Origin of the sequence: Lonsdalea britannica (assembly GCF_002111595.1) — a bacterium.
Classification (GTDB): Bacteria; Pseudomonadota; Gammaproteobacteria; order Enterobacterales; family Enterobacteriaceae; genus Lonsdalea; species Lonsdalea britannica.
Genome location: NZ_LUTN01000010.1, coordinates 57,070 through 114,740 on the forward strand (window position 1 = coordinate 57,070; position 57,671 = coordinate 114,740).

48 protein-coding genes, 5 tRNA genes and 8 pseudogenes (2 of these 61 only partly in view) are annotated in these 57,671 nt (G+C 54.1%); 41 read left to right on the plus strand and 20 right to left on the minus strand.

Going from position 1 to position 57,671, the window contains the following annotated elements:
* Positions 1–917, plus strand: partial view of a malate dehydrogenase gene (gene mdh, locus AU509_RS10010; protein ID WP_085651591.1) — the 3' portion only. It extends 22 nt beyond the left edge of the window; the window shows 917 of its 939 coding nt (coding positions 23–939); its start codon lies beyond the left edge, outside the window; the stop codon is at positions 915–917.
* A 62-nt stretch (positions 918–979) separates the two neighbouring features.
* Here mdh and AU509_RS10015 read toward each other — a convergent pair whose 3' ends face one another.
* The gene (locus AU509_RS10015; protein WP_085651592.1) at positions 980–1,243 is read right to left on the minus strand and encodes a helix-turn-helix domain-containing protein; all 264 of its coding nucleotides are present in this window, start codon (positions 1,241–1,243) and stop codon (positions 980–982) included.
* A 188-nt stretch (positions 1,244–1,431) separates the two neighbouring features.
* Between AU509_RS10015 and AU509_RS10020 the strand changes: the two genes are divergently transcribed.
* The gene (locus AU509_RS10020; protein WP_085651632.1) at positions 1,432–1,821 is read left to right on the plus strand and encodes a DNA-binding protein; all 390 of its coding nucleotides are present in this window, start codon (positions 1,432–1,434) and stop codon (positions 1,819–1,821) included.
* A 238-nt stretch (positions 1,822–2,059) separates the two neighbouring features.
* Positions 2,060–2,455: a DNA-binding protein gene (locus tag AU509_RS10025; protein ID WP_085651593.1), complete on the plus strand. Its 396-nt coding sequence runs from the start codon at positions 2,060–2,062 to the stop codon at positions 2,453–2,455.
* Here the strand turns inward: AU509_RS10025 and ispB are convergent.
* On the minus strand, positions 2,440–3,411 hold the full coding sequence (gene ispB, locus AU509_RS10030) for an octaprenyl diphosphate synthase (RefSeq protein WP_085651594.1): 972 nt from the start codon (positions 3,409–3,411) through the stop codon (positions 2,440–2,442). The genes AU509_RS10025 and ispB overlap by 16 nt on opposite strands.
* Positions 3,412–3,668: 257 nt before the next feature.
* Here ispB and rplU point away from each other — a divergent pair, with 257 nt between their 5' ends.
* From rplU to cgtA, 4 genes are all read left to right on the plus strand, one after another.
* On the plus strand, positions 3,669–3,980 hold the full coding sequence (gene rplU, locus AU509_RS10035; protein WP_026739627.1) for a 50S ribosomal protein L21: 312 nt from the start codon (positions 3,669–3,671) through the stop codon (positions 3,978–3,980).
* An 18-nt stretch (positions 3,981–3,998) separates the two neighbouring features.
* A complete protein-coding gene (rpmA, locus tag AU509_RS10040) occupies positions 3,999–4,256 on the plus strand; it encodes a 50S ribosomal protein L27 (RefSeq protein WP_026739628.1) in 258 nt (85 codons plus the stop codon).
* A 93-nt stretch (positions 4,257–4,349) separates the two neighbouring features.
* Positions 4,350–5,315 (plus strand): DMT family transporter, encoded by a 966-nt coding sequence (locus tag AU509_RS10045; protein ID WP_085651595.1) that lies wholly within the window; start codon positions 4,350–4,352, stop codon positions 5,313–5,315.
* 242 nt (positions 5,316–5,557) lie between these two features.
* The gene (cgtA, locus tag AU509_RS10050) at positions 5,558–6,733 is read left to right on the plus strand and encodes an Obg family GTPase CgtA (protein WP_085651596.1); all 1,176 of its coding nucleotides are present in this window, start codon (positions 5,558–5,560) and stop codon (positions 6,731–6,733) included.
* Positions 6,734–6,833: 100 nt separating this feature from the next.
* On the opposite strand, the gene dacB is transcribed toward cgtA, so the two are convergent.
* On the minus strand, positions 6,834–8,255 hold the full coding sequence (gene dacB / locus AU509_RS10055; protein ID WP_409359759.1) for a serine-type D-Ala-D-Ala carboxypeptidase: 1,422 nt from the start codon (positions 8,253–8,255) through the stop codon (positions 6,834–6,836).
* Between the two features lie 278 nt (positions 8,256–8,533).
* Between dacB and greA the strand changes: the two genes are divergently transcribed.
* Positions 8,534–9,010 (plus strand): transcription elongation factor GreA, encoded by a 477-nt coding sequence (gene greA, locus AU509_RS10060; protein ID WP_085651598.1) that lies wholly within the window; start codon positions 8,534–8,536, stop codon positions 9,008–9,010.
* Between the two features lie 117 nt (positions 9,011–9,127).
* Here greA and yhbY read toward each other — a convergent pair whose 3' ends face one another.
* Entirely contained in the window at positions 9,128–9,421 is a 294-nt protein-coding gene (gene yhbY / locus AU509_RS10065; RefSeq protein ID WP_085651599.1) for a ribosome assembly RNA-binding protein YhbY, read from the minus strand.
* 143 nt (positions 9,422–9,564) lie between these two features.
* Here yhbY and rlmE point away from each other — a divergent pair, with 143 nt between their 5' ends.
* The 17 genes and pseudogenes from rlmE to AU509_RS10145 all read left to right on the plus strand — a co-directional run bounded on the left by rlmE (position 9,565) and on the right by AU509_RS10145 (position 27,549).
* Positions 9,565–10,194, plus strand: coding sequence for a 23S rRNA (uridine(2552)-2'-O)-methyltransferase RlmE (gene rlmE / locus AU509_RS10070; RefSeq protein WP_085651600.1), 630 nt, complete (start codon positions 9,565–9,567; stop codon positions 10,192–10,194).
* Positions 10,195–10,241: 47 nt separating this feature from the next.
* On the plus strand, positions 10,242–12,188 hold the full coding sequence (gene ftsH, locus AU509_RS10075) for an ATP-dependent zinc metalloprotease FtsH (protein WP_072000218.1): 1,947 nt from the start codon (positions 10,242–10,244) through the stop codon (positions 12,186–12,188).
* Positions 12,189–12,314: 126 nt separating this feature from the next.
* Entirely contained in the window at positions 12,315–13,148 is an 834-nt protein-coding gene (gene folP, locus AU509_RS10080; RefSeq protein WP_085651601.1) for a dihydropteroate synthase, read from the plus strand.
* A 3-nt stretch (positions 13,149–13,151) separates the two neighbouring features.
* Positions 13,152–14,491, plus strand: a pseudogene (glmM, locus tag AU509_RS10085) (phosphoglucosamine mutase).
* Positions 14,492–14,792: 301 nt separating this feature from the next.
* Positions 14,793–15,125 (plus strand): preprotein translocase subunit SecG, encoded by a 333-nt coding sequence (secG, locus tag AU509_RS10090; protein ID WP_085651603.1) that lies wholly within the window; start codon positions 14,793–14,795, stop codon positions 15,123–15,125.
* Positions 15,126–15,177: 52 nt separating this feature from the next.
* Positions 15,178–15,265, plus strand: a tRNA-Leu gene (locus tag AU509_RS10095).
* A gap of 59 nt (positions 15,266–15,324) precedes the next feature.
* Positions 15,325–15,401, plus strand: a tRNA-Met gene (locus AU509_RS10100).
* Between the two features lie 214 nt (positions 15,402–15,615).
* Positions 15,616–16,068, plus strand: a complete 453-nt coding sequence (gene rimP / locus AU509_RS10105) for a ribosome maturation factor RimP (protein ID WP_026739639.1) — start codon at positions 15,616–15,618, stop codon at positions 16,066–16,068.
* A 21-nt stretch (positions 16,069–16,089) separates the two neighbouring features.
* Positions 16,090–17,579, plus strand: a pseudogene (gene nusA / locus AU509_RS10110) (transcription termination factor NusA).
* 25 nt (positions 17,580–17,604) lie between these two features.
* On the plus strand, positions 17,605–20,310 hold the full coding sequence (gene infB / locus AU509_RS10115) for a translation initiation factor IF-2 (RefSeq protein ID WP_085651605.1): 2,706 nt from the start codon (positions 17,605–17,607) through the stop codon (positions 20,308–20,310).
* Between the two features lie 75 nt (positions 20,311–20,385).
* The gene (gene rbfA, locus AU509_RS10120) at positions 20,386–20,787 is read left to right on the plus strand and encodes a 30S ribosome-binding factor RbfA (protein ID WP_085651606.1); all 402 of its coding nucleotides are present in this window, start codon (positions 20,386–20,388) and stop codon (positions 20,785–20,787) included.
* Positions 20,787–21,741 (plus strand): annotated as a pseudogene (gene truB / locus AU509_RS10125) (tRNA pseudouridine(55) synthase TruB). The gene rbfA and the pseudogene truB overlap by 1 nt, the downstream one beginning before the upstream one ends.
* Positions 21,742–21,853: 112 nt before the next feature.
* Positions 21,854–22,123 (plus strand): 30S ribosomal protein S15, encoded by a 270-nt coding sequence (gene rpsO, locus AU509_RS10130; protein ID WP_026739644.1) that lies wholly within the window; start codon positions 21,854–21,856, stop codon positions 22,121–22,123.
* Positions 22,124–22,383: 260 nt separating this feature from the next.
* Positions 22,384–24,504 (plus strand): polyribonucleotide nucleotidyltransferase, encoded by a 2,121-nt coding sequence (gene pnp / locus AU509_RS10135; RefSeq protein ID WP_094118256.1) that lies wholly within the window; start codon positions 22,384–22,386, stop codon positions 24,502–24,504.
* A gap of 127 nt (positions 24,505–24,631) precedes the next feature.
* Positions 24,632–25,516 (plus strand): lipoprotein NlpI, encoded by an 885-nt coding sequence (nlpI, locus tag AU509_RS10140; RefSeq protein WP_085651608.1) that lies wholly within the window; start codon positions 24,632–24,634, stop codon positions 25,514–25,516.
* A 113-nt stretch (positions 25,517–25,629) separates the two neighbouring features.
* On the plus strand, positions 25,630–25,698 hold the full coding sequence (gene yrbN, locus AU509_RS19075; RefSeq protein WP_368073407.1) for a protein YrbN: 69 nt from the start codon (positions 25,630–25,632) through the stop codon (positions 25,696–25,698).
* Positions 25,691–27,549: pseudogene (locus tag AU509_RS10145) on the plus strand (DEAD/DEAH family ATP-dependent RNA helicase). The gene yrbN and the pseudogene AU509_RS10145 overlap by 8 nt, the downstream one beginning before the upstream one ends.
* 59 nt (positions 27,550–27,608) lie before the next feature.
* Here the strand turns inward: AU509_RS10145 and AU509_RS10150 are convergent.
* From AU509_RS10150 to ubiU, 3 genes are all read right to left on the minus strand, one after another.
* Positions 27,609–28,631 carry a luciferase-like monooxygenase gene (locus AU509_RS10150; protein WP_100053518.1) on the minus strand — a complete coding sequence of 341 codons (1,023 nt, stop codon included), beginning with the start codon at positions 28,629–28,631 and terminating at the stop codon, positions 27,609–27,611.
* Positions 28,632–28,771: 140 nt separating this feature from the next.
* Positions 28,772–29,650, minus strand: a complete 879-nt coding sequence (locus AU509_RS10155; protein ID WP_085651611.1) for a U32 family peptidase — start codon at positions 29,648–29,650, stop codon at positions 28,772–28,774.
* 13 nt (positions 29,651–29,663) lie between these two features.
* Positions 29,664–30,659 carry a ubiquinone anaerobic biosynthesis protein UbiU gene (gene ubiU / locus AU509_RS10160; protein WP_085651612.1) on the minus strand — a complete coding sequence of 332 codons (996 nt, stop codon included), beginning with the start codon at positions 30,657–30,659 and terminating at the stop codon, positions 29,664–29,666.
* Positions 30,660–30,977: 318 nt separating this feature from the next.
* Between ubiU and ubiT the strand changes: the two genes are divergently transcribed.
* The gene (gene ubiT / locus AU509_RS10165) at positions 30,978–31,502 is read left to right on the plus strand and encodes a ubiquinone anaerobic biosynthesis accessory factor UbiT (protein ID WP_094118258.1); all 525 of its coding nucleotides are present in this window, start codon (positions 30,978–30,980) and stop codon (positions 31,500–31,502) included.
* Positions 31,496–31,999 carry a GNAT family N-acetyltransferase gene (locus tag AU509_RS10170; protein ID WP_094118259.1) on the plus strand — a complete coding sequence of 168 codons (504 nt, stop codon included), beginning with the start codon at positions 31,496–31,498 and terminating at the stop codon, positions 31,997–31,999. The genes ubiT and AU509_RS10170 overlap by 7 nt, the downstream gene beginning before the upstream one ends.
* Here AU509_RS10170 and AU509_RS10175 read toward each other — a convergent pair.
* The gene (locus AU509_RS10175) at positions 31,986–32,291 is read right to left on the minus strand and encodes a GIY-YIG nuclease family protein (RefSeq protein ID WP_085651615.1); all 306 of its coding nucleotides are present in this window, start codon (positions 32,289–32,291) and stop codon (positions 31,986–31,988) included. The genes AU509_RS10170 and AU509_RS10175 overlap by 14 nt on opposite strands.
* 1,173 nt (positions 32,292–33,464) lie before the next feature.
* Between AU509_RS10175 and deoC the strand changes: the two genes are divergently transcribed.
* From deoC to deoD, 4 genes are all read left to right on the plus strand, one after another.
* A complete protein-coding gene (gene deoC, locus AU509_RS10180) occupies positions 33,465–34,244 on the plus strand; it encodes a deoxyribose-phosphate aldolase (protein ID WP_094118260.1) in 780 nt (259 codons plus the stop codon).
* Between the two features lie 69 nt (positions 34,245–34,313).
* On the plus strand, positions 34,314–35,657 hold the full coding sequence (gene deoA / locus AU509_RS10185) for a thymidine phosphorylase (RefSeq protein WP_085651617.1): 1,344 nt from the start codon (positions 34,314–34,316) through the stop codon (positions 35,655–35,657).
* A 43-nt stretch (positions 35,658–35,700) separates the two neighbouring features.
* Positions 35,701–36,924, plus strand: a complete 1,224-nt coding sequence (gene deoB / locus AU509_RS10190) for a phosphopentomutase (RefSeq protein WP_094118261.1) — start codon at positions 35,701–35,703, stop codon at positions 36,922–36,924.
* Between the two features lie 56 nt (positions 36,925–36,980).
* Positions 36,981–37,700 carry a purine-nucleoside phosphorylase gene (gene deoD / locus AU509_RS10195; protein WP_085651619.1) on the plus strand — a complete coding sequence of 240 codons (720 nt, stop codon included), beginning with the start codon at positions 36,981–36,983 and terminating at the stop codon, positions 37,698–37,700.
* Positions 37,701–37,833: 133 nt separating this feature from the next.
* Here the strand turns inward: deoD and AU509_RS10200 are convergent, their stop codons facing one another.
* From AU509_RS10200 to AU509_RS10230, 9 genes and pseudogenes are all read right to left on the minus strand, one after another.
* Positions 37,834–38,754 carry a DMT family transporter gene (locus AU509_RS10200; RefSeq protein WP_094118262.1) on the minus strand — a complete coding sequence of 307 codons (921 nt, stop codon included), beginning with the start codon at positions 38,752–38,754 and terminating at the stop codon, positions 37,834–37,836.
* Between the two features lie 297 nt (positions 38,755–39,051).
* Positions 39,052–40,353, minus strand: a complete 1,302-nt coding sequence (locus AU509_RS10205) for an ABC transporter ATP-binding protein/permease (RefSeq protein WP_254901556.1) — start codon at positions 40,351–40,353, stop codon at positions 39,052–39,054.
* Positions 40,354–40,373: 20 nt separating this feature from the next.
* Positions 40,374–40,433: pseudogene (locus AU509_RS18635) on the minus strand (hypothetical protein); the annotation flags it as partial.
* Positions 40,430–40,672 carry a hypothetical protein gene (locus AU509_RS18640; RefSeq protein WP_254901557.1) on the minus strand — a complete coding sequence of 81 codons (243 nt, stop codon included), beginning with the start codon at positions 40,670–40,672 and terminating at the stop codon, positions 40,430–40,432. The gene AU509_RS18640 and the pseudogene AU509_RS18635, both read right to left, overlap by 4 nt.
* 36 nt (positions 40,673–40,708) lie before the next feature.
* Positions 40,709–43,144: a TonB-dependent siderophore receptor gene (locus tag AU509_RS10210; RefSeq protein WP_094118263.1), complete on the minus strand. Its 2,436-nt coding sequence runs from the start codon at positions 43,142–43,144 to the stop codon at positions 40,709–40,711.
* A gap of 98 nt (positions 43,145–43,242) precedes the next feature.
* Complete coding sequence (locus AU509_RS10215) at positions 43,243–44,232, minus strand: FecR domain-containing protein (protein WP_094118264.1); 990 nt, start codon at positions 44,230–44,232, stop codon at positions 43,243–43,245.
* A gap of 21 nt (positions 44,233–44,253) precedes the next feature.
* The gene (locus tag AU509_RS10220) at positions 44,254–44,796 is read right to left on the minus strand and encodes a sigma-70 family RNA polymerase sigma factor (RefSeq protein ID WP_094118265.1); all 543 of its coding nucleotides are present in this window, start codon (positions 44,794–44,796) and stop codon (positions 44,254–44,256) included.
* 137 nt (positions 44,797–44,933) lie between these two features.
* Entirely contained in the window at positions 44,934–45,377 is a 444-nt protein-coding gene (gene rimI / locus AU509_RS10225; RefSeq protein ID WP_094118266.1) for a ribosomal protein S18-alanine N-acetyltransferase, read from the minus strand.
* Positions 45,322–45,759: a DNA polymerase III subunit psi gene (locus AU509_RS10230; RefSeq protein ID WP_085651626.1), complete on the minus strand. Its 438-nt coding sequence runs from the start codon at positions 45,757–45,759 to the stop codon at positions 45,322–45,324. The genes rimI and AU509_RS10230 overlap by 56 nt, the downstream gene beginning before the upstream one ends.
* A gap of 112 nt (positions 45,760–45,871) precedes the next feature.
* On the opposite strand from AU509_RS10230, the gene rsmC reads away from it, so the two are divergent.
* Positions 45,872–46,912: a 16S rRNA (guanine(1207)-N(2))-methyltransferase RsmC gene (rsmC, locus tag AU509_RS10235; RefSeq protein WP_085651627.1), complete on the plus strand. Its 1,041-nt coding sequence runs from the start codon at positions 45,872–45,874 to the stop codon at positions 46,910–46,912.
* A gap of 53 nt (positions 46,913–46,965) precedes the next feature.
* Here rsmC and AU509_RS10240 read toward each other — a convergent pair.
* Positions 46,966–47,960: pseudogene (locus tag AU509_RS10240) on the minus strand (aldo/keto reductase).
* 117 nt (positions 47,961–48,077) lie between these two features.
* Here AU509_RS10240 and AU509_RS10245 point away from each other — a divergent pair.
* From AU509_RS10245 to AU509_RS10260, 4 genes and pseudogenes are all read left to right on the plus strand, one after another.
* A pseudogene (locus AU509_RS10245) lies at positions 48,078–48,979 on the plus strand (LysR family transcriptional regulator).
* A 115-nt stretch (positions 48,980–49,094) separates the two neighbouring features.
* Positions 49,095–49,181: transfer RNA gene (locus AU509_RS10250), tRNA-Leu, on the plus strand.
* 33 nt (positions 49,182–49,214) lie between these two features.
* Positions 49,215–49,301: transfer RNA gene (locus AU509_RS10255), tRNA-Leu, on the plus strand.
* A gap of 49 nt (positions 49,302–49,350) precedes the next feature.
* Positions 49,351–49,437, plus strand: a tRNA-Leu gene (locus AU509_RS10260).
* Positions 49,438–49,518: 81 nt separating this feature from the next.
* On the opposite strand, the gene AU509_RS10265 is transcribed toward AU509_RS10260, so the two are convergent.
* Positions 49,519–49,803, minus strand: a complete 285-nt coding sequence (locus AU509_RS10265; protein ID WP_094118268.1) for a DUF1435 domain-containing protein — start codon at positions 49,801–49,803, stop codon at positions 49,519–49,521.
* 352 nt (positions 49,804–50,155) lie between these two features.
* On the opposite strand from AU509_RS10265, the pseudogene AU509_RS10270 reads away from it, so the two are divergent.
* Positions 50,156–52,270, plus strand: a pseudogene (locus tag AU509_RS10270) (TonB-dependent siderophore receptor).
* An 82-nt stretch (positions 52,271–52,352) separates the two neighbouring features.
* Here the strand turns inward: AU509_RS10270 and AU509_RS10275 are convergent.
* Positions 52,353–53,246 carry a LysR family transcriptional regulator gene (locus tag AU509_RS10275; RefSeq protein ID WP_085652705.1) on the minus strand — a complete coding sequence of 298 codons (894 nt, stop codon included), beginning with the start codon at positions 53,244–53,246 and terminating at the stop codon, positions 52,353–52,355.
* A 147-nt stretch (positions 53,247–53,393) separates the two neighbouring features.
* Between AU509_RS10275 and budA the strand changes: the two genes are divergently transcribed.
* The 4 genes from budA to gcvH form a co-directional block, all read left to right on the plus strand.
* A complete protein-coding gene (gene budA, locus AU509_RS10280; protein WP_409359760.1) occupies positions 53,394–54,146 on the plus strand; it encodes an acetolactate decarboxylase in 753 nt (250 codons plus the stop codon).
* 51 nt (positions 54,147–54,197) lie between these two features.
* Positions 54,198–55,877, plus strand: coding sequence for an acetolactate synthase AlsS (gene alsS / locus AU509_RS10285; protein ID WP_085652703.1), 1,680 nt, complete (start codon positions 54,198–54,200; stop codon positions 55,875–55,877).
* 557 nt (positions 55,878–56,434) lie between these two features.
* A complete protein-coding gene (gene gcvT / locus AU509_RS10290; RefSeq protein WP_094118269.1) occupies positions 56,435–57,535 on the plus strand; it encodes a glycine cleavage system aminomethyltransferase GcvT in 1,101 nt (366 codons plus the stop codon).
* 28 nt (positions 57,536–57,563) lie between these two features.
* Positions 57,564–57,671 carry the start of a glycine cleavage system protein GcvH gene (gene gcvH, locus AU509_RS10295; protein ID WP_094118270.1) on the plus strand. 294 nt of this gene lie beyond the right edge of the window, so the window shows 108 of its 402 coding nt (coding positions 1–108); it begins with the start codon at positions 57,564–57,566; its stop codon lies off the right edge, out of view.

Genomic DNA, 57,671 nt, shown 5'->3' on the forward strand with positions numbered 1-57,671 from the left:
CCGCCGGCGGTATCGGTCAGTCTCTGGCACTTCTTCTCAAAACCCAGCTTCCTTCAGGCTCAGAGCTATCACTTTATGATATTGCGCCCGTAACGCCAGGTGTTGCTGTAGATTTAAGTCACATCCCCACCGCGGTTAAAATCAAAGGCTTTTGCGGTGAAGATGCGGCTCCCGCACTCGAAGGGGCTGATGTCGTTCTGATTTCAGCTGGTGTGGCTCGTAAGCCGGGTATGGATCGTTCCGACCTGTTCAACGTCAATGCAGGCATCGTTCGTAATCTGGTCGAGCAAGTGGCTCGTGTTTGCCCTAACGCTTGTCTCGGCATTATTACTAACCCGGTCAATACTATTGTGGCCATTGCTGCGGAAGTCTTGAAAAAGGCCGGCGTTTATAATCGGAACAAACTCTTTGGTGTGACGACACTGGATATCATTCGCTCCAATGTCTTTGCCGCCGAGCTTAAAGGCAAACAACCACAGGACATAGAGGTGCCTGTGATTGGTGGCCATTCCGGCGTGACTATTCTGCCGTTGCTGTCGCAGATCCCTGGGCTCAGCTTTACTGAACAGGAAGCGGCTGATCTCACAGATCGTATTCAACACGCAGGCACTGAAGTGGTTGAAGCTAAGGCCGGAGGAGGCTCTGCGACCTTGTCCATGGGCCAGGCGGCCGCACGTTTTGGCGTGTCTTTGGTTCGTGCTTTGCAAGGTGAAAGCGATATTGTGGAATGTGCGTATGTCGAAAGCGATGGCGAATATGCCCGCTTCTTTGCTCAGCCGTTGTTACTGGGCAAAGACGGCATTGCCCAGCGTATGCCAATTGGCCCTCTTAGCGACTTTGAGCAGCGCTCTCTAAACGAGATGCTGGAGACGTTAAAAGAAGATATTGCGATGGGCGTCGCCTTCGTCAATAAGTAACCTTCGCGGTAAGTCCAGTTGTCGATCACAAGCCGGAGAACTCTTTCTCCGGCTTTTTTCGTTCACTGCGGCCGAATCAATTTTTTGCGATCGAGCAGTTCGTTTGTTTCAGGATTGTAGTAACGGCTGGGCCAGATTTCGGCAGGATGTATCCCTAACGCATCCGCAATTAGCCACTCTCCTTTCGGCCATGGGCGAGATATAGCATTAGCAAGCGTGGACGAACTTAATCCGGCAGACCGTGATACTGCGGCAAGGGTAGTACCTTTTTTCTTTAACGCCGCAATGATATCAGCAGGGTGCCAGTCATGTTTCCTTGAATTCATAATCCTTCCCTTAGTGCTATAAGACGACAGTGTATTAGTGGTATAACTAACGAATTGGGTTAAATGGTTTCATTAACTAAAAAACCATTATTTGGAAATAATATATCACCAGTTTTCTAATTATTTCCAAATTAATTTCCCAATAAATCTTTTTTTGTAATGAGTAGCACTATCGGGATGAAATGGACATGAAAAAAGAGTGGTTTGCGACCAGCGAGTTGGTTGGCATCGGCGGACTCCCTAAATCACGGCAAGGATTGAATAAACGTGCCCGAGAAGATGGTTGGGAAAAACGTCGCAGAAAAGGTGTGCAAGGGCGGGGTGTTGAATATTCCATTCACAGTTTGCCCGAATCCGTACAGCAGTCTCTATTGCTGATGCAGGAAACACCCGGAGAATATTCAGCGAAGCCATCGGATATGCTACCGGTGTGGATGCAGATATATCAACAACTTTCCGTGTCTGAGCGCGAAAAGTTGATTAGCTACATCATGCGGGAAGGCGTCTATGCAACTCTTAAGCAGCTAGGGTTGTGTTCACCTTCTACCTCACCTATTACAAGCGAGACCCCTGAATGATTTTTCTGCCATTCCTGTTGCAGGAATGGCAGCGCTTCTTGTCCTCATCTCCCCGTTAATTCCTGCCTGATTCCTGAGTCCGTACTGCATTAACGCATTACGTCTTTTCTTATGTTTAATGATTAGAGCTTTCCTTTATGTTGATCTATTATGTGGAAACTTTATGTAATCCGGGTGTCTGATGTCGCCCTATTGGGAATCGTTACGCAGGGAATGTCAGGCCAACGTGGAGGGATGTATGGATAAAAAGTGGTTTGCGACGAAAGAACTGTTGGGTGTGGCGGGATTACCGACATCCAGACAGGGGCTCAATAAAAGGGCTAACGAGAACGGCTGGGAGAAGCGGCGTCGTAAAGGCGTTCAGGGAAAAGGGGTTGAATACGCTATCTGGAGCTTACCCGACAGTGTTCAGCGCTCGCTAATGATGGAAGAGTCACCCACCCCAGAATACATCACGTCAGCAGAGACTGAATTATTGCCGACGTGGATACAGGTTTATCACCAGCTAACAGGACGCGAGCGCACGCTACTGATAAATTATATTCTGCATGAAGGTGCTCTGGCGATGTTGGCTCGCTTGGATAGCTCGTTGCCAGCAAGCGATACCCAAGGAGTCGGTCAGAACTCTCGCTGAACGGCTAAATGCGCTAAGCCTTCTAAAGCCTGGCGATAGGGCGTTTCTGGCAGACACTGCAGCGCACTAATCGCTTTGTCTGCTTCTTCTTCTGCGCGCTGACGGGTATAGCCTAGCGATCCGCATTCCTGCATCGCGGTAAGCACCGGTGCCAGCAGATGACGACCGTTACCCTGTTCAATTGCCTCGCGGATCATGGCGCTCTGCTCTGGGGTGCCATGACGCATGGCATGTAGCAGCGGCAGGGTAGGTTTGCCTTCGTTAAGATCGTCACCGGTATTTTTGCCCAGCGTTTCGCCATCTGCGCTGTAATCCAGCAAATCGTCAATCAGCTGAAATGCTGTTCCCAGATAGCGTCCATAGTCCTTCAATGCGTTTTCTTGCTCTGTGGTTGCGCCGGCCAGAATAGCGGAAGACTGCGAGGCGGCTTCGAATAAGCGGGCCGTCTTGCTGTAGATCACGCGCATGTAGCTGTCTTCGGTGATATTGGGATCGTTACAGTTCATCAGCTGTAGCACTTCGCCTTCCGCGATAACGTTGACCGCATCGGACATCACCGTGAGAACCTGCAATGAGCCAAGCCCCGTCATCATCTGAAAGGCACGCGTATAGATGAAGTCTCCGACTAATACGCTGGCGGCGTTGCCGAAGGCGGCATTCGCAGTCGCTTTTCCCCGGCGCATGTCAGATTCATCGACAACGTCGTCATGCAGCAGGGTCGCGGTGTGAATGAATTCGATTAACGCGGCAACGGTAACGTGCTTGTCGCCTCGATAGGCTAAAGCTCTGGCTGCCAGAACAGCAATCATCGGCCGAATGCGTTTTCCACCGCCGCCGACAATGTAATGGCCCAACTGATTGATAAGCGCGACATCGGAGGACAGATGTTCCAGGATAATCGTATTAACGGCGGACATATCCTGGGAGCTTAATGCTGTGATTTGTTCTAGATTCATTGTTTCTGCCAGCTGATTTCTTCAACGCTATCGCCGTACTGCTGTTCTAGATCGGCGTTAAATAAGAAAAGGTTGTATTGATTGTACTTGAAAAATGACGCAGATAAACGGCAGTTAATGGCTTGTATCCTTTTTCTTCATGTTGCTTAATTCTGCACTTGTCATGCTTCAGATTTTTGCGTAGAATTCGCGCCCTATTGTGAATATTTATAGCGCACTTCCAAAATCAATAGGGTGCGCGGAAAGCGGAGTTTTATATGTACGCAGTTTTCCAAAGTGGTGGTAAACAACACCGAGTAAGCGAAGGCCAGACCGTTCGCTTGGAAAAGCTGGATATCGCAACTGGTGAAGCCGTTGAGTTTGACCAGGTTCTGATGATCGCTAATGGTGAAGACATCAAAATCGGCGTTCCTTACGTCGATGGCGGTAAAATCAAGGCTGAGGTAGTTGCTCACGGTCGTGGCGAGAAAGTTAAGATCGTTAAGTTCCGTCGCCGTAAACACTACCGTAAACAAGCCGGTCACCGTCAGTGGTTCACTGAAGTGAAGATCACCGGCATCAGCGCTTAAGTCTTAGGAGAGCGAATAATGGCACATAAAAAAGCTGGCGGTTCCACTCGTAACGGCCGTGACTCAGAAAGCAAACGCCTGGGCGTAAAACGTTTCGGCGGTGAATCCGTTCTGGCAGGCAGCATCATCGTTCGTCAGCGTGGCACTAAGTTCCACGCCGGTACTAACGTTGGTTGTGGTAAAGACCACACGCTGTTTGCACTGTCTAACGGTAAAGTTCAGTTTGAAATCAAAGGCCCTAAAAACCGTAAATTTATCAGCATCGTTGCTGAATAATTACAGTTTCTAAGTCTTTTAAAAGCCCTGCACATGTTGCAGGGCTTTTTTCGTTTGGCAATACTGTAAACATCATCCGCTGCGGATAACACCATGAAACAGAATGCAGGCTTGGGGCTTTGTCTGGCTTTAACCACCGCTGTTTGCTGGGGCGCTCTGCCTATCGCTATGAAGCAGGTTTTGAGTGTGATGGATCCGTATACCGTTGTTTGGTATAGATTTTTGATGGCTTCATTCGGGCTTTTCATTCTTCTGTATTTTAAGGGAACGATGCCTCGATTTCGTTTGCTACGACGTCGCCGTTGGTGGATTTTGCTATTGATCGCAACGTGCGGTCTGCTAGGTAACTTTGTTCTATTTAGCTCGTCATTAAAATATCTCAGCCCTACGGCTTCTCAAGTCATCGGACAGCTCTCTCCGGTCGGGATGATGTTTGCCAGCGTACTCATCCTGAAAGAAAAAATGCGTGTGACTCAGGTGATTGGCGCTATTACGTTGCTGAGCGGCCTGTTGATGTTCTTTAACACGAGCCTGATTGAGATTTTTACCCGACTGAGTGACTACACATTAGGCGTGTTGTTGGGTGTGGGCGCTGCGACGGTCTGGGTGACTTATGGGGTAGCGCAAAAAGTGCTTCTAAGGCGCTTATCATCCCAGCAGCTCCTGTTTCTGCTCTATGTGCTGTGTGTCATTTTCATTACACCAGTGGCAAAGCCTGGCGTCTTGTTACAACTCAGTAGCTGGCAACTGGTGTGCTTAGTGTTTTGTGGTGTGAATACGGTTGTTGGGTATGGCGCGTTAGCAGAGGCGATGGCGCGTTGGCAGGCGGCTCAGGTCAGCGCCATTATTACGCTGACGCCACTGTTTACTCTTATGTTTTCCGATTTGTTAGCGTTAGGGTGGCCTTCGATCTTTACGCCTCTATCGCTTAATTTTATTGGTTACGTCGGTGCGTTTGTGGTTGTGGCTGGGGCGATGTTCTCAGCGGTGGGTCACCGCTTTTTCCCGGTAAAACAGCAAGTAAGCGAAATTCCTGGCATCAACACCGACAGCAAATAAGTCGGCCGTGAGGTAATTCCGGCGGTTTGTGTAGGCTGTTTATTTTTAATACAGGTGAAATCTTCGCGCTAAGCAGGTACAATCAGCGCCCATTTTAACGTGATGGTTCTGACTGCGTCGTTTTCAGTGACGGATAGCTTCACACGCTGTCCTTTATAAAATCAAAGAGTTACGCCAAAGAGAACCAATAACAGTTAAAAAAAGTCAATTATTCTCTATTGGTTTTTTTGCGGAGAGAGTTCATGAAGTTTGTAGATGAAGCCAACATTCTCGTGGTGGCTGGCGATGGTGGCAATGGTTGTGTCAGTTTCCGTCGCGAAAAATATATCCCTAACGGCGGGCCTGATGGTGGCGACGGCGGCGACGGCGGCGACGTTTACCTGGTTGCCGATGAAAACCTGAACACCTTGATCGACTATCGCTTCGAGAAATCGTTCCGCGCTGAACGCGGTCAGAACGGCCAAAGCCGCGACTGTACCGGTAAACGAGGTAAAGATATCACCATCAAAGTCCCTGTCGGGACGCGTATTAAAGATACCGGCACGGGAGAAATCCTGGGGGATATGACTCGTCATCAGCAACGTCTGATGGTGGCGAAGGGCGGATGGCACGGTCTGGGCAATACCCGTTTTAAATCTTCTGTTAACCGGGCGCCTCGTCAAAAAACCAACGGCACGCCGGGTGAAGAGCGCGAGCTGCTGATGGAACTGCTGCTGCTGGCCGATGTGGGGATGTTGGGGTTGCCGAACGCGGGTAAATCTACGTTCATTCGAGCCGTTTCTGCTGCGAAGCCTAAAGTCGCGGATTATCCGTTTACGACACTGGTTCCGAGTCTGGGCGTTGTGCGTATGGACAGTGAGCAAAGCTTTGTCGTTGCTGATATTCCGGGTCTGATTGAAGGCGCTTCCGAAGGTGCGGGTCTGGGTATTCGCTTCCTTAAGCATTTGGAACGTTGCCGCGTGCTGCTTCACCTGATTGATTTGGCGCCGATCGACGAATCTGATCCGATTGAAAATGCGAAAGTCATCATCAATGAGCTTCATCAGTACAGCGAAACGCTGGCTGAGAAACCCCGTTGGCTGGTGTTCAACAAAAGCGACCTGCTGGATAAAGCCGAAGCTGAAAAACGCGCGCGTGATATCGCCGCCGCACTGGCTTGGGAAGGTAATTACTACCTGATCTCTGCTGCCAGCCATGATGGCGTCAATGCGCTCTGCTGGGATGTCATGAGCTTCCTGAAGACTCAGCCGAAAATGCAGGCTGAAGAAGAGAAAGCGACGCCTGAGAAAGTAGAGTTCATGTGGGATGACTATCATCGCGAACAGCTTGAAACGGTGAAAGACGAAGCGGAAGAAGAGTGGGACGATGACTGGGACGAAGAAGACGATGATGGCGTAGAGATCATCTACCAGCATTAAGCCTGACGTTATACCCAAATAAGAAAAGTTTGCTTGTTGTATCAATTACCCTTATCTGCTGACGCAGATAAGGGCGTTTTTTATTAAGGCTCCCAGCGCCTTAGTTGTTCTGATAGATATCTTTATAGAGTCTGCTTTCGAATCGCACCAGAGGAACGCGACGTGTCTTTTGGTTATCTGCGGAGTAGCCGGAAAGATACTGTACAAACGCCATTCTCTGACCGCTGGCTGTCGTAATGAAGCCCGCAAGATTATACACACCCTGCAACGCCCCCGTTTTTGCTGAAACTTTGCCGTCAACGCCCGCTTCATGTAACCCGCCTCGATAGCGAAGCGTGCCGTCATATCCCGCCAGAGGCAGCATCTTGATGTAGTTCAACTCGCTATCGTGCTGAGCGATGTATTGCAGCACCTGCATCATGGTTGCAGGTGCAAGCAAGTTGTGGCGAGACAAACCCGAACCATCCACGATGACACTGTTGCCAAGATCGACCCCCGCTTTCTGGCGTAAGATCTGACGTACCGCATCAGAGCCAGCGCGCCAGGTGCCCGGCACATTAAACCGTTCATGCCCAATGGTACGAAACACCGTATCCGCGATCATGTTGTCCGACTTTTTCAGCATGACCGTCAGCAATTCATGCAGAGAGTCAGACTGTGTTTGCGCCAAAACCGTCCCCGTCAGTCCCGGTCGAGTTTGTCTGCGCAGGCTGCCAGCGATGCGGATATCCGCTTCCAGTAACTCATCTTTAACGATAGCGCCGGCATAGCTGCCGCCATCCTGAACGGCAAATGCCAGGGGGAGGGGATCTGAACGCTGCGTTAAACACCCAGTAAGGGTAAAACGATTCAGTTCTCCCGGAACAACATCCAGTTCGCAGTATTGTGCGTCGGGCGAGCCTTTCGCCAGCGTCCTGACTTCACTATACATCTGAACGGGATAGTAAGAGGCAACGCGGATGAAAGCATTGTCTCCGGGATTTGGAGCGCTATAGAGGGATACAGAGAAGCAATTTCTATCGACGATGGCTGCGGCAGGCGGCGCGCTAAAGCATTGCGTCATATCATTCCACGGCCACCCGGGGGCTTTGTCATGGCTCGCGAATACGGAGGTATCGATCAGCACATCGCCAGCAATTTCGCGGATACCATTTTTTTTCAATACCTGTACCATGGAACGAATCTGCTGGCGTTTTAATGTCGGATCGCCGCTGAAACGCACAATCAGATTTCCACGCAAAACGCCGCTGCTGACTGAGCCTGTGCTTTCCATCGTGGTCGTGAATCGAAAATCGGGACCGAGTTGGAGTAGTGCCGCCAATGCAGTAATGACTTTTTGCGTACTGGCGGGTAGCGCCATTTGCTGGCTGTGATAATCAAGCGTGGGAGAGGGCGCTCCCACTTTCTGCACCACCAACGCCAAATTGGCGCCGTCAGGCAGGTATTGTATATAGTCCTCCACCGGGGCGGCAGCGAGGCAGTATGCAGAATACAGGTGCAGAGAAGGCCGGTAGCAATAGATAAAAAACGCATAATCTCGGTTAAGCACAGGGTAACGTGTGGCAATACTACGGCCCAAGGTGGGCTAAAGTAAACGATGATCCCCATGGAACTCTGGGGTAAAATACGTATCAAAATGCAAAACCGAGCCTGCCCTGGAAAAAACTATTTCCGGGTTAGGCCGCTTTTGTTTGAATTGTCAGGGTGCGCTGCAGAAAAAAGACACCCCGTCGCATTTTATTCTATCGCGTCAGGAAGACGGTGATTTAAGTCCTATGGATTTTTAGAGGTATAGACAATATGAAACAGTTTCCGATGACGTTACGTGGTGCTGAAAAGTTACGCGAAGAGCTTGAACATCTGAAAATGGTTCGCCGGCCGGAAATCATTTCGGCGATCGCTGACGCTCGCGAACATGGTGACCTGAAAGAAAATGCGGAATACCACGCAGCCCGTGAACAGCAAGGGTTCTGCGAAGGCCGTATTCAGGAAATTGAAGCGAAGCTTTCAAACGCTCAGGTGATTGACGTCACCAAAATGGCGGCCAACGGCCGTGTTATCTTCGGCTCCACTGTCACAGTGATGAATGTTGATACAGAAGAAGAACAGACCTATCGCATCGTCGGCGATGATGAGGCGGACTTCAAACAAAACCTGATCTCGGTTAACTCGCCTATCGCGCGCGGATTAATCGGCAAAGAAGAAGATGATATCGTTGCCATCAATACCCCTGGGGGGCTGGTGGAATATGAGATTCTGAAGGTCGAGTATCTCTGATTGTTCGAGATATCGACAGTGTTTGTAAAGAAAAGCAAAAGGCCGCATGCGGCCTTTTCTCTTACCAGAGGTCGTGGCACTTTGCAGTCAAGGCAAAGTAACCTGAGGTAAAAAATGTTATCGTGGCAATACGATCTTCCGTTCTTTAGCCGGACGATAGAGCACTAAGGTGTGGCCGATGACCTGGACTTTAACAGCCTTGGCTTCGCGCAGAATTGCTTCGACGATTAACCCTTTGGTTTCACGATCCTCAGCGGCGATTTTTACCTTGATCAGTTCGTGATGTTCTAAAGCTTGCTCGATCTCAGCCAGTACACCTTCGGTAAGGCCATTGTTGCCTAACAGGACAACCGGTTTTAATGGATGTGCCAGGCCTTTCAGGTGCTGTTTTTGTTTGTTACTCAGATTCATGGTCTTTTTTGCTTAGGTTGGGATTGAAAACGGGTCATTCTACCGCCATCTCACCATTATCACCATTGTAGAGTGGGTGATTGGCTCTCAATGAGACGTTCGGTTCGACAAAAGCGCCTTAATTTAGAATAGTTGGAAAATAGATGGCTAACAAAAAGCGTTCTGCGAGTTCCAGTCGTTGGTTGCAGGAACACTTTAGCGATAAATATGTGCAGCAAGCGCAGAAAAAAGGGCTTCGCTCACGCGCTTGGTTTAAACTTGATGAAATACAGCAGAGCGACAGACTGTTCAAACCCGGTATGACCGTGGTGGACCTGGGGGCTGCCCCGGGTGGTTGGTCGCAGTATGTCGTCAGCCAGATCGGCGGTAAAGGGCGTATTATTGCCTGCGACCTTTTGCCGATGGACCCGATCGTAGGCGTCGATTTTCTTCAAGGCGATTTCCGCGATGAATTAGTGCTCAAGGCCTTGTTGGAAAGGGTCGGTGATCAGAAAGTTCAGGTGGTGATGTCCGACATGGCCCCTAATATGAGTGGTACTCCGGCCGTCGATATCCCGCGTTCCATGTATCTGGTGGAACTTGCGTTGGAGATGTGTCGAGATATCTTGGCGCCGGGCGGCAGTTTCGTCGTTAAAGTATTTCAGGGAGAAGGCTTTGACGAGTATTTGCGTGAAGTGAGATCCCTGTTTACGACGGTGAAGACGCGCAAGCCCGAATCCTCCCGGGCCAGGTCCCGCGAGGTGTACATTGTAGCGACAGGGCGTAAACTGTAGTACCCTTACGCTATTTTTTAACACAGTTGTAATATGAGGTTAATCCCTTGAGTGACATGGCGAAAAACCTGATTCTCTGGCTAGTCATCGCAGTAGTGCTGATGTCTGTGTTCCAGAGCTTTGGGCCCAGCGAGTCGAATGGCCGTAGGGTGGATTATTCAACCTTTTTAACTGAAGTGAATCAGGATCAGGTCCGTGAAGCACGAATCAATGGGCGTGAGATCACTGTGGTCAAAAAAGACAGCAACCGATACACGACCTATATTCCTGTCAACGATCCCAAGTTGCTGGATAACCTTCTGACTAAAAACGTAAAAGTCGTTGGCGAACCGCCGGAAGAACCAAGCCTGCTGGCTTCGATCTTTATCTCATGGTTCCCGATGCTTCTGCTTATCGGCGTCTGGATTTTCTTCATGCGTCAAATGCAGGGCGGCGGTGGCAAAGGCGCCATGTCGTTCGGCAAAAGCAAGGCGCGCATGCTCACCGAAGATCAGATCAAAACAACGTTCGCGGACGTTGCGGGCTGTGATGAGGCCAAAGAAGAAGTGGCCGAGTTGGTAGAGTATCTGCGTGAGCCAAGCCGCTTCCAGAAGCTAGGCGGCAAGATTCCTAAAGGCGTGTTGATGGTCGGTCCCCCGGGTACCGGTAAAACTTTGCTGGCGAAAGCTATTGCTGGCGAAGCGAAAGTCCCGTTCTTCACAATCTCTGGTTCTGACTTCGTAGAAATGTTCGTGGGCGTGGGTGCATCCCGTGTTCGTGACATGTTCGAACAGGCTAAAAAAGCCGCGCCGTGTATCATCTTTATCGATGAAATTGATGCGGTCGGTCGTCAGCGTGGCGCGGGTTTGGGCGGCGGTCATGATGAACGTGAACAGACGCTGAACCAGATGCTGGTGGAAATGGACGGTTTCGAGGGCAACGAAGGTATTATTGTTATTGCAGCGACGAACCGCCCTGACGTGCTTGACCCCGCATTACTGCGTCCCGGCCGTTTTGACCGTCAGGTGGTTGTGGGTCTGCCGGATGTCCGTGGCCGTGAACAGATTTTGAAAGTCCACATGCGTCGTGTTCCACTCTCTCCGGATATCGATGCGTCCGTGATTGCTCGTGGCACACCTGGTTTCTCTGGTGCCGATTTGGCTAACCTGGTCAACGAAGCTGCATTGTTCGCTGCCCGCGGTAGCAAGCGCGTCGTCTCCATGGTCGAGTTCGAGAAAGCCAAAGATAAGATCATGATGGGGGCAGAACGACGCTCTATGGTGATGACGGAGTCTCAGAAAGAGTCGACGGCCTATCACGAAGCGGGTCACGCTATCATCGGGCGCCTGGTTCCAGAGCACGATCCTGTTCACAAAGTGACTATCATTCCGCGTGGCCGAGCCCTCGGTGTGACTTTCTTCCTGCCGGAAGGCGATGCGATTAGCGCCAGCCGTCAGAAGCTGGAGAGTCAGATTTCAACGCTGTACGGCGGTCGTTTGGCTGAAGAGATCATTTACGGTTCTGAACATGTTTCTACCGGCGCCTCTAACGACATCAAAGTTGCGACATCCATTGCCCGCAACATGGTGACGCAGTGGGGCTTCTCAGAAAAACTGGGGCCGTTGCTGTATGCAGAAGAAGAGGGGGAAGTCTTCCTCGGACGCTCTGTAGCTAAAGCGAAACATATGTCTGACGAAACGGCTCGCATCATCGATCAGGAAGTGAAGGCATTGATCGAACGTAACTATCAGCGCGCTCGCGAACTGCTGATGGCGAATATGGATATCTTGCATTCCATGAAGGATGCATTGATGAAATATGAAACTATTGATGCACCGCAGATCGATGACCTGATGGGTCGTAAAGATGTTCGTCCGCCAGCGGGTTGGGAAGAACCTTCGTCCAACAATAACAACTCTGACGATAGCGGAACGCCGAATGCGCCGACCCCGGTTGATGAACCGGAGAAGCCTGGTACGGGCAACTCTATGTCAGGGCCGTTGAGCGACAAGTAAGCGCGGTGTGACAGCGTGTTGTTGAAACTGACACCAGTAGTTTATAAACCCCGGCTTGCCGGGGTTTTTTGCTGATTACGTCCAGGCATAGCGGCATGGGCGGGCTGTGGTTTTGAGGAAGAAGGAATGAAATTGAATGCTCGGGGATCGGTGATTGATCTCTCCTGCCCACAGGTGATGGGCATCCTGAATGTGACGCCGGACTCGTTCTCCGACGGCGGTCAACATAACACGCTGGATAAAGCACTGTTTCATGCACAAGATATGATCGTGGCTGGCGCGACGTTCATTGATGTTGGCGGCGAGTCAACTCGGCCCGGTGCGGATGAAGTCAGCGTCGCCGAAGAGCTGGATCGAGTGATACCTGTCGTAGAAGCGTTATCGCAGCGCTTTGAAGTCTGGATATCGGTCGATACCTCAAAACCGGAAGTCATCACAGCCGCCGCCGCCGCTGGCGCGCATCTTATTAACGATGTTCGATCTTTGCAGGAGTCTGGTGCGCTGGATGCTGCTGCTGCAACCCAACTTCCCGTGTGCCTGATGCACATGCAGGGATTGCCGCAGACGATGCAACAAGCCCCACATTACGATGACCTGATGAAAGATGTTTTCACCTTCTTTGAACATCATCTTGGCCGCTGTATCGCTGCAGGAATTCCGCGCGAGCAAATATTACTCGATCCCGGATTTGGGTTCGGTAAAAACCTGCAGCACAACTATAGCCTGTTGGCTCAGATGGAAAGTTTGCATCAATTCGGTCTGCCGCTGTTGGTGGGGATGTCCAGAAAATCAATGATTGGCCAACTGCTTAACGTTCCCCCTAAGGAACGTGTTTATGGCAGTGTCGCCTGTGCAGTAATTGCTGCGCTAAAGGGAGCCCGAATTATTCGAGTTCATGACGTAAAAGCAACCGTGGATGCTATGCGTGTTGTTGAAGCTACACTTTCAGCTAAGGAATAAAAGATGACGAGCAGCCGTAAATATTTTGGTACAGACGGTATTCGTGGCAAGGTCGGTGATTCACCCATAACCCCTGATTTTGTATTAAAGCTGGGCTGGGCGGCCGGAAAGGTTTTGGCACGACATGGCTCCAGGAAGATCATCATAGGTAAAGACACCCGAATTTCGGGTTATATGCTCGAATCTGCATTGGAAGCGGGTTTAGCGGCCGCGGGGTTGTCCGCGTCCTTCACTGGACCAATGCCGACTCCGGCGGTGGCCTACCTGACACGCACCTTCAGGCTGAAGCCGGGATAGTGATCTCTGCCTCACATAACCCATTTTATGATAACGGCATCAAGTTCTTTTCCATCGACGGCACCAAATTGCCTGACGAAGTTGAAGAGGCGATAGAGGCCGAGATGGAAAAAGCCATCACCTGCGTTGAGTCTTCTGAACTTGGTAAAGCAAGTCGTATTGTCGATGCGGCGGGCCGTTATATCGAATTCTGTAAAGGGACATTCCCCAGCGAACTTAACCTCAACGGCCTCAAAATCGTGGTGGATTGCGCCAACGGCGCCACATATCACATAGCTCCCAGCGTACTGAGAGAGTTGGGCGCGACGGTCATTACGATTGGTTGTAATCCCAATGGGATGAACATCAATGAAGAGTGTGGCGCTACGGATGTAAGACAGCTCCAGAGTCGGGTTGTCGCGGAAAAGGCCGACGTGGGCTTGGCCTTTGACGGCGATGGCGATCGCCTGATTATGGTCGACCATCAGGGTAACAAAGTTGATGGCGACCAAATCCTGTATATCATCGCGCGAGAGGGGTTACGTCAGGGCCAGCTTCGCGGCGGCGCTGTTGGTACGCTGATGAGCAATATGGGCCTGGAGCTCGCGCTGAAACAGCTGGGGATTCCGTTTGCCAGAGCTAAAGTCGGGGACCGCTATGTCTTAGAACTGATGCAGTCTAAAGGCTGGCGTATTGGCGCTGAAAATTCAGGACACGTAATCCTGCTGGACAAAACGACCACCGGTGACGGTATCATCGCGGGGCTGCAGGTATTAACCGCCATGGCCCGCAACCACATGACTCTGCATGATTTGTGTAGCGGCATGAAACTGTTCCCGCAGGTGCTGGTCAACGTTCGTTTCGTCGGCGAACACGACCCGTTGGAAAGCGATGTGGTCAAGCAGGCTGCGATGGATGCTGAGTCAACGCTCGGTGGCCGGGGCCGTGTTCTGTTACGTAAGTCAGGTACTGAGCCGCTGATTCGCGTCATGGTGGAAGGTGAAGACGAAACGACAGTGACTTCTTTAGCGAATGCGATTGCGGATGCAGTGAAAGCCGCAGGGTAAATTTTCCTCTGAACTGGCGACGTCATCGGCGATATTCATCTATCTGTCGATGGCGTTTAATATCTAAGGAATCAGCCAGATAGTTAAAGGTTTAGCAGAGAAGTTAATTTGGTCGCTGGTTTTTTCCTCAATCAATCATCACGAGCCAAAATAGCCTTGCTTAGACAGAATGCTTTGGTTAGTATTCAAACCCGCTTTATAAGGGATAGCTTCTGTATTCCGACTGCGGATGGCGAGCGGTTAAGCCGCAAGAATTCAGCATCCTCATGAAAGAGTTGGGGATAAAGTAATAGGTACATCTATGTACGAAGCGCTTTTAGTTATTTTCCTGCTGGTGTCTATTGGTCTGGTTGTATTGATCATGCTGCAGCAAGGTAAAGGTGCCGATATGGGTGCCTCGTTCGGAGCGGGCGCGTCAGCTACCCTGTTTGGCTCAAACGGCTCCGGCAATTTCATGACCCGTACAACGGCTGTTTTGGCAACGCTGTTCTTTGTCATCAGTCTTATTCTGGGCAACATGAGCTCCAATCACAGCCAAAAAGGCAGTGAATGGGAAAGTTTAAGCCAGCCTGAACCGGCTAAAACTCAGCAGAATACGGCACCCACTACACCGTCGAGCGATATTCCCAAGTAATTAGCGTTACAGGCAACATACCTTGTTGCCAGATTTAGAAGTAAGAAGTGATGCCGAGGTGGTGGAATTGGTAGACACGCTACCTTGAGGTGGTAGTGCCCAAATTGGGCTTACGGGTTCAAGTCCCGTCCTCGGTACCAATCCTAGAGATAACTTGCGTTTTTGCTGTTATCAGCGTAGTATTTGCCACGTTTTCGGACGCGGGGTGGAGCAGCCTGGTAGCTCGTCGGGCTCATAACCCGAAGGTCGTCGGTTCAAATCCGGCCCCCGCAACCAACTAACTTTCCTGTAGGTTTTCTTTCAAAGCTGTTCAGTAAGTTTCTATTGATTCCACAGTCGGTTTTGAAAGAATTCTTAACGGTAAGTTATACCGCGGTTATCCGTGGTAATAGGGTCCAGTTGCATAAAGCCCCGTATATCGGGGTTTTTTGTTATCTGACAACAGAATTACTGGGCTATTAAGCCCTTTTTTTATGTCTTGGGGGTGGGCTTGTCCACATTAGAGCAAAAGTTAACAGAGATGATTTCAGCACCCGTTGCAGCATTAGGCTTTGAGCTGGTGGGCATTGAGTTCGTCCGGGGTCGCCAATCGACGCTGCGTATCTATATTGATAGTGACGATGGGATCACTGTTGATGATTGTGCTGATGTCAGCCATCAGGTCAGTGCGGTGCTGGATGTTGAAGATCCGATCACCGTAGCTTATAACCTGGAAGTATCTTCGCCAGGTCTGGATCGTCCTTTATTCACGGCCGAACACTACGTGCGTTTCCTCGGTGAAGAAGTGAGTCTGGTATTGCGCATGGCTGTCCAGAACCGCCGTAAATGGCAGGGAATAATCAAAGCCGTTGAAGGTGAGATGATCACGGTAACGGTGGAAGGCAAAGATGAAGTGTTCGCGCTGAGCAACATCCAGAAAGCGAATCTGGTACCCCACTTTTAAAGTTTGGATGAGGCAACTAGGATGAACAAAGAGATTCTGGCTGTTGTTGAAGCAGTTTCCAATGAGAAAGCTGTTCCGCGTGAAAAGATTTTTGAAGCATTGGAAATCGCACTGGCAACGGCAACCAAGAAAAAATACGAGCAGGAAATTGACGTGCGTGTCTGCATCGACCGCAAAACTGGCGATTTCGACACGTTCCGCCGTTGGGTCGCCGTCAATGAAGTGACTCAGCCCACCCGTGAAATTACGCTGGAAGCAGCGCAATTCGAAGACCCAAGCATTGAGCTGGGCGGCTACGTTGAAGATCAGATTGAATCTGTAACCTTTGACCGCATCACGACCCAAACCGCTAAACAGGTTATCGTACAGAAAGTCCGTGAAGCTGAACGTGCTATGGTCGTCGATCAGTTCCGTGAGCAAGAAGGTGAGATCGTCACCGGCGTGGTGAAGAAAGTCACCCGTGATAACATCTCTCTGGATCTGGGCAGCAACGCCGAAGCGGTCATTGGCCGTGAAGACATGCTGCCGCGCGAAAACTTCCGTCCTGGCGACCGCATTCGCGGCGTACTGTACGCCGTTCGTCCCGAAGCGCGCGGCGCTCAGCTGTTCGTCAGCCGTTCACGCTCTGAAATGCTGATCGAGCTGTTCCGCATTGAAGTACCGGAAATCGGCGAAGAAGTTATCGAAATCAAAGCTGCCGCTCGCGATCCGGGCTCACGCGCTAAAATTGCCGTCAAGACCAACGACAAACGCATCGACCCTGTTGGTGCATGTGTAGGTATGCGCGGCGCGCGTGTCCAGGCCGTCTCCAGTGAACTGGGCGGTGAGCGTATCGATATCGTCCTGTGGGATGATAATCCGGCTCAGTTCGTCATCAACGCCATGGCGCCAGCAGATGTTGCCTCCATCGTAGTAGATGAAGACAATCACACCATGGATATCGCCGTAGAGTCAGGAAATCTGGCTCAGGCCATCGGCCGTAACGGTCAGAACGTTCGCCTGGCATCACAGCTCAGCGGCTGGGAATTGAACGTGATGACAATCGAAGACCTGCAGGCCAAGCATCAGGCTGAAGCGCATGCTGCAATTGATGTCTTCACCAAGCATCTGAGCATCGACGAAGAGTTCGCGACTGTTCTGGTAGAAGAAGGCTTCTCTACCTTAGAAGAGCTGGCCTATGTGCCGATTAAAGAACTCCTCGAAATCGACGGGCTGGATGAAGAAACGATTGAAGCGCTGCGTGACCGTGCGAAAGCGGCGTTGACCACATTGGCGTTGGCCCGCGAGGAAAGCTCGGTGACGGTCAGCCAGCCGATGATTTGCTAAACCTGCCTGGTTTGTCCCGTGAGCTGGCGTTTGCTCTGGCTGCACGCGGCGTATGCACGCTGGAAGATCTTGCTGAGCAGGGTGTCGATGACCTGACAGATATTGAAGAGCTTGATGAGAAGCAAGCCGGTGAGCTGATTATGGCCGCGCGTAATATCTGTTGGTTTGGCGACAACAACGAATAACGAACTGTAGCAGGAAAGGAACAGCATGACAGATGTAACCGTAAAATCGCTGGCCGCAGAGATTCAGACTCCGGTTGACCGCCTGATACAGCAGTTTGCTGATGCCGGTATCACCAAGTCCGCATCAGATTCTGTGACCCAGCATGAGAAAGAAAGCTTGCTGGCGCACCTGAACCGTGAACACGGCAGTGCGCCAGGAAAACTGACGTTGCAGCGCAAAACGCGCAGTACATTGAATGTTCCAAGTACCGGTGGTAAGAGTAAAGCGGTACAGATCGAAGTCCGCAAGAAACGCACTTATGTAAAACGCGATTCTCTGGATGGTCAGCAGACCTCCGAAGAAGAGCTGGCGCGGCGTGAAGCGGAAGAACAGGCACAACGCGCTGCTGAAGAGCAGACTAAACGCGAGGCTGAAGAAAAAGCCCAGCGCGAAGCTGCTGAAAAAGCGAAGCGCGCTGCTGAAGAGCAAGCCAAACGTGAGGCCGCCGACAAAGCTAAGCGCGACGGAGCGGAAAAAGAAAAAGTGACCAATCAACAAAATAACACCATGACCAAACCAGCTCAGGCTGAGAAAGCGCGTCGCGAAGCCGAAGCAGCTGAGCTTAAGCGCAAAGCGGAAGAAGCAGCACGCCAGAAGGTTGAAGAAGAAGCCCGTCGCGTTGCAGAAGAAGCTCGCCGCATGGCCGAAGAAAACGCCGGTCGTTGGGAAAATCAGAAAGACGAAACCGAAACTTCTGACTACCACGTAACGACGTCTCATCATGCTCGCGAAGCAGAAGATGAAAACGATCGTAAGGTCGAAGGCGAACGCCGTGCCCGTACTCGCGGCGGCAAAGCGACCAAACAGAAGAAAGGCAACCGTCTGTCTGAATCCAAAGCCGATCGCGAAGAAGCTCGCGCTGTAACGCGCGGTGGTAAAGGCAAACGTAAACCAAGCACACTGCAGCAGAGCTTTAACAAGCCTGCTCAGGCGGTTAACCGCGATGTCGTGATTGGCGAAACCGTGACGGTAGCTGAACTGGCGAACAAGATGGCCGTTAAAGGCTCTCAGGTCATCAAAACGATGATGCGTCTGGGCGCTATGGCGACGATCAACCAGGTTATCGATCAGGAAACGGCTCAGCTGGTAGCGGAAGAAATGGGTCACAAAGTGATCCTGCGCCGTGAAAATGAGCTGGAAGAAGCGCTGATGAGCGATCGTGATACGGGTGCCGCTGCTGAACCGCGTGCGCCGGTCGTGACTATCATGGGTCACGTCGACCACGGTAAAACGTCGCTGCTCGACTATATCCGTTCAACCAAAGTTGCTTCCGGCGAAGCGGGTGGTATTACTCAGCACATTGGTGCATACCACGTAGAAACCGACAACGGCATGATCACCTTCCTGGATACCCCGGGACACGCCGCGTTTACCGCAATGCGTGCACGTGGTGCGCAGGCGACAGATATCGTCGTTCTGGTTGTTGCCGCGGATGATGGCGTGATGCCGCAGACTATCGAAGCTATCCAGCATGCCAAAGCCGCTAAAGTGCCGGTTGTGGTTGCCGTCAACAAAATCGATAAGCTGGAAGCCGATCCGGACCGCGTTAAAACTGAACTGTCTCAGCACGGCATCATGCCTGAAGACTGGGGCGGCGAAAGCCAGTTCGTACACGTTTCTGCCAAATCAGGTACGGGTATCGATGAACTGCTGGACGCCATTCTGCTGCAGTCCGAAGTTCTGGAGCTGAAGGCTATCCGTAACGGTATGGCAAGCGGTGCGGTTATCGAATCCTTCCTGGATAAAGGTCGTGGTCCGGTTGCCACTGTCCTGGTTCGTGAAGGTACCTTGAATAAAGGCGATATCGTCCTGTGTGGTTTCGAGTACGGTCGTGTTCGTGCGATGCGTGACGAATTAGGTCGTGAAGTGGCTTCCGCAGGTCCGTCTATTCCTGTCGAAATCCTGGGCTTGTCCGGCGTGCCGGCAGCGGGTGATGAAGCGACAGTCGTTCGCGATGAGAAGAAAGCACGTGAAGTGGCTCTCTATCGTCAGGGTAAATTCCGCGAAGTTAAACTGGCTCGCCAGCAGAAATCTAAACTGGAGAACATGTTTGCGAACATGAGCGAAGGCGAAGTTTCTGAACTGAACATCGTGTTGAAATCTGACGTACAGGGTTCTTGTGAAGCGATTTCCGACTCCCTGATGAAGCTGTCCACCGACGAAGTGAAAGTCAAAATTGTGGGCTCCGGTGTGGGCGGGATCACAGAAACCGACGCTACGCTGGCTGCGGCTTCCAACGCTATCCTGCTGGGCTTCAACGTCCGTGCAGACGCTTCCGCTCGTCGCGTTGTCGAAGCAGAAAGTCTGGATCTGCGCTATTACTCAGTTATCTATGACCTGATTGATGAAGTGAAGCAGGCGATGAGCGGTATGCTGGCGCCTGAGTACAAACAGGAAATCATCGGTCTGGCTGAAGTTCGCGACGTGTTCAAATCACCGAAATTCGGCGCAATTGCTGGCTGTATGGTAACCGAGGGTGTGGTGAAACGTCACAACCCGATCCGCGTACTGCGTGATAACGTCGTTATCTACGAAGGCGAACTGGAATCCCTGCGTCGCTTCAAAGATGACGTCAACGAAGTTCGTAACGGTATGGAATGTGGTATCGGTGTGAAGAACTACAACGATGTTCGCTCTGGCGATATGATCGAAGTATTTGAAATCATTGAGATTAAACGCTCTATTGCGTAATGCTTCCATCACCACATCATTCTATTTTTCCGTTGAGGGGGCCTTGTGCCCCCTCATTTTTCCGTGAGGTTTATCATGGCAAAAGAATATAGCCGCACACAGCGTGTGGCGCAGGAAATGCAAAAAGAGATCGCCATTATTCTGCAGCGCGAAGTTAAAGATCCGCGCGTAGGCATGGCGACTGTCTCTGGAGTTGAAATGTCCCGCGATCTGGCTTACGCCAAAGTTTTCGTGACCTTTCTGAACGACAACGAGCCGGAGCAGGTGAAAATTGGTATCAAAGCGTTGCAGGATGCCTCCGGGTTTATCCGCGTACTGCTGGGTAAAGCGATGCGTCTGCGCGTAGTACCTGAGCTGACGTTCTCCTATGACAACTCATTGGTTGAAGGTATGAGGATGTCGAATCTGGTGACCAATGTCGTCAGAAAGGATGCCGAGCGTCGCTCTTCTTCTTCGGACGAAGATCGGGAGGACTGATGGGGCGTCCTCGTCGCCGCGGCCGGGACGTTCATGGCGTTCTGCTGCTGGATAAACAGCAGGGAACATCGTCCAATGATGTGCTGCAAAAGGTTAAACGTCTCTTTAACGCCAACAAGGCGGGGCATACTGGCGCGCTGGATCCGCTAGCGACGGGCATGCTGCCGATTTGTTTGGGAGAAGCGACCAAGTTTTCCCAGTACCTGCTGGATTCTGACAAGCGTTACCGCGTCATTGCCCGATTGGGCCAGCGGACAGATACGTCTGACGCTGATGGTAATGTCGTCGAAGAGCGTCCAGTCACGTTCACCCCTGAAGCCTTAGCCGAGGCGCTGAATGAATTCCGTGGCACCACGCCGCAGGTTCCCTCCATGTTTCTGCGCTGAAATATCAGGGCGCCCGCTATACGAATATGCCCGACAAGGGCAGACCGTTCCCCGCGAAGCGCGTGAAATCACAGTATATGAGCTGCAGCAAATCCGCTGGGAAGGGGATGAACTGGAGCTGGAAATCCACTGTTCGAAAGGCACCTATATCCGTACGATTATTGACGATCTGGGTGAAAAGCTTGGCTGTGGCGCTCACGTAATTTATTTGCGCCGTCTTCAGGTAGCGACATATCCGGTAGAAAGGATGGTGACCTTAGAGCAGCTACGCGCACTGGTTGAACGGGCCGCTGAAGAAGAGCTGACAGTTGGCGCGCTGCTCGATCCTTTGCTTCTGCCTATGGACAGCGCTGTTCAGGAATTTCCTGAGGTTAATTTGCCGGAAGTCGTCGCTGGATACCTGAAATTGGGACAGGCGGTGCGCTCCGCCAACGCCCCAGATTCGGGAATGGTCCGCATCACAGAAGGCGATGCGCGGAAGTTTATCGGCATGGGTATTATCGATGACGAAGGCCGGGTCGCACCTCGTCGTCTGGTGGTCGAGTATCCCGAGCCAGAGGCCGTTTGACCGCCTTGCTATCGCCTTGTACTGCGGGTAGAATAGCGCGGCTCAAGTACCGGGTCGCTGAATTAGAGATCGGCACCCCTTTTATCTTATATAATATTATTGGAGTTCTACTATGTCTCTAAGCGTTGAAGCTAAAGCAAAAATCGTTGCAGATTTCGGTCGTGATGCTAACGACAGCGGTTCTACTGAAGTTCAGGTTGCACTGCTGACTGCACAGATCAACCACCTGCAGGGTCACTTTGCTGAGCACAAAAAAGATCACCACAGCCGTCGTGGTCTGCTGCGCATGGTCTCTCAGCGTCGTAAGCTGCTGGACTACCTGAAGCGTAAAGAAGTAGCACGCTACACCAGCCTGATCGAGCGTCTGGGTCTGCGTCGCTAATCCGACGAGTTTCAGTAGAAAGGGGCCTATTATGGCCCCTTTCTTCTAGGATGCGTTGCTGAAACAGAGTAATGTATTGTTGAAGTAAAAATGGTCCGTTATTACAGCTATTCGCGCGGCTAATGAGAGACTTTATTCTGCCGGGGAGCAGATTGAAGATTGTCATTAGTCGCGAGGATGTAGTGACTGGATCGGGTGTAAACTGGTCTGTGGCGTCCGAGATAAGTGGCGCAGCAACCCTCTGTGACAAGGATATAATTTTGCTTAATCCGATTATCCGTAAATTCCAATATGGTCAGCATACCGTCACTATCGAAACCGGTATGATGGCTCGTCAGGCTACGGCAGCCGTTATGGTTAGCATGGACGACACCGCGGTATTCGTTACCGTTGTTGGTGCTAAACAGCCTAAGCCGGGTCAGGGCTTTTTCCCGCTGACCGTCAACTATCAGGAGCGTACCTACGCTGCTGGTCGTTTCCCGGGTGGCTTCTTCCGTCGTGAAGGCCGTCCGAGCGAAGGCGAAACATTAATTTCTCGCCTGATCGACCGTCCTATCCGTCCGCTGTTCCCGGAAGGTTTCCTGAATGAAGTTCAGGTTATCGCTACGGTTGTTTCCGTGAACCCTCAGGTTAACCCGGATATCGTTGCTATGATCGGCGCATCTGCTGCGCTGAGCCTGTCTGGCATTCCGTTCAACGGCCCGATCGGCTGTGCTCGCGTGGGGTATATCAACGACCAGTACGTGCTGAACCCAACCACTGATGAGCTGAAAGAAAGCCGTTTGGATCTGGTTGTCGCCGGTACGGAAGGCGCGGTGCTGATGGTGGAATCAGAAGCAGACCTGCTGAGCGAAGATCAGATGCTGGGCGCGGTTGTTTTTGGTCATGAACAGCAGCAGATTGTCATTGAAAACATTAATTCTCTGGTTGCTGAAGCAGGCAAGCCGAAGTGGGAATGGCATGCGCCGGAAGTGAACGAAACGCTGTACAGCCGTGTTAAAGCGCTGTCCGAATCCCGTCTGGGTGACGCTTACCGCATCACTGAGAAGCAGGAACGTTACGCTCAGGTTGACGTCATCAAAGCTGATGTCGTTGCCGCGTTGCTGGCCGAAGATGAAACGCTGGATGAAGGTGAAATCAGCGACATCCTGGGTAGCATCGAGAAAAATGTCGTTCGTAGCCGTGTTCTGAGTGGCGAACCGCGTATCGATGGTCGTGAAAAAGACATGATCCGTGGCCTGGACGTTCGCACCGGCGTTCTGCCGCGCACGCATGGCTCCGCACTGTTCACTCGTGGTGAAACTCAGGCGTTGGTCACCGCCACGCTGGGTACTGAACGCGATGCGCAGACGATTGACGAACTGACCGGCGAGCGTACTGACCGCTTCCTGCTACACTATAACTTCCCTCCGTACTCTGTGGGTGAAACAGGTATGGTCGGATCGCCGAAACGTCGTGAAATTGGTCACGGTCGTCTGGCGAAACGCGGCGTGTTGGCTGTTATGCCGAAAGCGAGCGAATTCCCATATACCGTTCGTGTGGTTTCTGAAATCACTGAATCCAACGGTTCTTCATCCATGGCTTCCGTGTGTGGCGCTTCTCTTGCGCTGATGGATGCCGGTGTGCCGATCAAAGCGGCCGTCGCCGGTATCGCGATGGGTCTGGTGAAAGAAGGCGAAAACTTCGTCGTCCTGTCCGATATTCTGGGCGATGAAGATCACCTTGGCGACATGGATTTCAAAGTGGCTGGTAGCCGTGATGGCGTGACCGCGCTGCAGATGGATATCAAGATTGAAGGTATCACCCGCGAAATCATGCAGGTGGCTCTGAACCAGGCTAAAGGCGCGCGTTTGCACATCCTGGGCGTGATGGAAGAGGCGATCAGCACGCCGCGTGGCGATATCTCTGAATTCGCTCCGCGTATTCATACCATCAAAATCAGCACCGACAAGATCAAAGACGTTATCGGTAAAGGCGGCTCGGTTATCCGTGCTCTGACCGAAGAGACCGGTACGACGATCGAAATCGAAGATGATGGTACGGTGAAGATTGCTTCTACCGACGGCGAGAAAGCGAAACATGCTATTCGTCGTATCGAAGAGATCACCGCGGAAATCGAAGTCGGCCGTATCTATCAGGGCAAAGTGACTCGTATCGTTGACTTCGGCGCGTTTGTTGCCATCGGCGGCGGTAAAGAAGGTCTGGTTCACATTTCTCAGATCGCCGACAAGCGTGTTGAGAAAGTGACTGATTATCTGGAAATGGGTCAAGAAGTTCCTGTTAAGGTTCTGGAAGTCGACCGTCAGGGTCGTGTCCGTCTGAGCATGAAGGAAGCGACGCCTCAGTCTCAGGAACCTGCGGTAACCTCCGGCGAAGAATAACGGATAATCGTTTAGCAGCTCCTTACCGAGTTAAGGGGCTGCGTGTATGATAGGGAACGGATATCCTTATATAAACCGTCGCGGGACTGGATGTTCATCCTTTGTTTGTCTTCTTCGGGAGTAGGTAATGAAGCCTTTCTTGCGCTGGTCTTATGTCGCGGCAGCACTCATGCTGGCAGGATGCAGCAGCATGGATTGGCGCAAAAATGCCGTTTTGGCGGTCCCGTTGCAGCCGACGTTGCAGCAGGAAGTCATTCTGGCTCGTATGGAGCAAATCCTGGCCAGCCGAGCACTTACTCCTGATGAACGAGCACAGCTGTTATATGAGCGCGGAGTGCTGTATGATAGCTTAGGGTTACGGGCATTAGCGCGAAATGATTTTTCACAAGCGCTATCTATCCGTCCCGACATCCCAGAGGTCTTTAATTATCTGGGGATTTACTTAACGCAGGCAGGCAATTTTGATGCTGCCTATGAAGCGTTTGATTCTGTACTAGAGCTTGATCCAACTTATAATTATGTGCGTCTCAATCGGGGGATCGCCTTGTACTACGGCGGTCGGTACCAATTGGCGCAGGATGATCTGCTAGCGTTTTATCGAGACGATCCCAATGATCCTTTCCGTTCCCTGTGGCTGTATCTGGTCGAGAGAGAAATCGACCCGGATAAGGCCGTAAGCGCATTAAGAACGCGCTACGAGGGAGCAAAGAAAGGTGTGTGGGGATGGACTATTGTCGAATTCTACCTGGGCGATATCAGTGAAAAGACACTGATGCAGCGCTTGCAGGAAGAAGCAAAGGATAACACTTCGCTCGCTGAGCATCTCAGTGAAACTGACTTCTATTTAGGTAAGCACTACCTAAGTCTGGGGGACAAGGACACCGCTTCGGCGCTGTTCAAGCTGACGGTGGCTAACAACGTTCATAACTTTGTTGAGCACCGCTATGCATTGTTGGAATTGGCGCAGTTAGGCCAAGAGCAAGACGACCTATCAGGATCGGACCAGCAATAGCTGACGAACAATATTCAGCCTGGAATCACAACGATTTCCATCGCCTTCACTGGCGAGGGCTTTTTTGTTCGCTTTTTAATCCAATTTGAGCCGGTTCACACTTTTCAATGAAAATGACTGAAAATTTTCTAGACGAGTTATGTAGACTGGCCGCCATCTATGAGGCACGTGTACATGACTAAGCTTGAAACCTCTTTTGCCGATTTGGGGCTGTCTGCTCCGATTATTAATGCCCTAACCGATCTGGGCTACGAAAAGCCTTCGCCGATTCAGGCGGAATGTATTCCTCACCTGCTGAATGGTCGTGATGTGCTGGGTATGGCACAGACCGGCAGCGGTAAAACCGCCGCATTTGCGGTGCCGTTATTGAATAACCTGAAACCTGAACTGAAAGCACCGCAGATTCTGGTGCTGGCGCCGACCCGTGAGCTGGCGGTTCAGGTCTCTGAAGCCTGTAATGACTTCGCCAAACACATGCATGGCGTCAACGTGGTTGCCCTGTACGGTGGTCAGCGTTATGACGTACAGCTGCGCGCTTTGCGTCAGGGACCGCAGATTGTGGTCGGTACGCCGGGTCGTTTGCTTGACCATCTGAAACGCGGCACGCTGGACCTGTCCAACCTGAGCGGTCTGGTACTGGATGAAGCTGATGAAATGCTGCGTATGGGCTTCATCGAAGACGTAGAAAACATCATGGCGCAGATCCCGGCTGAACATCAGACCGCGCTGTTCTCCGCGACGATGCCGGAAGCGATTCGTCGTATTACCCGTCGTTTCATGAAAGATCCGCAGGAAGTGCGTATTCAGTCAAGCCTGACGACGCGTCCGGATATCAGCCAGAGCTACTGGATGGTACACGGCGTTCGTAAAAACGAAGCGCTGATCCGTTTCCTCGAAGCGGAAGATTTTGATGCCGCGATTATCTTCGTGCGTACCAAAAACGCGACGCTGGAAGTGGCTGAAGCGCTGGAGCGCAGTGGTTACAACAGTGCTGCACTGAACGGTGACATGAACCAGGCCCTGCGTGAACAAACGCTGGAACGTCTGAAAAATGGTCGTCTGGATATCCTGATTGCGACTGACGTTGCTGCTCGTGGTCTGGATGTTGACCGCATTAGCCTGGTTGTGAACTACGATATCCCGATGGATGCGGAATCCTACGTTCACCGTATCGGCCGTACCGGTCGTGCGGGTCGTGCCGGCCGTGCGATCCTGTTCGTTGATAACCGCGAACGTCGCCTGCTGCGTAACGTTGAGCGCACCATGAAGCTGACCATTCCTGAAGTGGAACTGCCGAACGCTGAACTGCTGGGCGAACGTCGTCTGGCCAAGTTTGCCGCCAAGGTTCAACTGCAGCTGGAAAGCAGCGATCTGGATATGTACCGTGCGCTGTTGGCTAAACTGCAGCCGCAGGAAGAGCTGGACATGGAAACGCTGGCTGCTGCGCTGCTGAAAATGGCGCAGGGCGAACGTCCGCTGATTCTGCCGCCGGATCCGGTATTCGATCGCCGTCCGCGTCGTGAAATGCGCGATCGTGACGATCGTTTCGAGCGTCGCCGTGAAGGTGGCCGTGATAATGCGCGTGACGGTGACCGTCCGCAGCGTCGTGAACGTCGTGATGTCGGCGACATGGAACTGTATCGTATCGAAGTAGGCCGTGATGATGGCGTTGAAGTGCGTCACATCGTGGGCGCGATTGCCAATGAAGGCGATATCAGCAGCCGTTACATCGGTAACATCAAACTGTTCGGTACTCATTCTACGATTGAGCTGCCGAAAGGGATGCCGGGCGATATTCTGTCACACTTCACGCGCACGCGTATTCTCAACAAACCGATGAACATGCAGCTTCTGGCGATGCCCAGCCGCACGAGCGTCGTGAAGGTGGCCGTGGTGGTCGTTCATTCGGCGATCGTCCTAACGGTGGTCGTCCGGGTAACGGCGGTCGTGGTCGCTCTTTCAGCGGCGAACGTCGTGAAGGCGGTGGTGAACGTCGCGGTAACCGTGCGCCACGTCAGCCGTCCAACTCGTAATCACATTGGACTAACGTGGTAACACGCATCAAGCCAGCCTTCGGGCTGGCTTTTTTATGTCAGTCGATCCGCTCTTCTCGCATGACTTCCTGCTGTAATTCCGCCACGATTTCAAATGAACGCAGTCTGGCCTGATGATCGAAGATCGAGGCGTTGATCATCAGTTCATCCGCCTGAGTTTGCCTTAAAAGCATCTGTAACCCATGACGCACCTGTAAGCGATCGCCCACGATGGAAAGTCGCAGGGTCTGTTCAACCGAGAGTTGTTCGGCCGGCGTCCAGACATCATCCATCTCTTGTACCGGCGCGGGTAGCGGTCCTGGCACGCCACGGCGCAGATGGATGAACTGCTGCTGCTGTGACGTAAACAGGAATCGAGCATCGGCGGTGCTCTCGGCAGCGATGACGTTAACGCAGACCATCGCGTAGGGCTCTGATTGTTGCGCTGAAGGCTGGAATTTATCGCGGTAGAGTTGCAGTGCCTGAATCAGCATGTCCGGCGCAAAGTGAGCGGCGAAAGCAAACGGCAGCCCCAAGGCTGCGGCGAGCTGCGCGCTATATAGACTGGAGCCCAATAGCCAGATCGGGACGTTAAGACCCTGACCCGGTACGGCCTGAACCGCCTGATCCGGCTGTGCAGGGGCCAGATAACGCTGTAGTTCCTGAACATCCGCGGGGAAATCATCTTCTTCGCCTTTTAAATGACGCCGCAACGCTATCATGGTGCGGCGATCGCTGCCCGGCGCACGTCCCAGCCCCAGATCGATGCGTCCTGGATAGAGAGATTCCAGCGTGCCGAACTGTTCGGCGATCACCAGCGGCGCATGGTTGGGCAGCATGACCCCACCGGAACCTAGCCGAACATGTTCGGTGCCTGCCGCCAGATAGCCGAGCAGAACGGAGGTGGCCGCGCTGGCGATGCCGGTCATATTATGATGTTCGGCGAGCCAGTAGCGGTGGTATCCCCATCGCTCTGCATGTCTGGCCAGGTCAAGAGAGCGGTGAAAGGCGTCGCGCGGTGTTGCCCCCGTAGGAATAGGGGCCAGATCCAGTACGGAGAAAGTAACAGGCTGCTGTGACATAGGCATGGCTCACCGGGTTGAGGGTCAACCTGGGAGCAGGCTAACCGCGGAATATTATCGAATAATCATAGTACGCAATATTCAGCGGAAATAGCGGATGAGGCGTGCGGGTGCCCTGAAGTAAAGGGCACCCGGAGAGGTCAGTCTACCAGCTCCAGACCGGGCAGGCGGCGCCAGTAGCCATTGCACTCCTTCTCTTGATACAGCGGCAGCGGCTTCGCGCCGTGTTCGTTGGCGCGAAATTGATCGAGCACATCCAACGTTTCCATACCGAGCGGCGAAAGCCGGATGATATCGACAAGGCCTTCCATCGACGTCAGCTCGTTGCCGAGGTTGTAGCAATATCCACTCTGAGTCTGAATGCCGTTGAGTACGAATACCTGCTGATTTTCCTGCGACAGCACCTTGCGGCCCTGCGGATAATGAATGCAGCAGGTTTCGCACTCATCTTTAGGGCGGTTTTCAGATCGTGCGGTAAAACAGCGGGCGGAGTAGGCCAGCGGCAGATGGCCGTAACTCAGCACCTCGACGTCGAATTTATCGCGAAAGCCGAGTTCGTCGCATTGATTGAGCAAATGTTGCAGCCAGTCGCGTGATAACTCTACCGGCATACACCAGCGGACCATCCCTTGTTTGTGCAACAGTCGCAGCGTATAGGCGTTGTAGCAGTTTAAGGCATGTCCGGCGACAAACGGCAGATGATGCTCTTCGGCCATATTGACGGCGCCGAGGTCGTTGGCCTCTAACAGAAAGTCGCCGTTTTCGACGTAACGCTTCAGCTCATTCAGTTCTGAGGGCGCCTGCAGCAACGCCAGCGTGGAAATGACCACCTGTTTACCGCTGGCGGACACCTGACGGGCCACTTCCAGCCAGTCATTGACCTTCATGCCGCGACGCTTGCTGCATACCGTCTCTCCGAGATAGACGATATCCGCGCTGCTGGACATGGCCGCCTGATAAAAGGCTTCAATATCTGCTTTGGGCCAGTAGTAAAGGATGGCTCCCAATGCATACTTCATAGTGTTCTCCTGACTACTGCCATTCACGGTGATAGGCGCCCAGCGTGGTTTGCGTGCCTTCGGCGACGGCGCCCAGGGCGTCCATCCATTCGGGGGTGGGAGAGTAGTGTTCCGGCGATGCCTTGCAGCGGTCGATCGCCTCACGCCAGACTCGCGTGACCTGGCTGACGTAGGCAGGGCTGCGCTGGCGGCCTTCGATCTTCACTGACGCGATATTCGCCGCCATCAGCTCCGGCAACAGCGAGAGCGTATTCAGGCTGGTCGGCTCTTCCAGCGCATGGTAGCGCTTGCCGTCCACCAGATAGCGACCTTTGCACAACGTGGGATAGCCGGCGTTTTCGTGATCCTGATAGCGGTCAATCAGCACATTGTTCAGACGCGATTCCATCCCCTTGTCGGTCTGCTGCCAACGGACAAAACGTGCCGGAGAGCAGGCGCCGACGGTGTTGGGCGACTCACCGGTCAGATAGGAGGAGAGGTAGCAACGTCCTTCCGCCATGATGCACAGGCTGCCGAAGGCAAAGACTTCCAGCGGCACCGGGCTGGTGCGGGCAAGCTGTTTGACCTGATGGATAGACAGCACACGCGGCAATACGACGCGCGCGACGTCGAAATGTTTTTGATAGAAACGGATAGCCTGTTCATTTGTAGCCGACGCCTGAACGGAAACATGGCGTTCGATATGCGGATAGCGCTCCGCCGCGTATTCCAACGTCGCCAGGTCAGCCAGGATCAGGACGTCTGCTCCCGCCTGTGCGGCGCTATCCACGGCGCGCTGCCAGCGTTGGAAACCGTCTGGATGGGCGAAGGTATTGATGGCGATATGCAGTTTGCGCTTATGCTGATGCACGTAGCTGCGGGCTTCCTGCAATTTCTTATCGTTAAAGTTAAGTCCGGCGAAATGTCGTGCGTTGGTATCATCTTTAAGCCCGATGTACACCGCGTCTGCACCATTATCAATAGCGGCTTTTAGAGCCGGCAAATTACCGGCGGGGCAAAGCAGTTCCATACCTATTCCTTCACTCATCAAGGCCTTCGTTATCGTTAAACGGAGGCGATCAATGATGTTGTCTGATTGATGAAGCAGGTTATCAGTCAATTAAAAATTCTGACGAAAAGGCATCTTAGTTAACCCGCTGTGGCAACACTTTGATTTAAACCAGTATATAGTGTGATGAAAATAATATAGCAGACGCGCGTATTTCGTGATTTGAGCGATAACCGGCTACATTGTTGATGTAAGCCGCCGTCGCGAGTCGGCAATGTGGCAAAATGATGTCAGAGTATCGTGTCGTCTATATCGCTTTAGCTTTAGAGGAGTACGCCAGTGCTGGAACAACTACGGGCGCAAATTGTGCGTCAGGGGCCGGGATTTCTGGGCAAACCGTTAGCGTTTACGCCCTTTTCCCTGCAGCGCCGGATATTGGAACAACTGCTGCAGTGGCAGTTCCGTCAGGCGCTGGAAGATGGCGATCTGGAATTTTTGGAAGATCGCTGGTTACAGATTGAAGTTCGGGATATGGGGCTGTGTTGGTTTATGACACAGCGCGAAGGTCGCCTGCTGGTTAGCCGCAACGAAGTCGCAGAAGTGACGTTCAGCGCCGATGCCAACGATCTGATTCTGATCGCGGCGCGTAAAGAAGATCCCGATACTCTGTTCTTCCAACGTCGTCTGCGTATCGAAGGGGATACCGAACTGGGACTGTACGTGAAGAATCTGATGGATGCCGTTGAGCTGGAAAGCATGCCGACTCCGCTGCGTGTGGCGCTGCTGCAACTGGCGGATTTTGTCGAATCAGGACTGCGGGAGGGCGCGGAGCAGGCTCCGGCACACGCGCCGGCGTCATGTTGATTCGTGTTGAAATTCCTGTCGATGCGCCGGGGATCGATCGCCTGCTACGACAGTCATTTCCCACTTCGGCTGAGGCCGAACTGGTCCAAGAGCTGCGTGAAAACGGTCAGCTGACGCTGGGCGTGGTGGCGACGGATGATGAGGGCGGCGTGGTCGGCTATGCCGCTTTCAGTCCGGTCAGCATTGAAGGGGAAGAGCTTCAATGGGTGGGACTGGCGCCGCTGGCGGTCGATGAAAGCCTGAGAAAGCAAGGCTTGGGTGAGCAACTGGTGTATGAAGGTCTGGATTCGCTAAATGAATTCGGCTACACCGCGGTGGTCGTTTTTGGCGATCCGGCTTACTTTTCCCGTTTTGGCTTTGTCGCGGCGTCGGAACATCAGCTCAGCTGCGGTCGAGACGCCCCCTCATCCACCTTCCAGATCTACCCGCTGGCGGACAATCACTTTCAAGGCGTCAGTGGGAAAGTGGAGTTCGCCGACCCGTTCAATCGCGTTTAAATTCGGCTAAAAAGCTGGCGATAGACTCTGGCTGGTCGCGCACCAGCCGCTCTTTCTGTGCTTTGCTCAGCTGTTTGATGCGATATTCCCACTGCAGCGCGACAGATTGGCTGCTCACCTCACACTGATATACCAAAGCGAGTTCGCCCTTTCCGCGCAGCGAGCGGGCGCCTTTGCCTGCCTGATGCTGAGCCAAACGGCGCGTAGTGTCGGTGGTAATGCCGGTATACAGCATGCCGCTGCTGGTACGCAGCATATAAACAAACCAGCCTGGTGATGGCGCATCCTGCATCGTCGTGGCTTTCTCGCTCTAAAGGAAAACGCCTATTTTACGGTGTTCTGCGCCCAAAGGTGAACGTCTGCTTTTTTTCGCGCCGTCGATCTCTCTGATACAGGTGCTGAGTCGGCATTCTCAATATCATCGATGATCGGCAGCCGCGATGTTTTGGGATTTCGCATGATTTTATGATGGATTAAATAAAATTTAACGATCATTTTGTTGGTTGCTCAATAATTCTAAAAAAAACGTAAAAATAGTTGGCAGATATAAGAGGATAAAGTGAATTTTGAAATATATTTGGAGTATTAATAAAATCGGCGCGTTAACTTATTTGACCCTTAGGTGTTCTCCCCATGTTTTTGAGTTCCTATTTAAATCATGACGGTAGATTTATTTGTGAAGTTTTATTTAAACTTCATCGCCACTACTTGATTATATTAATCAATAGGCTCCACGAAGAAGTCCTTGTCTGTGTCGATTCGCGCAGGCATAACCCTGTAGGGGGACTATGCTATCTAACTTATTTTCTGTGTTAACAGGTTACTGCCTTGGAGTGGATAAAGAGGCCGTAGTGGGCCTCTTTACCTCGAATAAAATCAAGGGCAAGGGAAGCACTCATCAGAGATACAGCACATCGCCGAATCATCCTTTGGTTTATTAATCACAAGCCCACTTTTTGCCGCTATAACGGGGCAGACGACAGTAGACAGTAGCAATAATCCACAAAGAGAAAGAGAGAGTTTTTTCACGAGAAATATCCTTATAAAATTATCCTGGAAATGGAGCGGTTATTAAATACTGTTAATCTTAATTTCTGTCAAGATTTATGATCTGCGATTTGGGGCGCTATAAACCTTTGGTCTCTATCTATTTATGCCATAACGCCAACGGATATTATATGTCTTCTACGCCGGTTATATTTTTGTACGGAAAATACGGACCAACCCTCAACAGACGTTTAACGTGAGGTCTTTTGTTGCGCAAACGGGGATAGCGAGTCATCGTTTTGTGCCTTATTGTTATTTCTGGGAAGCGTCAGCACACATTATTCACGTTACTGTGGTCCAATAGCGGCAGTAGCACGCGTCCTTTTTATCGGTGATTCGGCGTTCGATCTCTTTGCTGTCGATAAACGTGGCAGGCGAGACGAGGTGTTCACCGTCGACTTTCATTTGGAGTGGCGATATGACTGATTTAACTGCTGCCGCGCAGCGCGCACTGGGGCTGATGGATTTGACGACCCTGAACGATGACGATACGGACGAAAAGGTGATCGCGCTGTGTCGGCAGGCAAACAGTCCGGCCGGGTATACGGCGGCGATCTGTATTTACCCCCGTTTTATTCCGCTGGCGCGCAAGACGTTACGCGATCAGGGCACTCCCGAGATCCGTATCGCCACGGTGACCAATTTTCCGCACGGTGACGATGATATCGCGATAGCGCTGGCGGAAACCCGCGCCGCGATTGCCTACGGTGCGGATGAAGTTGACGTGGTCTTTCCTTACCGGGCGATGTTGGCGGGGGAGACGCGGCGCGGGTTTGATTTGGTGCAAGCCTGTAAGCAGGCGTGCGTAGAACATCAGGTATTGCTGAAGGTGATTATTGAAAGCGGTGAGCTTCAAGAGGACTCTCTCATTCGACAGGCCAGCGAAATCGCGATCAACGCGGGCGCCGATTTTATCAAAACATCGACCGGCAAAGTGTCTGTGAACGCGACGTTGCACAGCGCGGAGATCATGCTGAACGTGATCAAAGAGCAGGGCGTCGGCGAGCGGGTGGGATTCAAAGCCGCGGGCGGGGTACGTACCGCAGGCGAGGCGGCACGTTATTTGCAGCTGGCAGATAGCATCATGGGCGCGGGCTGGGCGGATGCGCGACATTTCCGCTTCGGGGCTTCAGGCTTGTTAAGCAGCTTGCTGAACACGTTGGGGCGCGATATCGAAACGGCACGCAACGATTATTAGTCATCACCGCTGGCGGCACCCTTATCGGTACAGCGAAAGAGTACGAAAGCACGGATTGGAGGCGCTACCTTGTTGTTAATTCCAGAGATTATTCGTAAGAAACGTGACGGACATCCGCTCAGCGAGGAGGAGATCCGCCATTTCGTCAACGGTATTCGCGACAATACCGTGTCGGAGGGGCAGATTGCGGCGCTGGCGATGACGATCTATTTCCATGATATGACCATGGATGAACGTGTGGCGCTGACGTTGGCGATGCGCGACTCCGGCACGGTGCTGGACTGGCGATCCCTCAATCTGAACGGCCCGCTGGTGGACAAACATTCCACTGGCGGCGTAGGCGATGTGACCTCGCTGATGCTGGGGCCGATGGTGGCCGCCTGCGGCGGCTATGTACCGATGATCTCCGGCAGAGGATTGGGGCATACCGGCGGTACGCTCGACAAACTGGAGTCTATTCCCGGTCTCGATATCTACCCGGACGATAATCGCTTTCGCGAAATGATTCAGCAGGTGGGGGTCGCGATTATCGGGCAGACACATTCTCTGGCTCCGGCGGATCGCCGCTTCTATGCCACGCGCGACACCACCGCCACCGTTGATACGATCCCGCTCATCACCGCTTCTATTCTGGCGAAAAAGCTGGCGGAAGGACTGGATGCGCTGGTCATGGACGTCAAAGTCGGCTCTGGGGCGTTCATGCCGACCTATGCGGAGTCAGAACAGCTGGCGCGCGCGATCGTCGGTGTCGCCAATCATGCCGGGTGCCGAACCAGCGCGCTGTTGACCGATATGAACCAGGTGCTGGCATCCAGCGCGGGCAATGCGCTGGAAGTCCGGGAAGCCGTAAACTTCCTGACCGGCGCACAGCGCAATCCGCGGCTGTTCGACGTCACGATGGCGCTGTGTGAAGAGATGCTGGTGGCGGGGAAACTGGCCAACTCGGCGCAAGATGCCCGGCGACAGCTCATGGCCGTGTTGGAAAACGGCCGGGCGGCGGAGGTCTTTGGCCGTATGGTCGCCGCACAGGGCGGTCCGACCGATTTCGTCGAGCGGTATGAACGCTATCTGTTGCCCGCCACGCTGAGTAAACCTGTCTTCGCCGAACGAGAAGGTGTGGTTGCCGCTATGGATACCCGCGCCATTGGTATGGCAGTGGTATCACTGGGTGGTGGACGCCTGCGACCAGATGATACTATTGACCACAGCGTGGGATTGAGCGACATGGTTAGCCTGGGAGAACACGTGGATTCTCAGCGTCCACTGGCCATTATTCATGCCAATACCGAAGTGCAATGGCAGCAGGCCGCACAGCAAATTCAGGCAGCGGTGACGGTGAGCGACCGAGCATCGGAGGCGCATCCGATGATTTATCGCCGGTTGAACATCTCAGATGCCGACGCTGTCGAATAGTGTGTGGCGCATGGCCCCAGAAAAGAACGCAGGAGAGAGTGACATGAAACGTGCATTTATTATGGTGCTAGATTCGTTTGGTATCGGCAGCGCCGCCGACGCCGAGCGGTTTGGAGACGTCGGTTCGGATACGTTGGGCCACATCGCGCAGGCCTGTGCGGAAGGTCGCGCCGATCAAGGACGTCAGGGACCGCTGTCTTTACCGAATCTGAGCCGCCTGGGTCTGGGCAAGGCGGCGGAAGCATCAACCGGCCGTTTCCCGGCAGGTTTGGATGCGCAAGCTGACATTGTCGGGGCTTATGCCCATGCCAGCGAAATCTCCTCGGGGAAAGATACCCCGTCGGGCCATTGGGAAATCGCCGGCGTCCCGGTCCTGTTTGACTGGGGCTATTTTCACGACACGAAAAACAGTTTCCCTCAGCCGCTACTAGACCTGCTGGTCGAGCGCGGCAACCTGCCCGGCTATCTCGGCAACTGCCATTCATCCGGCACGGTAATTTTGGACGAGCTGGGCGAAGAACACATGAAGACCGGTAAACCGATCTTTTACACCTCGGCGGATTCAGTATTCCAAATCGCCTGCCACGAAGAAACTTACGGGCTGGATAACCTGTATGCGCTGTGTGAAATCGCGCGGGAAGCATTGACCGAGGGCGGCTACAACATCGGCCGCGTCATTGCGCGTCCGTTCGTGGGGGATAAAGCGGGCAACTTCCAGCGCACCGGTAACCGTCACGACCTTGCCGTAGAGCCGCCAGCGCCTACCGTGCTGAAAAAGCTGGTGGATGAGAAAAAGGGTCACGTGGTGTCGGTCGGTAAGATCGCCGATATCTACGCTAACGTCGGCATCACTAAAAAGGTCAAAGCGACCGGTCTGGATGCGCTGTTCGATGCAACGCTGAAAGAAATGGACGCCGCTGGCGACGACACGATCGTGTTTACCAACTTTGTCGACTTTGACTCTTCCTACGGCCACCGCCGCGACGTATCTGGCTATGCCGCCGCGCTGGAGCTGTTCGACCGCCGTTTGCCGGAGCTGATGGCGAAGGTCGGTGAAGGAGATATCCTGATCCTGACCGCGGATCACGGTTGCGATCCCTCCTGGCCGGGTACGGATCACACGCGTGAGCACGTACCGGTACTGATTTACGGTCCGCAGGTGCAACCGGGATCGCGCGGTCATCGCCCCACCTTCGCGGATATCGGGCAGACCGTGGCAAGCTATTTCGGCGTGTCGCCGATGGACTATGGAACCTCTATGCTGTAAGCCTGCGGGCTGACGGAACAACGAATGTTTACGCTGATGAAAAAGGAACAATAAGGATGGCTACGCCTCACATTAATGCTGAAATGGGTGATTTCGCGGACGTGGTACTGATGCCGGGCGACCCGCTGCGCGCAAAATATATTGCCGACACCTTTCTGGAAGACGCGGTAGAAGTGAATAACGTGCGCGGCATGTTGGGCTTCACTGGCACCTATAAAGGCCGCCGCATTTCGGTGATGGGACACGGCATGGGCATCCCATCCTGCTCTATCTACGCCAAAGAATTGATCACCGAGTTCGGCGTGGAAAAGATTATCCGTATCGGATCCTGCGGCGCGGTCAGCGAAAACGTGAAGGTTCGCGATGTCGTTATCGGCATGGGCGCCTGCACCGATTCCAAAGTGAACCGTATGCGTTTCAAGGATCACGACTTTGCGGCGATTGCCGACTACGATCTGCTGCGTCATGCGGTAGATGCGGCCAACTCGCGCGGCGTTAAAGTGCGCGTGGGTAACCTGTTCTCCGCCGATCTGTTCTACACGCCGGACCCGCAGATGTTCGACGTCATGGAGAAATACGGCGTACTGGGCGTGGAAATGGAAGCGGCGGGCATCTACGGCGTAGCGGCTGAATTCGGCGCTAAAGCACTGGCGATTTGCACCGTGTCAGACCATATCCGCACTCAGGAAGTCACCACGGCGGAAGAGCGTCAGACGACCTTCAACGAGATGATCGAAATCGCGCTCGAATCCGTTCTGCTGGGCGACAAAGACTAATCCTGTTTGTCATGAGCGCGGTCCGGTTTTCGCCGGATCGCACTTCCCACAGGCGCTCCGCTTCGGCGGGGCGCCTGTGTTTTATGCAGCACCTCCTGCCCGATCCCTCTTCTTTACTCCGCTTTTGACATGGCTATCGCGTGCCGGATTTGCGGCTCGCCAGCGAGATGCCCGCCAGAATAGTCGCGATCCCCGCCAGATGATAAAAATGGATTTTCTCGCCCAGAAACAGCACCGATAAGGCCACGCCGAACACGGGAATCAGATGGATGGTCAGCCCGGCTCGCGCCGCGCCGATCAGCGCGACGCCGCGGCCAAACAGCAGGTAGGCGATAAAAGACGGGAAGATCCCCAGATAAAGGACCGCCGACAAGGTGGTGTGATTCCAAACCGCGCTCGCGCCGCTGCGACTTTCCCACAGCCATAGGGGAAAGATGGCTATCAGCGAGATAATCACCTGCACGCCCAGCAGCCCCAGACGGCTAACCTCGGGCGGAATTTTTTTCAGCCACAGCGTATAGAGCGAGAAGCTGGCCATTGCGCCCAGCAGCATCAGGTCACCGGATGAAAAGGATAGCGACAGCAACCCCGCCAGATCCCCGTGAAAAATAATGGCCAGCACGCCGCAGAATGAAATCAGCAGACCCGCCGCCTGAGAGATCCTCAGCGGCTGGCCGTAAAACAGACCGGCGAACAGCATGATCAACACCGGAATACAGGAGTTAAGCAGCAGCGCATTGGTGCCGGAAGTATGATGCAGTCCGATGTAGGTCAGCAGACTAAAGGCAACGATCCCGCAGAGGGAAATGGCGACGATACGCAGGGGAAAGGCCCGATAGCGCGCGGCATCGCGGCGGATGTATTTCAAGGCAAAGGGCAGGATACAGATCAGTGCGATCAGCCAGCGCGCCAGCGTCAGCGTGACCGGGGGGACCTCGTCGCGTACTGCACGTCCGATGATGAAGTTGCCGGCCCACAGCAGCGGCGGGAGGGTCAGGATAAAAAAAACGATCAGCCGCGATGGTTGATCGACCGCAGACGGGGACTGAGACATAGCTTCATTTCCTGGAGAAAAGCTGCCGGGCGCGCGCTGACGGCAAGTGTGCATGAATGCTGGGGCCGGAACGCGAAATAGGCGATCTGTCCCTGCGAAGCCTGATGATTGACTACCGATTATGAAAGCCTGCGCGCGGAAAATCTATCGCGAGGTGTGAGGGGGCTGTCTGGTTGACGCGTTGAGGTTGAATAAGGCGAGGCTGACGGCCGGATAGCCTGCACAACGGCTATCCGGCTTCGCCAGTTTATGGCTGAGGCGCTGGTTGAAGATGGATCTGGGTTTCAAACAGCGGATTCAGCACCGACTGATGCGTGACGGAGAGCACGATGGTGCCCGGTAAATGTCGGCGCAGCGTTTCATGACCTCTATCGCCGTCTGCTCGTCCAACTGGCTGGTCGCCTCATCCAGACACAGCAGCGTCGGCTTCATCAGGATCGCCCGGATGAGGGAAAGCCGCTGTTGCTCGCCGCCGGACAGCCTTTGCGCCCACGGCTCATCGGCGTCCAGTTGTGTACTCAAATGCCCCAGTTGCATATCGTCCAGCGCCTCCAGCAATACGTCATCACTGAATGTTTGCGTTTGCGGATAGGACAACGCCTGACGCAGCGTTCCCTGCGGCAGATAAGGTTTTTGCGGCAAAAACAGGACGGGGCCCGCCGGCAGATACCAGCGGCCGGTCGTATAAGGCCACAGCCCCGCCAGCGCCCGCAACAGGGTGGTTTTGCCGATCCCGCTGGCGCCTTGCAGGCTACACCACTCGCCCGGTTTCACCTTCGCGGAGCAGGGGACGAGCAGCGCCCGCCCCTGTGGCCGCAGCACGGTCAACTGGTGAATTTGCAGCGCTTCTCCCTGAGGCGTACGCGTCGTCGTCGTCGGCAACGCCTCTAACCGCTGTTGCAGCTGCCAGAGACGTTCGATCGTGGCGGACCAGCGCGCCAACTGGCGATAACTGTCGACGAACCAGCCGAAGGCATCCAGCACGTAGCCGAAGGCGGTTCTGGCCTGCATGATGGCGCCCAGTGACACTTTATGGGCGAGATACAGCGGCAGCACCGCGAAAACCGGCAAGATTAGGCTGAAACGAAAATAGCTGACGGTGAAGATTTCCAACCGAAATTCCTGTCCCATCAGGCGGTAGCCGGTGGCGAGCACGGCACGGAAACGGTCGCGCAGCCGCCGGTTTTCGATTTCGTCGCCTTGATAAAAGGCAATTTGTTCGCTGTGGCTGTTGACCCGGATCAGGCTGGCACGATAGTCCGCCTCGACTTTCTGCATCTGATGGTTGGTGCGATGCAGGGGAAAGCCCAGTCCGTGAGTCAGTATGCTGCCGACCAGCGCGTAGATCAGCGCGATCCAGACCAGATAACCGTGGATCGTGAAGCTATGACCGCTGAGCGTGAATGTCTGTACGCCGGAGATGCTCCACAGAATGGCGATAAAGGACAGCAGGCCGACGACGTTTTTCAGCAGCGACAGCAGCAGTTCCAGACTTTGCTCGCACAGCAGTCGGATATCCTCGGCAATACGTTGGTCCGGGTTATCCGGCGTCCCCGAGGGTCCTGTTGCAGTCGATAATGCGCATGATCCTGTAGCCACTGTGTTTCATAGTGCTGGGTCATCATGTCGCGCCAGCGCAATATCAGCGCTTTCTTGAGCCAGTTGCCGCTGATAATCACCAGGACGAACAGCGCGGTGTAGCCAGATAGCGCCAGATCAGATCGGCGACCGAGGCGTGCTGGAAGAAATCCGCCAGCGCATCGTAAAAGTCTTTGCTCCAGTTGTTGTAGAGGACGCTGATGCCGACGACGGACAGCGTCAGCGTAATCACGACCAGCAACAGCAGCCACAGCACTATTGCCTGCGCCGATAACCACAGCGGCGCGACCAGTTGATAAAAACGTTTAAGCGTCTGCATGGCGTAACACGTTAAAAGAGTGAGTCATCAACGTCATCAGAAGTCCCACTTCGCCGTCAGCATGAAGTTACGCGGATCGCCGTAGTAGTTGTAGCCGCCGCGATGACGGTTGTTGAGCGTCCGATAGTAATCTTTGTCCGTCAGGTTGTTGCCCACCAGATTAAAGCTCAGGTGCTTGTTGTACTTGTAGCTGACGTTGGCATTGAACAGCGTATAGCCGCCTTGGTGTACCAGATAACGCGTATTTGTGTCTGACTGGGTGGTCATCCCTGCGCCGATGGTCCACTTGTTCAGGCTGCCCGGCAGCGTGTAGCTGCTGTACAGTTTGAACATATGCTGCGGCGTATAGGTGCTGTAGTTCGTGCCTTCCGTGCCCTCGGCCGCTTTCAGGTATTTGGTGTTGGTCAGGGTGTAGCCGGTGAACACCTGCCAGCCGTCCGCCAACTTGCCGGACACTTCCATCTCTATGCCCTGACTACGGACCTTGCCGTTGGCCACGGAACAGCTGTCGCCTTCCTCATCGCAAGACGGGTCATCCATCGCCCGGTTGGACTGAATGATCCGGAACAGCGCCAGCGACGCATTCAAATCGCCGTCGAAAAATTCGCCTTTGATCCCCGTCTCATAGTTTGTGCCGGTGATGGCAGGCAGGATGTTGTGGTTGCGGTCTTTTTCGCTCTGAGGCTGATAGATATCGGCGTAGCTCAGATACCACGTATAGTCGGGAGCGAAGTTCCACAGCAGACCGCCGTAGGGCGTGAACTGATCGCGCACATGCAGGCGACCGTTGCTGGACGGGTAGTAGTAGTCGTAGTTATAGCTGCTGTAACGTCCGCCAAGGATCAGCTTCCAGTCGTCAGCCAGCTCCAGACGGGTGGTGGCGAACAGGGCGCGGCGATAAAGATTGTATTTATAGCGTGAGGTGTAGTCCGGCCAGTTCGGTTCATCCAGCGCATCCGGCTGCCAGGCGTAAATGTTGACGGTGGGATTGCGTGGGGTGATGGAGCCGAACCGGTTGTCGAAGTTTTCTTTCTGGTAATCCCCGCCGATCAGCAGCTCATGGTTGCGCCCAAAGAGTTCGAACGGGCCGCTGAGGCTCAGGTTGTATCCCCACTGATTGCTGCGGTTGTGTCGCTGTATGGCATTATTCAGCGCGCCAGTGCCGCTGCTGTCCACGCCCTTGGTGCCGTTGCCGAATATGCCGACGAACTTCCCTTCCGCATCGGAGTGGGTGTAGTTCAGCGCGCTTTTCAACGACCAGTCGTTCTCGAAGTGATGTTCGAGTTCAGCGAAAGTATTCAGCTTTTCAAATGTAATCCGATTCCAGCTGGCGCCGAGGAAGGTTGAGCGCGGCAGGCCAAGACTGCTGTAGTTGGTCGCCATCGGCAGACCGTATAGATCGGGCACCGTATGGGTTTTCTGCCAGTTAATACCGGTCGTCAACGTGGTATCGGGAGTGAGATCCCACGCCAGCGTGCCGTAGAGCACCCGGCGTTCGCTATCGACATAGTCCACCGAGCTCTGTTTATCCTGAAAAACGCCGACGAAGCGGCCGCGTACGGACGCATCGTCATTCAAGGGGCCGGAGACATCGACCTCATTGCGGTAGTTGTCCCAGGAGCCTGCGCCCGCGCTGACGTAGCCCTGAAAATTATAAGTGGGTTTTTTACGCACCAGATTGACGGTGCCGCCCGGCTCTCCGCTGCCCTGCGTCAGGCCAGAGGCACCGCGCAAGACTTCCACGTGGTCATAGATCGCCAGATCGGGCGACTCGCTGGAGGCTTCGGCGGCGCCCATATCCGCGATACTGTTCTGGAAAGAGGAGCTCACGCCATCCTCCTTCACGTTATCCATGCTGAAGCCGCGCGACTGGAATTTCACCTGATAAGAGCTTTGATTGACCACGTTAACGCCGGTGGTCTGACTCATCGCGTCATCCAGCGACGTCATATTTTGTTCGTTCATTCGCTGGCGGGTGACCACGCTGACTGATTGCGGCGTCTCTCTGGGGGACAGCGCCAGCCCTGTCGCCGCACTCATACTGCGCGTGGTATAGGAACCGGTGCCTTCCGTCATACCCTGATGGTTCACCTGCGCGACCACCACCAATTCGTCCTCTGTCGGCGTTTTTTGCAGCAGGAAGCTGCCGTCCGCCTGTTTCACCGCCTGCAAACCGTGGCTTTGCAGTAGCGTCGTCAGACCGTTCTCCACACCGTAATCGCCGTTCAGCGCTTTGCCGTTCAGGCCATTGGTCAGCGATGAATTAGCCGCGAGATCGATGCCGGACTGGCGCGCGAATTGATTAAGCTGTTCGCTTAGCGCCCCCGCGGCAATGGAGTAGTGCTGCACGGCGGCGTTGTCCGCCGCGCTGGCAGGCGCAGCATGAAGAACGACAGCCGGTGAGCCCAGTACAAAAAGACGGGCGGCCAGAGCCAACGGCCGGAGAGCGCGAGGTGGTGCGGTGAATAACATAGGAATAGCCTTTAATACCCAGAGTCAAAAGAAATAAAGCCTGTTTTTATACTGAATCGAACGAACGGTTAAAAAGGGAACCAAGACGGTAGAAATCGTTAAACTTTTTTTTCTACCGTCACCCACCAGGAAAAGCGTCGATTAATGCGGATCGGCAGCGCCCTGGACATCATCTCCAGCGCCCTGTCGGTGTTGTCCAGCGGGAAGGTTCCCATCAGCCGCAGAGCGGCGATATCCGGCGCGCAGGACAGATAGCCGCGCCTGTAGCGCGACAGTCGGGCGATCACCTCGCCCAACGGGGTGTCGTCGGCGCTCAATTTCCCCTTGCGCCAGTCGGCGTCGAGGCTGTCCAAACGATCGAGCGTTCCCTGACCGTCGGCGGTAAAACGCCATTGCTGACCGGCGGTGATGCGTCGCATGCCGCCCTCCTGTCGGGGCGTGACGGCGACGATACCGTCGTACACGTTGAGCTGCGTGCTCTCGTCCTGCTGGCTGACGCTGAAGCGCGTGCCGAGCGCCTGCATTCTGCCTTGGTCGCTGACCACGATAAACGGCCGTTGTTGGTCAGGCGCGGTGGCGATAAAAATCTGGCCGGAGCGCAGAATCAACTGCCGCTCTGTGGTCGTATAGCGGATATCCATCGCGCTGGCGGTGTCCAGCCAGATGCGCGACCCATCGCTCAGCGTCACCTGCTTGATCTCGCCGGTCACGGTGCGATTGTCGGCGGCCATCGCCAGCAGCGACCCGCGCAGCGGGGTGTAGCGGTAGCCCATCCAGGACAGCAGCGCGCCCGACGTCAGCAGTGCCGTCAGCTTCAACGCCCGACGGCGGCTGACGCGCGGCGAGCGCAGAAGCGCATCCGTACTTGGCTGATGCAGCTCGCCCCGCAGCGGTTGAAAGCGCTGGCTAATCGTCTGCACGTAGATCCACGCCTCACGATGTTCGGCGCTTTCATCCAGCCAACGTTGCCAGCGGTGGCGCAGCTCACTGTGCTCATCCTCTTCCTCCAGCAATTGCGCATACCAGTCCGCCGCCTCTTGCAGAGACTCAAAACCGGGCTTGGGCGGTGGGGAAGGGGGAAACGGCATAAGGGTATCGACCTGATTGAATTAGCGGGACCGGGTCGGCGGTTCGGCGTCGGATTCTGTTTCGAGAAGAATGCAGTGCAGCATGGCCTGCGTCATATACTTTTTCACCATACGTTCAGACACGTTGAGCACCGAAGCGATCTGCGCATAGGTCATCCCCTGAATTTGCGACATCACAAACGCCGAGCGCGTTTTTTCCGGGAGATGTCGCAGCATGCCGTCCACTTGAAACAACGTTTCCAGCACGATGGAGCTCTGTTCGGCCGACAGGGAGGCATCCGCCGCATGGTGTTGTAGCGACTCCAGCCAGGCCTGTTCCAGCGCCTTGCGTCGCCAAAGATCGACGCACATTCCCTGCGCCATAACGCTGAGATAAGCGCGGGTGCCGTGGTGGCTGTCGAACTCGCGAGGTTTCATCAGTAACTGTAGAAAAACGTCCTGCGCCAGATCGGATGCGTCGCACCGGTTTCCCAGGCGTTTACGCAGCAAGCTCTGCAACCAGCCGTGGTGCTGCTGGTAGAGCTGACAAAAATCAGGCGTGGTCGGTACGTTAACCGCAGACATAATGAATATCGAGTTCCTTCAGTCCCTGAATATAAAAAAAGAGGTCGGCATTCTAATTGAGAATAATTTCCATTTCAATTTTTATGCCAAGATTGGAAGCATTCGCTACTCGCCCGCCAGTAAGTGTCTGACAGGGATTATCCCAGGGGCAAAGCCATAATGATGGCGTCTTCGCGACCTTCTGTCGTGGGATAGTAATTCCGCCTGATGGAAACCTCATTAAAACCCAAAAACTGATACAACGCGATAGCCTGTTGATTTGACGCGCGGACTTCGAGCCACAGCGTCAGAATGCCGCGCTGTTCCAGCTCGGCGATCAGATGTTCCATGAGCGCCCGGCCGTAACCTTTACGCTGATGTTCGGGATGGACCGCAATATTGAACAACGTGGCTTCATCCAGCACGATCTGCGTGATCGCGAAGGCGACCATCTGCGCGTCGTTGCTGAGTTTGACGTTGAAGTAGCGTTCGCCTTGATTGCTGAGAAAGGTTTTTTCCGTCCACGGAAAGGCGTGGCTTAGGCGCTCAATCTGAAAGGCTGTCGTCAGATCGGCGGAGGTCAGGGTAGAGATCGTGTTCATAGTGACAAATTTGCCGCCACAGCGCGCGCTTGGCGTCCGGGTTATGGTCAAGCTCGGACAACGCCGGGCTGGTAAGCTGCACGCCTTGCGGCGGCTGCATGGGAGTTGCGCCCAGCCACCAGGCCGGGCAATCGCGGGTGTCCGGCAACATTTCCACCTGCTGCGGCAGCAGGCTGTAGATCTGTTCGGGGGTCAATTGCAGACTTCTGAGCACATCCTGCAATAGCGGATCATCGATTGCAGGGAGCGGATCGGCGACGATCAGCAGGCGCACTGTCGACGGCAGGCTGATGGCGATTTCGCCCTTCAGCGCGGCGGGGCGGCGCAATGTCCACTGCGTAATGCCCAATTGCTGTAGCAGCCTGTCCCGATGTGATGTCATGCCTTACCTTGTCCGGAGCGCGAGTATGCGCCGCTATGCTAGCAAACCCATCGAACATGCGGCAACAAACCTCTATAATCGTCGCTCAGTTAATTGAGGAGTTTGAAGCCTGATGTCCGCATTTACCCCCGCCAGTGAAGTGATACTGCGTCACAGCGATGATTTTTCCACCCGCCGCGTGCTGTTTGCCGGTGATTTGCAAGATACCTTGCCCGCCCAGTTTGAGGCGGAAGACGTCCGCGTGCACACGATGCAGTACCACCACTGGCAGCAGCTAAACCGGACAATGGGCGATGCGGCACATTTCGCCCTGCTGGCCGATGCTGACATGGTAGCGGGCTGCGACACCCTGATTTATTACTGGCCGAAAAGCAAGCAGGAAGCCCAGTTCCAGCTGACCAACCTGCTGTCGTTGTTGCCCGTCGGCTGCGATATTTTCGTGGTGGGCGAGAACCGCAGCGGCGTACGCAGCGCGGAAACGCTGCTGGCGGACCTGACGGCGCTGACCAAAATCGACAGTGCGCGTCGTTGTGGTTTGTACCACGGCCGTCTGGAACAGACGCCGGCCTTTGATCTGGCGCGCTGGTGGCATGAATATGATGTCGACGGCGTACCGGTATGTACGTTGCCGGGCGTGTTTAGCCGCGATGGGTTGGATAACGGCAGCCAGCTGCTGCTTGGCACGCTGGAACCGCATTCGAAAGGTAAAGTGCTGGATATCGCCTGCGGCGCGGGTGTTTTGGCCGTGGCGTTTGCCCAGCGCGCGCCGAAAATCCGTCTGACGTTAAGTGATGTGAACGCGGCGGCGCTGGAAGCGAGCCGGGCGACGCTGGCGCGTAACGAGCTGGAAGGCGCCGTCATCGCCAGCAACGTCTACTCGGATGTCGCCGGTCGTTTCGACATGATCATTTCCAACCCGCCATTCCACGACGGGATGCAAACCAGCCTGCATGCGGCGGAAGCGCTCATCCGCGGCGCGGCGGCGCACCTGAACATCGGCGGCAAGTTGCGTATCGTCGCCAACGCCTTCCTGCCTTATCCTGCGCTGTTGGATGAAACGTTCGGCAGCCACGAAGTGCTGGCGCAGAACGGCCGTTTCCGGGTGTATCAATCGGTTATGGGACGCGGCGCCAAATCCAAATCGCGCACTTAAATCGGCATGCTCCCCCTGCGGCGGAAAGTCGCGGGGGTTCCACGTGCAGAGAGTCAGTCGTTATTAATGGTGTTCATGCCCTCTGCGCCATAGCGCTCGCCCGCGGCGGCCTGTAGCGGAAACAGGGTGTCGATGGCGGCCAGTTCCGCGGCGGTCAATGTCACATCCAACGCGCCGACGTTCTCCTCCAGATAGCGGCGTCGTTTGGTGCCGGGGATCGGTACGATATGTTCCCCTTGCGCCAGCACCCAGGCCAGCGCCAGCTGCGCGGGCGTCACGCCTTTTTCCTTCGCCAATGTCTCCACATGTTCAACCAGACGCAGGTTTCGGGTGAAGTTATCGCTATGAAAGCGCGGGTTTTTGAGACGAAAATCGTCGTCAGCCAGCGTGTTCAAATCACGGATAGCGCCGGTCAGGAAACCGCGCCCCAACGGGCTATAGGGAACAAAACCGACGCCTAGCGTGCGGCAGGTCGGCAGAATGTCCGTTTCCACATCCCGAGTCCATAATGAATATTCGCTTTGCAGCGCGGTGATGGGATGAACGCGATGCGCACGCTCCAGCGTGGCGGCGGAAGCTTCGCTCAATCCGATGAAACGAATCTTGCCCTCTTTCACCAGGTCGGCCATCGCGCCGACGGTGTCTTCGATCGGCACTGTGGGATCGACCCGGTGTTGATAGTAAAGATCGATTGTCTCCACCCCAAGTCGCTTCAGACTGCCTTCCACCGACTGACGTACATACTCCGGTTTGCCGCAGATCCCGCGTTCGTCCAAGTTGACGGCATCGCGCACGATCCCGAACTTGGTCGCCAGAAAGACGCGGTCGCGTTTGCCCTTAATCGCTTTTCCCACTAGTTGCTCATTGGTATAGGGCCCGTACATGTCGGCGGTATCCAGCAGCGTGATGCCCAATTCCAGCGAGCGGTGCAGGGTGGCAAGGGATTCGTCGGCATCCTGATGGGTGGAATAAAAATCGCTCATGCCCATACAACCCAGTCCCAGTGCGGAAACTTGCGGCCCTGTAGGCCTAATGTTCTCTGTTGCATGCTGATGTCCTCGATAGAAAATAAGAATGCCAGTGTGGTTGTTTGCGAAATGGAGATAAATCACGCATTTCGTGCAACACTGTTTGTAAATAACAAACAATCCTGTGGACGTTGCTCATGGATCAGATACAGGCGATGCGCGTGTTCGTCCGCATCGTGGAAACGGAAAACTTCAGCCGCACGGCCGAGAGTCTGGGGCTTCCACGAGCGACGGTAAGCCAGACGCTTAAACGACTGGAGCTGCGGCTGGGCGTCCGGTTGGCGGAGCGGACAACGCGTCAGGTTCGCATTACGGATGAAGGGCAGCTTTATTATCAACGCTGCACGCAGCTGTTATCGGCTTTCGATGAAAGCGATGCCCTGTTCACCCAGCAGCGGAAGCAGCCTAGCGGGCAGGTGCGCATTGATATGCCGCACTCGATGGCCCGCGAACTGGTTATTCCTGCGCTTCCGGCGTTTTATCGCCAGTATCCGGGCATCCGGCTGGTGCTGAGCGCCAACGACGCGGCGATTAATATCCAGCGCGAGGGCGTGGATTGCGTCGTGCGGGCATGGCAGCTTGAGGATGATTCGCTCTCCGCCCGTCAACTGCCGTCGCTGCCGCAGCTCTCCTGCGCCTCCGTGGATTACTGTGCTGCGCACGGCATTCCGTCCTCGCTGGCCGAGCTGGCCGGTCATCGGATGGTGGGCTATTTTTCTTTGCGTAATCTGCATCGTTATCCCCTCGAGTTTGTTCAGGAAGGGCAGTTGCTCACGCAGAGTTTGCCCACATGGGTGGACGTCAGCGGGTAGATGCGTATATCGCCGCCGCACAGGCCGGCCTGGGGATTATTCAAGGGCCGCGCAGGAGTCTCAGACCCCTTATCGAACGGGGAGAACTGGTCGAGATTCTGCCGGACCTACCGCCTCCGCCCATGCCGCTTTACATCATGTTCCCGGCCGGACGTTTTCTGGCCCCGCGGATTCAGGTGGTGGTGGACTGGTTGCAGGCATGTATCGCGCCTGCTCCGGTTGATTGACCGCCGCTTTTTGCAGCAAACCCTCGCACAGAGGGGAAATAATCATTGACCTTGGCCGTAAAATCTCTAGAATTCGCCCCCGTGGTGACATTGCGTGACGTTATGTCCCTGGTTTGCGAAGGTGGCGGAATTGGTAGACGCGCTAGCTTCAGGTGTTAGTGCCTTAACGGGCGTGAGGGTTCAAGTCCCTCTCTTCGCACCACCTCACCACACTGATTTGTATTGCACAGTACCTGCGAAGGTGGCGGAATTGGTAGACGCGCTAGCTTCAGGTGTTAGTGTCTTAACGGACGTGAGGGTTCAAGTCCCTCTCTTCGCACCAAGCTGGTGATACAGATCGCGCAGTACTTAATACGTAGAAAATCTCATGTGCGAAGGTGGCGGAATTGGTAGACGCGCTAGCTTCAGGTGTTAGTGTCTTAACGGACGTGAGGGTTCAAGTCCCTCTCTTCGCACCACGTATTATTCCCCGGTTTTATCCTCACGATTATCTCCCCAAGACTCTTTTTCTTATTTCAATTTGCCTCATTGTTTTATCGCTAAATGCCGCGCAGCGTCACGGATAACGTCGTCAGTCCGCCCACCAGCGCAATGCAAGACGGCAGCAGCAAATAGTGGCGCAATCGTTCATGAAACAGCATCCCTAACGTCGCCAGCATCGCCAGGGTGACGATGTATTTCAGTGAGTGCAGGTCGATGCCGGGCAGCAGCAGCAAAGGCATCAGCGTGACGGGAACCAGAATCCCCCAGGCGCTGGAAAGCGGTTTACCGAAGTACCAGGTGACTCCCCATAGCCCGCAGGCGGCAATCAACGCGGTCAACATAGTCTTTCACCATGACGATAATGATAATTACTATCATATAGAAAACCTTCCTGAATACAACTTGTGCCGGGCAGGGTTATCCACCCGCCGTTCACTCCCTCATCCCTGCACTGGCATCAGAGGATTGTGAAGCGTAACTGCGCTTCAAAAAGAAACAGAATTATGTGAAAACCGCAAACTTTACGGGTTGAATGTGTAAATAATAATGGTAATAATTATTATTACTCTTAACTGTTTTTTTGCGCTTTCCGAACGATAGGTTTCCGCCTGATGTGATGCGCTTTGCGTGATATGCGCACAGTGACTGAAAAGGGAAGCCCACTGTCCAGGCGCTTATTCAGGAACCTATCGCATGTCATCCCTTCCTTTATTACGTTATTACAGCGTGCTTGTTGCGCTGACAGCGCCTGCCTTCGTGCTGGCGGCTGAAGACGTCATCGAAGTTTCAGCTCAGCCCGAGGAGTCCGCGCTATCCCCGACCGCGGGCTATACCGCTACGACGTCACAAGGCGCGACTAAAACCGATAAGCCGTTGGTGGTGACCCCCCAGTCGGTTTCCGTGGTGACTCGCCAGCAAATGCGCGATCAGAACGTGATGACGGTGAATGAGGCGCTGAACTATACGCCGGGCGTCTTCACCAATTTTTCCGGTGGGGCGACGCGATTTGATACGGTTTCATTACGTGGATTCCACGGCGCTGATGTGAACAACACCTTCCTTGACGGCTTGCGCGTGCTCAGCGACAGCGGCAGTCATAACAGCCTGCAAATCGACCCTTGGTTCCTGGAGCGTATTGACGTCATTAAAGGCCCTTCGTCCTCTCTGTACGGACAAAGCGTGCCGGGCGGTCTGGTGATGATGACCTCCAAACGGCCGCAGTTTATCCCGGAAGGCACTTCCGCTTCAGCGCCGGCACCCATAACGATCGGGGCGCGGCGTTCGACTACACGCAGGGCATCAATGACAACTGGGCGTTTCGTGTGACGGGGCTGACCCACAGCAGCGACACCATGTATGACGGCCCGCGCGAGGAGCGCTATGCGATTGCGCCTTCTCTCCTGTGGCAGCCGGATGAAGACACCACGTTGTTGCTGAAAGCGTATCTGCAGAAGGATCCGGCGGGGGGCTATCACGGCTCCGTGCCCGCGGCGGGCAGCGTCTACGCCTATCAGGGCCCAAACTCGCGCGCGGCCTGTTTGACGGAGAGAAAAGTCTGGATGACTACAAGCGTAATCAGCAGATGTATGGGTATGAATTCTCTCACCGGTTCAACGATACCTGGGCGTTCAGGCAAAACGCCAGTTACGTCCACTCCAACGTCAATATTCAGCAAATTTATCAGTACGGCTGGAGCAGCGTAGAGACGGACAAACTGTCGCGTTATTACACCGCAGAGTCCTCTTCGCTGGATGCGTATGCCGTCGATAATCAGCTGACGGCGGATTTCGATACCGGCGACGTCAAACACAAAACCCTCTTCGGCGTGGATTTCCAGTACTTCACCAACAACCTGTGGGACGCATCGGGTACGGCTACGTTGCTGGACCCATTTACCGGCCAGTCGGGCGGGGATGCAGTCACCGATTTTTATCGTTTTGACTCACAGCGGCGCTACAAGCAGACCGGCGTTTATGTGCAGGACGATATGCAGTGGCGGCGTTGGTATCTGACGCTGTCTGGCCGTTATGACGCGATCACATTCGACAATAAAAACCTGACCACGGATAGCCGCGGCCAACGCGATGATGAACGCTTCAGCGGGCGGGCCGCGCTGCTGTATGCCTTTGAAAACGGTATTTCGCCTTATGTCAGCTACAGTCAGGCGGTCACGCCCGCGCTGTACGCGGACTCGCAGGGAAACCCGCTCAAGCCGATGAGCAGCGAACAGGTTGAAGGCGGGATCAAATACCAGCCGCGTGGCACCAAGGCGTTATATACCGCGGCGGTGTACGATTTGACGCAAAACGACGTCGCTACCCGCAACATCGTGGGTAACTACTACGAGCCGGTCGGCAAGGTGCAGTCCCAGGGGCTGGAGCTGGAAGCCAGAACGCCGATCACCGAACGGCTGAGCGTCATCGCGGGTTACACCTACAGCAAGGTGAAATATAAAGAGACCGTGGAGGGCAACGACGGCAACACGCCGGTGTTGGCGCCGAAGCAGATGGCCTCGCTGTGGACGCAGTATGACGCGGGCGCAGGCATCAATCTGGCGTTGGCATCCGCCACATCGGCAAGCAGTGGGCCGATGATGCCAATACGCTGCAACTGCCTTCCGTGACGCTGTTGGACGCCTCTGTCCGGGTCGACCTAGGGAGCTGGAACCCTTCGCTCAAAGGGGCTTACGCACAGGTCAACGTCAACAACCTGACGGACAGGACGTACATCGCGTCCTGCTATGAATTGAGAACCTGTTACTGGGGCGCTGAGCGTTCCGTCATCGCGACCGTCGGCTACGATTTCTGACGGTTTGACGCGCAAAAACGGGCGAGCCTGAATGTCAGGCTCGCCGTGGTCTCGCTTGCAGTGTGTCAGCGGCGGGTCGAGCTTACTTTTCCTGTTCGTGCTCGTGCAGCAGTTGCACCATATTATGCAGGGTGGCTGATGTATCGTGCTTGCGCCAGATAACCGCAATCTGCGTATTGAGATGGGGCGTATCGATTTTGTGATAGGTCACGTTGCCAGCCTGAATGCAGGACAGAGACTCCGGAATGAACGTGATGCCGAAGCCGGAAGCGACCATGCTGATCGTCGCCGTGATATGCGGCGCCAGCGGGTTGATTTTAGGCTGATAGCCCGCCAGATAGCAGGCGCGAATGATCATGTCGTGCAGGCTGGGACAGAGTTCGCGCGGGAAAATAATCAGCGGCTCTGACGCCATCTGGCTGAGATGCACTTCCTGCTGATCGCTGAGCGGATGGTTGTCCGGCAACACCAGCCGCATATCCTCTTCTACCAGAATTTCACCGTCGAACTCGTCGCCGATGTCGCAGGGCAGGCGCACGAAGGCGATGTCCGTGCTGCGGTTACGCAGGCTCTCCAGAATCTCATTGATGTGCTCTTCCTGCGGCTGCATCTGCACGTTGGGGAAGCGCTGACGGTAAAGCCGCAGCATTTTCAGCACTAATGGATGGAAGGTGACTGCGCAAGAAAACCCCACATTAATCGCGCCGCTCTCTCCGCGAGCGATACACCGCACCCGATCCATCGCGGCGTCGGTCAGTTCGAGTATCTGCTTGGCGTCCTGGTAAAAGGCTTCTCCCGCTTCGGTCATCTCCACGCCGCGCGTCATTCGCTTCAGCAAAGGCGTCCCGATTTCACGTTCAAGCTTTTGTATTTGTTGACTAAGCGGAGGTTGCGATATCCCTAATGATTCAGCTGCGCGGGTAAAGTGTCGCGTTGAGGCGACGGCGACGAAATAGCGCAGATAACGTAACTCCATATATTTTAGATCTCCAAATAGTCACGTTTTTATATTGGAACTTTGAATCTCACGAGAGCAATATTCAAGGGAAACATTAATTAAATTTATGTCGTACCTCGTCGGAAGAGAAGGGATATGAAAGATTCCAACTGCGTTGACCCCTGTATGGCAGAGCTTGCCAACTTCGTCCATCAGCACCAAAAACACCACCCAGAGTGTCAGATCTATCAAACCTCATTGATGAGCGGCTTGATAAATGGCGTGTACGAAGGCAGTACAACCATGGCGGATCTGCTAGAACATGGTGATTTCGGATTAGGCACCTTTAACGATCTTGACGGAGAGTTGGTGGCGATGGAAAGCCGTATTTTCCAGCTGCGCTCCGATGGCAGCGCACGCGCCGCCAAACCCGATCAGAAAACCCCTTTTGCCGTAATGACCTTCTTCCGTCCGACTGAAAAGATACAGTTTGACCGTGCGATCAGTCGTGAGGATCTTCATCAGCGTATTGATGATTTTGTTGCAACAGACAATCTTTTTTGTGCTTTACGAATCGATGGCTGCTTTAGCTACGTCGAAACTCGTACGGTACCTCGCCAGGAACGACCTTATAAACCGATGCTGGAAGCTATCGCCCAGCAACCGACTTTCCGTTTCGACAACTGCAAGGGCAACGTTATCGGTTTTCGTAGCCCTGCTTATGTTCAGGGGATCAATGTCGCCGGCTATCACGAGCATTTTATCACTGATAGCCGACAAGGCGGCGGACATATCCTGGATTACCGCCTGGAGAACGGCGTGTTGCAATTTGGCACCATTGCCAAATTAGTCATCGACCTGCCTCTGGATCAGGATTTTCTGCGAGCCAACTTGTCCCCTGACGATCTCGATAGCGTCATCCACTCCGTGGAAAGCTAAAGTTCATCAAGGTACTGAAAAGAAAGCACAAAAATGCATAGGAAAAATGTTATGGAAAATAAGGATGGTCAACAGCACTGGGCTTGCGGTGCGGATCTGATCGTTAAACATCTGGAGCAGGAAGGGGTCAAATACGTCTTCGGTATTCCTGGCGCGAAAGTTGACCGCGTTTTTGATTCTCTTGTTGACTCAACGATCCAGACCATCCCCGTACGTCATGAAGCCAACGGGGCGTTCATGGCATCGGCGATCGGCCGTCTAACGGGGAAAGCGGGCGTTACCATGGTGACTTCCGGTCCGGGCTGTTCCAACCTGGTAACAGGTCTGGCGACGGCGACCTCGGAAGGCGACCCGATTGTTGCGCTGGGTGGAGCGGTGAAACGCGCCGACCGACTGAAGCTGACGCACCAGAGCCTGGATACCGTTAGCCTGTTCAAACCGGTCACGAAATTCAGCGCGGAAATTCCTGTTTCCTCGGCGATTTCTGAAGTGCTGGCCAACGCCTTCCGCGCCGCCGAGTTCGGTCGCCCGGGCGCTTCATTCATCAGCCTGCCGGAAGATATTGTCAACGATCCGGTCACAAGCCCTGTGCTGGCCGCGACAAACCTGCCGACGCTGAACAGTGCGCCTCTGTCGGACGTTAAACGCGTTGCGCAGATGATCGAAAAAGCGAAAAACCCGATTCTGCTGCTGGGCCTGATGGCCAGCCAGCCGAAAAACGCGGATGCGCTGCGTCGCCTGCTACACCGCAGCCAGCTGCCGGTCACCAGCACCTATCAGGCGGCCGGTGTGATCGATCAGCAGCACTTCGACCATTTCGCTGGTCGTGTCGGCCTGTTCAATAACCAGGCGGGCGACAAACTGCTTCAGCAGGCTGACCTGATCATCACCGTCGGCTACAGTCCGGTGGAATATGCGCCGGCCCTGTGGAACACCGGTAATGCGACGCTGGTACACATCGATGTGCTGCCGTCCGAACTGGAATGCGACTACCGTCCGGATCTGGAGCTGGTTGGGGATATCTGCATCACCATCGATATGCTTAATGAACAGCTGAATTCGCCGATTCGCCTGTCTTCCGATTCCATCGGTATTTTGGAAGAACGTCGCGAATTGCGTCATCAGCTGGCGACGCATGCCATCAACATGAACGGCTTCGCTATCCATCCGCTGCGTCTGGTTCGTGCGATGCAGGATCTGGTCAATAAAGACGTCACGCTGTGTGTTGATATGGGGAGCTTCCATATCTGGCTGGCGCGTTACCTCTACAGCTTCCGCGCACGTCAGGTGCTGATGACCAACGGTCAGCAGACCATGGGTGTGGCGCTGCCGTGGGCGATTGCGGCTGCGTTGGTGAATCCGAGCCAGAAAGTGCTGTCGGTATCCGGCGACGGCGGCTTCATGCAGTCCAGCATGGAACTGGAAACGGCGGTTCGTCTGAACTGTAATGTCCTGCATATCATCTGGGTGGATAACGCCTACAACATGGTTGAGATTCAGGAACAGAAGAAATACAACCGCGGATCTTGCGTCAAGTTCGGACCGATTGATTTCAAAGTCTATGCGGAAGCGTTCGGTGCGAAAGGCTTTGCGGTTGAGTCGGCTGAAGAACTGATTCCAAAACTGCATCAGGCAATGGATGTCGACGGACCGGCGGTGATCGCCATTCCGGTGGATTACTCCGACAACCACTATCTGATGGAAAACGTCAACATCGCGCATCTGATCTAAGCCAGACGCGTTCGATGCGGGCGGCACATCACGGTCATGACAGACCGGCGGTGTGCCGCCTTTTTCTTTGCCTGCTCATTCGCATCTCACCCCTTTCTTCAACATTGCTCTCGGCCTAACCCTTACTGGATGGCAACCTAGCGTGACGGGGATCGCAACCTGGTCGCTTTCGTCTATAAGGTCTGCGGACCTCCTTTCTGAACGGTCTTCTCCTTGCCTGAAATAATCTAATTTTACGTACTTTTTCGCATTACATTATCTAATGCATTTGTCGTATGTCGATTTTTAATAAATAGGGGGTGTCAGGCGATATTTATTATATTAAAGACGAAATGTGAATATAGTCATTGGTATATGCTGATTATTTTGTTTTTAGTAGCGTAAAAAGTGGGTGTGGCGATAACATAATGACGCTTTTCCTACTCTATATTATATAGATTTACTTATGGTAAGGCGTGTGGTGATGAACCCACATCGGTGGTAAGTTCAAAGACAGAGATAACGTTTGCGTTGGACGCATCCGCTGTAACCAAGCACGGTTAACGTAGAGGGAAAAGATGGCTAAGCAAACCCCGCTGTATGAACAACATGTGGCCGACGGCGCCAAAATGGTGGATTTTCATGGCTGGATGATGCCGCTGCACTACGGCTCCCAGATCGAAGAACATCACGTGGTTCGCAAGAGCGCCGGAATGTTCGATGTATCGCACATGACTATCGTTGATTTGCATGGCGCTCGCGTTAGCGAGTTTTTACGCCATCTGCTGGCGAACGACGTCGCCCGGCTGACGCAGTCCGGTAAAGCGCTCTACACCGCCATGCTGACCCCCTCTGCCGGCGTGATAGATGATTTGATCGTCTACTTTCTACAGGAAGACTTTTTCCGGATGGTTGTGAATTCCGCCACGCGAGAAAAAGATCTGGCGTGGATCGAAGAGCAGGCCAAACCGTTCATGGTGCAGATTCAGGAGCGTGACGATCTGTCGCTCATCGCGATTCAGGGACCGCTGGCCCAGGAAAAAGTACAGCGGTTGCTGACGCCGCAACAGCGCGAAGACACGGCGGGGATGAAGCCGTTTTTCGGCGTGCAGAGCGGCGACTGGTTTATCGCCACCACCGGGTATACCGGCGAGTCCGGCTACGAAATCGCGCTGCCGAAAGCGCAGACGGTCGGCCTATGGCAACAGTTGCTGGCCGAAGGGGTCAAGCCTGCGGGGCTTGGCGCGCGCGATACGCTGCGTCTGGAGTCCGGTATGAATTTGTACGGGCAGGATATGGATGAAAGCGTTTCACCCCTGGCGGCGAACATGGGCTGGACGATCGCCTGGGAGCCGGAAGATCGTCAGTTTATTGGTCGCGAAGCGCTGGAGCGCCAGCGTGCCAAAGGCACCGATCGGTTGGTTGGGCTGGTGATGACCGAGAAAGGCGTATTGCGCAACGGTCTGCCGGTGCATTTCACTGATGCCAGCGGTGCGGTTCGCGAAGGCGTGATCACCAGCGGATCGTTCTCGCCCTCCTTAGGCGTCAGCATCGCTCTGGCTCGCGTCCCGGAGGGTATCGGCGAACAGGCGGTGGTGCGCATACGTCAGCGCGAAGTCCCCGTCCGAGTAACGAAACCCAATTTTGTCCGTGCAGGAAAAGCCCTGATTGAGATTTAACCGTTTTGTCTAAAAGGAGAAGGTGGCAATGAGCAATGTACCTGCGGAATTAAAATATACCTCGTCCCATGAGTGGGTCGCGGCGGACGAAGACGGCACCTATCGTGTCGGGATCACCGAGCATGCGCAGGCGCTG

Bases quoted from the DNA above. Each gene is read 5' to 3' on its own strand.
- AU509_RS10015 (WP_085651592.1), bottom strand. From the start codon at position 1,243: ATGAATTCAAGGAAACATGACTGGCACCCTGCTGATATCATTGCGGCG.
- AU509_RS10020 (WP_085651632.1), top strand. From the start codon at position 1,432: ATGAAAAAAGAGTGGTTTGCGACCAGCGAGTTGGTTGGCATCGGCGGA.
- AU509_RS10025 (WP_085651593.1), top strand. From the start codon at position 2,060: ATGGATAAAAAGTGGTTTGCGACGAAAGAACTGTTGGGTGTGGCGGGA.
- ispB (WP_085651594.1), bottom strand. From the start codon at position 3,411: ATGAATCTAGAACAAATCACAGCATTAAGCTCCCAGGATATGTCCGCC.
- rplU (WP_026739627.1), top strand. From the start codon at position 3,669: ATGTACGCAGTTTTCCAAAGTGGTGGTAAACAACACCGAGTAAGCGAA.
- rpmA (WP_026739628.1), top strand. From the start codon at position 3,999: ATGGCACATAAAAAAGCTGGCGGTTCCACTCGTAACGGCCGTGACTCA.
- AU509_RS10045 (WP_085651595.1), top strand. From the start codon at position 4,350: ATGAAACAGAATGCAGGCTTGGGGCTTTGTCTGGCTTTAACCACCGCT.
- cgtA (WP_085651596.1), top strand. From the start codon at position 5,558: ATGAAGTTTGTAGATGAAGCCAACATTCTCGTGGTGGCTGGCGATGGT.
- greA (WP_085651598.1), top strand. From the start codon at position 8,534: ATGAAACAGTTTCCGATGACGTTACGTGGTGCTGAAAAGTTACGCGAA.
- yhbY (WP_085651599.1), bottom strand. From the start codon at position 9,421: ATGAATCTGAGTAACAAACAAAAACAGCACCTGAAAGGCCTGGCACAT.
- rlmE (WP_085651600.1), top strand. From the start codon at position 9,565: ATGGCTAACAAAAAGCGTTCTGCGAGTTCCAGTCGTTGGTTGCAGGAA.
- folP (WP_085651601.1), top strand. From the start codon at position 12,315: ATGAAATTGAATGCTCGGGGATCGGTGATTGATCTCTCCTGCCCACAG.
- secG (WP_085651603.1), top strand. From the start codon at position 14,793: ATGTACGAAGCGCTTTTAGTTATTTTCCTGCTGGTGTCTATTGGTCTG.
- infB (WP_085651605.1), top strand. From the start codon at position 17,605: ATGACAGATGTAACCGTAAAATCGCTGGCCGCAGAGATTCAGACTCCG.
- rbfA (WP_085651606.1), top strand. From the start codon at position 20,386: ATGGCAAAAGAATATAGCCGCACACAGCGTGTGGCGCAGGAAATGCAA.
- rpsO (WP_026739644.1), top strand. From the start codon at position 21,854: ATGTCTCTAAGCGTTGAAGCTAAAGCAAAAATCGTTGCAGATTTCGGT.
- nlpI (WP_085651608.1), top strand. From the start codon at position 24,632: ATGAAGCCTTTCTTGCGCTGGTCTTATGTCGCGGCAGCACTCATGCTG.
- AU509_RS10150 (WP_100053518.1), bottom strand. From the start codon at position 28,631: ATGTCACAGCAGCCTGTTACTTTCTCCGTACTGGATCTGGCCCCTATT.
- AU509_RS10155 (WP_085651611.1), bottom strand. From the start codon at position 29,650: ATGAAGTATGCATTGGGAGCCATCCTTTACTACTGGCCCAAAGCAGAT.
- ubiU (WP_085651612.1), bottom strand. From the start codon at position 30,659: ATGGAACTGCTTTGCCCCGCCGGTAATTTGCCGGCTCTAAAAGCCGCT.
- AU509_RS10170 (WP_094118259.1), top strand. From the start codon at position 31,496: ATGTTGATTCGTGTTGAAATTCCTGTCGATGCGCCGGGGATCGATCGC.
- AU509_RS10175 (WP_085651615.1), bottom strand. From the start codon at position 32,291: ATGCAGGATGCGCCATCACCAGGCTGGTTTGTTTATATGCTGCGTACC.
- deoC (WP_094118260.1), top strand. From the start codon at position 33,465: ATGACTGATTTAACTGCTGCCGCGCAGCGCGCACTGGGGCTGATGGAT.
- deoB (WP_094118261.1), top strand. From the start codon at position 35,701: ATGAAACGTGCATTTATTATGGTGCTAGATTCGTTTGGTATCGGCAGC.
- deoD (WP_085651619.1), top strand. From the start codon at position 36,981: ATGGCTACGCCTCACATTAATGCTGAAATGGGTGATTTCGCGGACGTG.
- AU509_RS10200 (WP_094118262.1), bottom strand. From the start codon at position 38,754: ATGTCTCAGTCCCCGTCTGCGGTCGATCAACCATCGCGGCTGATCGTT.
- AU509_RS18640 (WP_254901557.1), bottom strand. From the start codon at position 40,672: ATGCAGACGCTTAAACGTTTTTATCAACTGGTCGCGCCGCTGTGGTTA.
- AU509_RS10210 (WP_094118263.1), bottom strand. From the start codon at position 43,144: ATGTTATTCACCGCACCACCTCGCGCTCTCCGGCCGTTGGCTCTGGCC.
- AU509_RS10215 (WP_094118264.1), bottom strand. From the start codon at position 44,232: ATGCCGTTTCCCCCTTCCCCACCGCCCAAGCCCGGTTTTGAGTCTCTG.
- AU509_RS10220 (WP_094118265.1), bottom strand. From the start codon at position 44,796: ATGTCTGCGGTTAACGTACCGACCACGCCTGATTTTTGTCAGCTCTAC.
- rimI (WP_094118266.1), bottom strand. From the start codon at position 45,377: ATGAACACGATCTCTACCCTGACCTCCGCCGATCTGACGACAGCCTTT.
- AU509_RS10230 (WP_085651626.1), bottom strand. From the start codon at position 45,759: ATGACATCACATCGGGACAGGCTGCTACAGCAATTGGGCATTACGCAG.
- rsmC (WP_085651627.1), top strand. From the start codon at position 45,872: ATGTCCGCATTTACCCCCGCCAGTGAAGTGATACTGCGTCACAGCGAT.
- AU509_RS10265 (WP_094118268.1), bottom strand. From the start codon at position 49,803: ATGTTGACCGCGTTGATTGCCGCCTGCGGGCTATGGGGAGTCACCTGG.
- AU509_RS10275 (WP_085652705.1), bottom strand. From the start codon at position 53,246: ATGGAGTTACGTTATCTGCGCTATTTCGTCGCCGTCGCCTCAACGCGA.
- budA (WP_409359760.1), top strand. From the start codon at position 53,394: ATGGCAGAGCTTGCCAACTTCGTCCATCAGCACCAAAAACACCACCCA.
- alsS (WP_085652703.1), top strand. From the start codon at position 54,198: ATGGAAAATAAGGATGGTCAACAGCACTGGGCTTGCGGTGCGGATCTG.
- gcvT (WP_094118269.1), top strand. From the start codon at position 56,435: ATGGCTAAGCAAACCCCGCTGTATGAACAACATGTGGCCGACGGCGCC.